This is a genomic window from Bradyrhizobium sp. 155, from assembly GCF_023101105.1.
Taxonomy (GTDB): Bacteria; Pseudomonadota; Alphaproteobacteria; order Rhizobiales; family Xanthobacteraceae; genus Bradyrhizobium; species Bradyrhizobium canariense_D.
Window position 1 is genome coordinate 2,219,512 of the sequence record NZ_CP064704.1, and the last position, 54,250, is coordinate 2,273,761.

The 54,250-nt window shown below is 63.5% G+C and carries 59 protein-coding genes (1 of these 59 cut by a window edge); 24 read left to right on the forward strand and 35 right to left on the reverse strand.

Going from position 1 to position 54,250, the window contains the following annotated elements; genetic code table 11:
* Positions 1–107: 107 nt before the first annotated feature.
* The 4 genes from gfa to xoxF5 form a co-directional block, all read right to left on the reverse strand.
* The gene (gene gfa / locus IVA93_RS10715) at positions 108–671 is read right to left on the reverse strand and encodes an S-(hydroxymethyl)glutathione synthase (RefSeq protein WP_018460308.1); all 564 of its coding nucleotides are present in this window, start codon (positions 669–671) and stop codon (positions 108–110) included.
* 33 nt (positions 672–704) lie between these two features.
* Entirely contained in the window at positions 705–1,814 is a 1,110-nt protein-coding gene (locus IVA93_RS10720) for an S-(hydroxymethyl)glutathione dehydrogenase/class III alcohol dehydrogenase (RefSeq protein WP_018460307.1), read from the reverse strand.
* A gap of 61 nt (positions 1,815–1,875) precedes the next feature.
* Positions 1,876–2,364 carry a c-type cytochrome, methanol metabolism-related gene (locus IVA93_RS10725; RefSeq protein WP_007601366.1) on the reverse strand — a complete coding sequence of 163 codons (489 nt, stop codon included), beginning with the start codon at positions 2,362–2,364 and terminating at the stop codon, positions 1,876–1,878.
* A gap of 108 nt (positions 2,365–2,472) precedes the next feature.
* Positions 2,473–4,278: a lanthanide-dependent methanol dehydrogenase XoxF5 gene (gene xoxF5, locus IVA93_RS10730; RefSeq protein ID WP_018460306.1), complete on the reverse strand. Its 1,806-nt coding sequence runs from the start codon at positions 4,276–4,278 to the stop codon at positions 2,473–2,475.
* A gap of 512 nt (positions 4,279–4,790) precedes the next feature.
* Here xoxF5 and IVA93_RS10735 point away from each other — a divergent pair.
* Positions 4,791–5,759, forward strand: a complete 969-nt coding sequence (locus IVA93_RS10735) for a helix-turn-helix domain-containing protein (RefSeq protein WP_007601369.1) — start codon at positions 4,791–4,793, stop codon at positions 5,757–5,759.
* 58 nt (positions 5,760–5,817) lie between these two features.
* Here IVA93_RS10735 and IVA93_RS10740 read toward each other — a convergent pair whose 3' ends face one another.
* The 5 genes from IVA93_RS10740 to IVA93_RS10760 all read right to left on the reverse strand — a co-directional run bounded on the left by IVA93_RS10740 (position 5,818) and on the right by IVA93_RS10760 (position 10,434).
* Entirely contained in the window at positions 5,818–6,243 is a 426-nt protein-coding gene (locus IVA93_RS10740; protein WP_085350671.1) for a hypothetical protein, read from the reverse strand.
* 130 nt (positions 6,244–6,373) lie between these two features.
* Entirely contained in the window at positions 6,374–7,363 is a 990-nt protein-coding gene (locus IVA93_RS10745; RefSeq protein ID WP_085384845.1) for a Bug family tripartite tricarboxylate transporter substrate binding protein, read from the reverse strand.
* A gap of 113 nt (positions 7,364–7,476) precedes the next feature.
* A complete protein-coding gene (locus IVA93_RS10750; protein WP_018460303.1) occupies positions 7,477–8,406 on the reverse strand; it encodes a substrate-binding periplasmic protein in 930 nt (309 codons plus the stop codon).
* Positions 8,403–8,759 (reverse strand): c-type cytochrome, encoded by a 357-nt coding sequence (locus IVA93_RS10755; protein WP_018460302.1) that lies wholly within the window; start codon positions 8,757–8,759, stop codon positions 8,403–8,405. Before IVA93_RS10755 ends, IVA93_RS10750 begins: the two co-directional genes overlap by 4 nt.
* A 10-nt stretch (positions 8,760–8,769) precedes the next feature.
* Positions 8,770–10,434: a methanol/ethanol family PQQ-dependent dehydrogenase gene (locus tag IVA93_RS10760; RefSeq protein WP_085350564.1), complete on the reverse strand. Its 1,665-nt coding sequence runs from the start codon at positions 10,432–10,434 to the stop codon at positions 8,770–8,772.
* Positions 10,435–10,779: 345 nt separating this feature from the next.
* On the opposite strand from IVA93_RS10760, the gene lanM reads away from it, so the two are divergent.
* From lanM to IVA93_RS10780, 4 genes are all read left to right on the forward strand, one after another.
* On the forward strand, positions 10,780–11,172 hold the full coding sequence (gene lanM, locus IVA93_RS10765) for a lanmodulin LanM (RefSeq protein ID WP_026233996.1): 393 nt from the start codon (positions 10,780–10,782) through the stop codon (positions 11,170–11,172).
* Between the two features lie 171 nt (positions 11,173–11,343).
* Entirely contained in the window at positions 11,344–11,424 is an 81-nt protein-coding gene (gene pqqA / locus IVA93_RS10770) for a pyrroloquinoline quinone precursor peptide PqqA (RefSeq protein ID WP_018460299.1), read from the forward strand.
* Between the two features lie 36 nt (positions 11,425–11,460).
* Positions 11,461–12,366 (forward strand): DUF6662 family protein, encoded by a 906-nt coding sequence (locus IVA93_RS10775; RefSeq protein ID WP_018460298.1) that lies wholly within the window; start codon positions 11,461–11,463, stop codon positions 12,364–12,366.
* 118 nt (positions 12,367–12,484) lie between these two features.
* Complete coding sequence (locus IVA93_RS10780; protein ID WP_018460297.1) at positions 12,485–12,694, forward strand: hypothetical protein; 210 nt, start codon at positions 12,485–12,487, stop codon at positions 12,692–12,694.
* A 170-nt stretch (positions 12,695–12,864) separates the two neighbouring features.
* Here IVA93_RS10780 and IVA93_RS10785 read toward each other — a convergent pair whose 3' ends face one another.
* The 4 genes from IVA93_RS10785 to IVA93_RS10800 are packed head-to-tail and all read right to left on the reverse strand — an operon-like array spanning position 12,865 to position 15,685.
* Positions 12,865–13,218, reverse strand: coding sequence for a hypothetical protein (locus IVA93_RS10785; RefSeq protein WP_018460296.1), 354 nt, complete (start codon positions 13,216–13,218; stop codon positions 12,865–12,867).
* 47 nt (positions 13,219–13,265) lie between these two features.
* Complete coding sequence (locus IVA93_RS10790; RefSeq protein WP_018460295.1) at positions 13,266–13,976, reverse strand: ABC transporter ATP-binding protein; 711 nt, start codon at positions 13,974–13,976, stop codon at positions 13,266–13,268.
* Positions 13,966–14,703, reverse strand: coding sequence for an ABC transporter permease (locus IVA93_RS10795; RefSeq protein ID WP_018460294.1), 738 nt, complete (start codon positions 14,701–14,703; stop codon positions 13,966–13,968). The genes IVA93_RS10790 and IVA93_RS10795 overlap by 11 nt, the downstream gene beginning before the upstream one ends.
* A gap of 1 nt (position 14,704) precedes the next feature.
* Positions 14,705–15,685 (reverse strand): ABC transporter substrate-binding protein, encoded by a 981-nt coding sequence (locus IVA93_RS10800; RefSeq protein WP_204513979.1) that lies wholly within the window; start codon positions 15,683–15,685, stop codon positions 14,705–14,707.
* Between the two features lie 88 nt (positions 15,686–15,773).
* Here IVA93_RS10800 and IVA93_RS10805 point away from each other — a divergent pair, with 88 nt between their 5' ends.
* Entirely contained in the window at positions 15,774–16,133 is a 360-nt protein-coding gene (locus tag IVA93_RS10805) for a hypothetical protein (RefSeq protein ID WP_018460292.1), read from the forward strand.
* A 120-nt stretch (positions 16,134–16,253) separates the two neighbouring features.
* Here IVA93_RS10805 and IVA93_RS10810 read toward each other — a convergent pair whose 3' ends face one another.
* On the reverse strand, positions 16,254–17,072 hold the full coding sequence (locus IVA93_RS10810; protein ID WP_026233994.1) for a quinoprotein dehydrogenase-associated SoxYZ-like carrier: 819 nt from the start codon (positions 17,070–17,072) through the stop codon (positions 16,254–16,256).
* 50 nt (positions 17,073–17,122) lie between these two features.
* Complete coding sequence (locus IVA93_RS10815) at positions 17,123–18,046, reverse strand: quinoprotein relay system zinc metallohydrolase 2 (RefSeq protein WP_026233993.1); 924 nt, start codon at positions 18,044–18,046, stop codon at positions 17,123–17,125.
* 127 nt (positions 18,047–18,173) lie between these two features.
* Between IVA93_RS10815 and IVA93_RS10820 the strand changes: the two genes are divergently transcribed.
* Both IVA93_RS10820 and IVA93_RS10825 read left to right on the forward strand, forming a co-directional pair.
* Positions 18,174–19,055 carry a substrate-binding domain-containing protein gene (locus IVA93_RS10820; protein WP_247295105.1) on the forward strand — a complete coding sequence of 294 codons (882 nt, stop codon included), beginning with the start codon at positions 18,174–18,176 and terminating at the stop codon, positions 19,053–19,055.
* Between the two features lie 10 nt (positions 19,056–19,065).
* Positions 19,066–19,623, forward strand: coding sequence for a PQQ-dependent catabolism-associated CXXCW motif protein (locus IVA93_RS10825; RefSeq protein ID WP_018460288.1), 558 nt, complete (start codon positions 19,066–19,068; stop codon positions 19,621–19,623).
* A gap of 127 nt (positions 19,624–19,750) precedes the next feature.
* On the opposite strand, the gene IVA93_RS10830 is transcribed toward IVA93_RS10825, so the two are convergent.
* The 6 genes from IVA93_RS10830 to pedA1 all read right to left on the reverse strand — a co-directional run bounded on the left by IVA93_RS10830 (position 19,751) and on the right by pedA1 (position 24,619).
* Positions 19,751–20,050, reverse strand: coding sequence for a copper-binding protein (locus IVA93_RS10830; RefSeq protein WP_007601401.1), 300 nt, complete (start codon positions 20,048–20,050; stop codon positions 19,751–19,753).
* 137 nt (positions 20,051–20,187) lie between these two features.
* Entirely contained in the window at positions 20,188–20,802 is a 615-nt protein-coding gene (locus tag IVA93_RS10835) for a hypothetical protein (protein ID WP_026233992.1), read from the reverse strand.
* Complete coding sequence (gene pedC, locus IVA93_RS10840; RefSeq protein WP_018460286.1) at positions 20,799–21,647, reverse strand: lanthanide ABC transporter permease protein PedC; 849 nt, start codon at positions 21,645–21,647, stop codon at positions 20,799–20,801. Before pedC ends, IVA93_RS10835 begins: the two co-directional genes overlap by 4 nt.
* Positions 21,644–22,450, reverse strand: coding sequence for a lanthanide ABC transporter ATP-binding protein PedB/LutE (gene pedB / locus IVA93_RS10845; protein WP_018460285.1), 807 nt, complete (start codon positions 22,448–22,450; stop codon positions 21,644–21,646). The genes pedC and pedB overlap by 4 nt, the downstream gene beginning before the upstream one ends.
* Positions 22,447–23,427 (reverse strand): YVTN family beta-propeller repeat protein, encoded by a 981-nt coding sequence (locus IVA93_RS10850; RefSeq protein ID WP_026233991.1) that lies wholly within the window; start codon positions 23,425–23,427, stop codon positions 22,447–22,449. The genes pedB and IVA93_RS10850 overlap by 4 nt, the downstream gene beginning before the upstream one ends.
* Before the next feature lie 10 nt (positions 23,428–23,437).
* Positions 23,438–24,619, reverse strand: a complete 1,182-nt coding sequence (gene pedA1 / locus IVA93_RS10855) for a lanthanide ABC transporter ABC transporter substrate-binding protein PedA1 (protein ID WP_018460283.1) — start codon at positions 24,617–24,619, stop codon at positions 23,438–23,440.
* 127 nt (positions 24,620–24,746) lie between these two features.
* Here pedA1 and IVA93_RS10860 point away from each other — a divergent pair, with 127 nt between their 5' ends.
* Positions 24,747–25,247 (forward strand): DUF3280 domain-containing protein, encoded by a 501-nt coding sequence (locus tag IVA93_RS10860; RefSeq protein ID WP_018460282.1) that lies wholly within the window; start codon positions 24,747–24,749, stop codon positions 25,245–25,247.
* A gap of 9 nt (positions 25,248–25,256) precedes the next feature.
* Here the strand turns inward: IVA93_RS10860 and fghA are convergent, their stop codons facing one another.
* Together fghA and IVA93_RS10870 are read right to left on the reverse strand one after the other, a co-directional pair.
* Positions 25,257–26,102: an S-formylglutathione hydrolase gene (gene fghA, locus IVA93_RS10865; protein WP_018460281.1), complete on the reverse strand. Its 846-nt coding sequence runs from the start codon at positions 26,100–26,102 to the stop codon at positions 25,257–25,259.
* A 69-nt stretch (positions 26,103–26,171) separates the two neighbouring features.
* On the reverse strand, positions 26,172–26,792 hold the full coding sequence (locus IVA93_RS10870; protein ID WP_018460280.1) for a response regulator: 621 nt from the start codon (positions 26,790–26,792) through the stop codon (positions 26,172–26,174).
* 146 nt (positions 26,793–26,938) lie between these two features.
* On the opposite strand from IVA93_RS10870, the gene IVA93_RS10875 reads away from it, so the two are divergent.
* From IVA93_RS10875 to IVA93_RS10915, 9 genes are all read left to right on the forward strand, one after another.
* Positions 26,939–28,297 (forward strand): histidine kinase, encoded by a 1,359-nt coding sequence (locus IVA93_RS10875; protein WP_026233990.1) that lies wholly within the window; start codon positions 26,939–26,941, stop codon positions 28,295–28,297.
* A 153-nt stretch (positions 28,298–28,450) separates the two neighbouring features.
* On the forward strand, positions 28,451–30,970 hold the full coding sequence (locus IVA93_RS10880) for a TonB-dependent receptor (protein ID WP_018460278.1): 2,520 nt from the start codon (positions 28,451–28,453) through the stop codon (positions 30,968–30,970).
* A 132-nt stretch (positions 30,971–31,102) separates the two neighbouring features.
* Complete coding sequence (locus IVA93_RS10885; RefSeq protein WP_026233989.1) at positions 31,103–31,402, forward strand: hypothetical protein; 300 nt, start codon at positions 31,103–31,105, stop codon at positions 31,400–31,402.
* Positions 31,399–31,632 (forward strand): hypothetical protein, encoded by a 234-nt coding sequence (locus IVA93_RS10890; protein ID WP_018460276.1) that lies wholly within the window; start codon positions 31,399–31,401, stop codon positions 31,630–31,632. The genes IVA93_RS10885 and IVA93_RS10890 overlap by 4 nt, the downstream gene beginning before the upstream one ends.
* A gap of 169 nt (positions 31,633–31,801) precedes the next feature.
* Entirely contained in the window at positions 31,802–31,969 is a 168-nt protein-coding gene (locus IVA93_RS10895) for a hypothetical protein (protein WP_007601419.1), read from the forward strand.
* Between the two features lie 61 nt (positions 31,970–32,030).
* Positions 32,031–32,438, forward strand: a complete 408-nt coding sequence (locus IVA93_RS10900; RefSeq protein WP_018460275.1) for a hypothetical protein — start codon at positions 32,031–32,033, stop codon at positions 32,436–32,438.
* Between the two features lie 863 nt (positions 32,439–33,301).
* Positions 33,302–34,765, forward strand: a complete 1,464-nt coding sequence (locus IVA93_RS10905; RefSeq protein ID WP_018460273.1) for a GH1 family beta-glucosidase — start codon at positions 33,302–33,304, stop codon at positions 34,763–34,765.
* 148 nt (positions 34,766–34,913) lie between these two features.
* Positions 34,914–36,146, forward strand: a complete 1,233-nt coding sequence (locus IVA93_RS10910; RefSeq protein WP_018460272.1) for an acetyl-CoA C-acetyltransferase — start codon at positions 34,914–34,916, stop codon at positions 36,144–36,146.
* 355 nt (positions 36,147–36,501) lie between these two features.
* Entirely contained in the window at positions 36,502–36,804 is a 303-nt protein-coding gene (locus IVA93_RS10915; RefSeq protein WP_007601427.1) for an HU family DNA-binding protein, read from the forward strand.
* Between the two features lie 70 nt (positions 36,805–36,874).
* Here the strand turns inward: IVA93_RS10915 and IVA93_RS10920 are convergent, their stop codons facing one another.
* From IVA93_RS10920 to IVA93_RS10950, 7 genes are all read right to left on the reverse strand, one after another.
* Positions 36,875–37,030, reverse strand: coding sequence for a hypothetical protein (locus IVA93_RS10920; protein ID WP_162847267.1), 156 nt, complete (start codon positions 37,028–37,030; stop codon positions 36,875–36,877).
* A 5-nt stretch (positions 37,031–37,035) separates the two neighbouring features.
* The gene (gene lon / locus IVA93_RS10925; RefSeq protein ID WP_026233988.1) at positions 37,036–39,441 is read right to left on the reverse strand and encodes an endopeptidase La; all 2,406 of its coding nucleotides are present in this window, start codon (positions 39,439–39,441) and stop codon (positions 37,036–37,038) included.
* A gap of 8 nt (positions 39,442–39,449) precedes the next feature.
* Positions 39,450–39,833, reverse strand: a complete 384-nt coding sequence (locus IVA93_RS10930; protein WP_007601432.1) for an Hsp20/alpha crystallin family protein — start codon at positions 39,831–39,833, stop codon at positions 39,450–39,452.
* A 154-nt stretch (positions 39,834–39,987) separates the two neighbouring features.
* Positions 39,988–40,554, reverse strand: coding sequence for a YciE/YciF ferroxidase family protein (locus tag IVA93_RS10935; RefSeq protein WP_018460267.1), 567 nt, complete (start codon positions 40,552–40,554; stop codon positions 39,988–39,990).
* 112 nt (positions 40,555–40,666) lie between these two features.
* Positions 40,667–40,873 carry a hypothetical protein gene (locus IVA93_RS10940; protein ID WP_026233987.1) on the reverse strand — a complete coding sequence of 69 codons (207 nt, stop codon included), beginning with the start codon at positions 40,871–40,873 and terminating at the stop codon, positions 40,667–40,669.
* Positions 40,874–40,965: 92 nt separating this feature from the next.
* Positions 40,966–42,153, reverse strand: a complete 1,188-nt coding sequence (locus tag IVA93_RS10945) for a carboxylate-amine ligase (protein ID WP_018460265.1) — start codon at positions 42,151–42,153, stop codon at positions 40,966–40,968.
* A gap of 3 nt (positions 42,154–42,156) precedes the next feature.
* The gene (locus tag IVA93_RS10950) at positions 42,157–42,975 is read right to left on the reverse strand and encodes a gamma-glutamyl-gamma-aminobutyrate hydrolase family protein (protein WP_018460264.1); all 819 of its coding nucleotides are present in this window, start codon (positions 42,973–42,975) and stop codon (positions 42,157–42,159) included.
* Between the two features lie 286 nt (positions 42,976–43,261).
* On the opposite strand from IVA93_RS10950, the gene IVA93_RS10955 reads away from it, so the two are divergent.
* From IVA93_RS10955 to IVA93_RS10965, 3 genes are all read left to right on the forward strand, one after another.
* On the forward strand, positions 43,262–43,888 hold the full coding sequence (locus IVA93_RS10955) for a MarC family protein (RefSeq protein WP_018460263.1): 627 nt from the start codon (positions 43,262–43,264) through the stop codon (positions 43,886–43,888).
* Between the two features lie 159 nt (positions 43,889–44,047).
* A complete protein-coding gene (locus IVA93_RS10960; RefSeq protein ID WP_018460262.1) occupies positions 44,048–44,701 on the forward strand; it encodes a class II aldolase/adducin family protein in 654 nt (217 codons plus the stop codon).
* Between the two features lie 12 nt (positions 44,702–44,713).
* A complete protein-coding gene (locus tag IVA93_RS10965; protein ID WP_247789766.1) occupies positions 44,714–46,501 on the forward strand; it encodes a chloride channel protein in 1,788 nt (595 codons plus the stop codon).
* 41 nt (positions 46,502–46,542) lie between these two features.
* Here IVA93_RS10965 and IVA93_RS10970 read toward each other — a convergent pair whose 3' ends face one another.
* Positions 46,543–46,797: a DUF2798 domain-containing protein gene (locus IVA93_RS10970; RefSeq protein WP_018460260.1), complete on the reverse strand. Its 255-nt coding sequence runs from the start codon at positions 46,795–46,797 to the stop codon at positions 46,543–46,545.
* Between the two features lie 286 nt (positions 46,798–47,083).
* Between IVA93_RS10970 and IVA93_RS10975 the strand changes: the two genes are divergently transcribed.
* Positions 47,084–47,476: a hypothetical protein gene (locus IVA93_RS10975; protein WP_026233985.1), complete on the forward strand. Its 393-nt coding sequence runs from the start codon at positions 47,084–47,086 to the stop codon at positions 47,474–47,476.
* Between the two features lie 667 nt (positions 47,477–48,143).
* Here the strand turns inward: IVA93_RS10975 and IVA93_RS10980 are convergent.
* Both IVA93_RS10980 and IVA93_RS10985 read right to left on the reverse strand, forming a co-directional pair.
* A complete protein-coding gene (locus tag IVA93_RS10980) occupies positions 48,144–48,329 on the reverse strand; it encodes a hypothetical protein (protein WP_018460258.1) in 186 nt (61 codons plus the stop codon).
* A gap of 9 nt (positions 48,330–48,338) precedes the next feature.
* Entirely contained in the window at positions 48,339–48,824 is a 486-nt protein-coding gene (locus IVA93_RS10985) for a hypothetical protein (RefSeq protein WP_018460257.1), read from the reverse strand.
* Positions 48,825–49,411: 587 nt separating this feature from the next.
* Here IVA93_RS10985 and IVA93_RS10990 point away from each other — a divergent pair.
* A complete protein-coding gene (locus tag IVA93_RS10990; RefSeq protein ID WP_247361288.1) occupies positions 49,412–49,606 on the forward strand; it encodes a hypothetical protein in 195 nt (64 codons plus the stop codon).
* Between the two features lie 86 nt (positions 49,607–49,692).
* Here IVA93_RS10990 and IVA93_RS10995 read toward each other — a convergent pair whose 3' ends face one another.
* Both IVA93_RS10995 and IVA93_RS11000 read right to left on the reverse strand, forming a co-directional pair.
* Complete coding sequence (locus tag IVA93_RS10995; protein ID WP_247361289.1) at positions 49,693–50,136, reverse strand: hypothetical protein; 444 nt, start codon at positions 50,134–50,136, stop codon at positions 49,693–49,695.
* A 1,480-nt stretch (positions 50,137–51,616) separates the two neighbouring features.
* Entirely contained in the window at positions 51,617–53,158 is a 1,542-nt protein-coding gene (locus IVA93_RS11000; RefSeq protein ID WP_026233984.1) for an SUMF1/EgtB/PvdO family nonheme iron enzyme, read from the reverse strand.
* Positions 53,159–53,845: 687 nt separating this feature from the next.
* Between IVA93_RS11000 and ligD the strand changes: the two genes are divergently transcribed.
* A protein-coding gene (ligD, locus tag IVA93_RS11005; RefSeq protein WP_018460253.1) for a non-homologous end-joining DNA ligase crosses the window boundary here: on the forward strand, positions 53,846–54,250 show its 5' portion. The gene runs 402 nt beyond the window's last position; only the first 405 of its 807 coding nucleotides appear in the window; the start codon lies at positions 53,846–53,848; the stop codon falls past the right edge of the window.

A 54,250-nucleotide genomic window follows, 5' to 3' on the forward strand; every position in this document is an offset into this window, starting at 1 on the left:
TCGCCGCGATTGTCCCGGGCCGGCTCCGTCCGCTCGCTGGGGGTGGTGGAACGCGAGCGGACGGGGCGCGGCAAACGTCAGGCGACCTTTGCTCAGGCGGCCTTTGCTTAAGCGGCCTTGGCTTTCGCCACGTGGGTCGCGATCGCGTCCATCAGCGCCGGCGACAGGCAATCATAGGGCTCAAGTCCAAGCTCCTTGAACCGAGCCCGTATTCCGCCCATCTGCTCCGGCTTCACGCCCGATTCGATCACCGACGAGACGAAGGCGGCGAATTGCGGCGCCTGCGAACCCTGCTCCTGGAACAGTTCGGGGTGGATGAAGTCGAGGCCGTAGAACGGGTGATCCTTGTTCTCGATGCGGCCGTACATGTGCGTGCCGCAGGCCTTGCAGGCGTAGCGCTGGATCGTCGCCGATGGATCGACGATCTGGAGCTTGTCGCCGTTCTCGAGCACGGTGACGTTCTGGCGTGGTACCACGGCGACGACGGAGAAATTCGCCCCCTGCGGTTTCCAGCACTTGGTGCAGCCACAGGCGTGATTATGCGCGACGTCGCCCTTGACGGCGACCTTGACCTGATGGTCCTTGCATTTGCATGCGAGCGTGCCGCCGGCGAAGCTGCCGCTGCCCTGTTTGATGCCGTTATCGATCGAGGGATGGAGTGCAACAGTCATGGGTCGATCCTCCTTGGGGTGACGCTTTTCGAGCTAGAACACGACGACTGAACGGATGGACTTGCCCTCATGCATCAGGTCGAAGCCTTTGTTAATGTCTTCGAGCTTGAGCGTGTGGGTAATCATCGGGTCGATCTGGATCTTTCCGTTCATGTACCAGTCGACGATCTTCGGCACGTCGGTGCGGCCCCGCGCGCCGCCGAAGGCGGTGCCGCGCCAGTTTCGCCCGGTGACGAGCTGGAACGGGCGGGTCGCGATCTCCTTGCCGGATTCGGCAACGCCGATGATGATCGAGGTGCCCCAGCCGCGATGGCAGGCTTCCAGCGCCTGGCGCATCACTGTGGTGTTGCCGGTGCAGTCGAAGGTATAGTCGGCGCCGCCGTCGGTCAGGGTCACGAGATGCGGGACGATGTCGCCGGTGATCTTCTTGGGATTGACGAAGTCGGTCATGCCGAACCGGCGTCCCCATTCCTCCTTGGAGTCGTTGATGTCGACGCCGATGATCTTGTCCGCGCCAGCCATCTTGGCGCCCTGGATCACGTTCAGGCCGATGCCGCCGAGGCCGAACACGACCACGTTGGAGCCCGGCTCGACCTTGGCGGTGTTAACGACGGCGCCGACGCCCGTGGTGACGCCGCAGCCGATGTAGCAGCTCTTGTCGAACGGCGCGTCCTCGCGGATCTTGGCGACCGCGATCTCCGGCAGCACGGTGAAGTTCGAGAAGGTCGAGCAGCCCATGTAGTGGTAGATCGGCTTGCCTTTGTAGGAGAATCGGCTGGTACCATCGGGCATCACGCCTTTGCCCTGCGTCGCGCGGATCGCGGTGCAGAGGTTGGTCTTCTGGCTGAGGCAGCTTTTGCATTGCCGGCATTCCGGCGTGTAGAGCGGGATGACATGGTCGCCCGGCTTCACCGAGGTCACGCCAGCACCGATCTCGCGGATGATGCCCGCGCCCTCATGGCCCAGGATCGACGGGAAAATTCCCTCGCTGTCGAAGCCGTCGAGCGTGTAGGCGTCGGTATGGCAGATGCCCGTCGCCTTGATCTCGACCAGGACTTCGCCGACCTTTGGTCCTTCCAGATCGACTTCGACGATCTCGAGCGGCTTCTTGGCTTCGAAAGCGACGGCGGCACGTGTCTTCATCTTAAGCTCCTTAAATTCCAGCAGGGCGCCCAGATCCAGGTCCTGGTCGGGCTCCGCACGTTCATTTCTTGCCCATGCACGAATCTTCGTTCTTGGTATAGGCGTCGTTCTTGTCCTCGTGCTTGCCGGGTCTTGTGCGGCCCCAGGCCTCGTTGGAGCGGGCGCGCAGGTAGACGTAGAGATCGTCCATGTAGCAGGCGACGTTCGGGTTATCGCCGAAGGCCGGCATCACGTTCTCTGCGGCAGTCGAGATGTTCTTGCGGCCGGAGGCGACGACGCCGAGAAAATCGGCATAGCTCATCGTCTTCAGCGAATCCTTCAACGCCGGGGCGTAGGTCGAGCCCATGCCGTCCGGGCCGTGACACACATGGCAATCCGAGTGATAGCGGCGGTATCCGGAATAGGTGTACCAGTCGACGGATCCGTCGGTGATCTTGTAGGTTGGGTTGCCTTCCTTGTCGGACCATTCGCCGGTTTCGTTCTGCTTGACGGCAGTCGGGTCACCTGATCCGTCAGCGACGGCAATTCCCCCGGACGCGACCAAGAACATCGCAGCAATGGCAGAGCAGATTTTACGCAAGAGATTTTCCTCGGAAGGCTTCGGTGAGACGAGCCGGCGCGTGGAGTTGATCCACGCGCCGGAGCGATGCTGAGAGGCCTAGTTGGGCAGCGAGAACACGGTCAGCGTACCGCCGAGTGCCGTGTAGTTGCTGAGCGCCGCGTAGCCACCGACGGCGCCGAGACCGGCGGTCGGATCGGTCAGGCCTGCCGCCAGACCGATGCCGGCCCAGCCGCCCACGCCGGAGAGCACTGCGACATACTGCTTGCCGCCGTTCTCATAGGTGGTGACGTTGCCGATGATGCCGGAGGGAGTCTTGAACTTGTAGAGCTCCTTGCCGGTCTTGGCGTCGACTGCCTTCAGGTAGCCTTCGAGCGTTCCGTAGAACACCACGTTGCCCGCGGTTGCGAGCGCACCCGACCAGACCGAGAACTGCTCCTTGTTCGACCAGACGATCTTGCCGGTCTTGCCGTCCCAGGCGATGAAGTTGCCCATGTGGGTTTCACCCTGTGGCGGATACATCGAGAGCGTTGCGCCCACGTAGGGCTGACCCGCGGTGTAGCTCACCTTGAACGGTTCGTAGTCCATGCAGACGTGGTTGGTCGGAACGTAGAACAGCTGCGTGTCCGGCGAGTAGGCTGCCGGCTGCTCGTCCTTGGTGCCGAGCGCGGCCGGGCAGATGCCCTTCACGTTGTGGTCCTCGCCCGCCTTGTCGGTCGAAGCTGCATCGAGCACCTTCGGGCGGCCGTAGGTCGGCGAGTTCTTGTCCATGTCGACGCCGGAGGTCCAGTTCACCTTCGGATCGTACTTTTCGGCGACCAGAAGCTCACCGGTGGCGCGATCGAGCGTGTAGCCGAGGCCGTTACGATCGAAATGCGTCAGCAGCTTGCGCGGCTGGCCGTTGATGGCCTGGTCCGAGAGGATCATCTCGTTGACGCCGTCATAGTCCCACTCGTCGTGGGGCGTCATCTGATAAACCCACTTGGCCTGGCCGGTGTCAGGGTTGCGAGCCCAGATCGTCATCGACCATTTGTTGTCGCCGGGACGCTGCTTCGGATTCCAGGTCGAGGGATTGCCCGACCCGTAATAGACGAGGTTCAGCTCGGGGTCGTAGGAGATCCAGCCCCAGGTGGCGCCGCCGCCGATCTTCCACTGATCGCCTTGCCAGGTCTTCAGGCTCGAGTCCTTGCCGACCGGCTTGCCGAGTGCGGTGGTCTTCTCTGCGTCGACCAGGATCTGATCGTCCGGTCCTTCAGAGTAGCCGCGCCAAGCCAGCTTGCCCGTCTTGATGTCGTAGGCGGTCATATGGGCTTGAACACCGAACTCGCCGCCGGAGATGCCGATCAGCACCTTGTCCTTGACGACCATGGGGGCCGAAGTACCGGTCTCGCCCTTGCTGGCGTCGCCGTTCTTCGCGGTCCATGCCACCTGACCGCTCTTGGCATCGAGCGCGACAAGCGTGGTGTCGGCCTGATGCAGGAAGATCTTGCCGTCGCCATAGGCCAGGCCGCGGTTGACCGTGTCGCAGCACATCACTGGAATGACGTTCGGATCCTGCTTCGGCTCGTACTTCCAGACGATCTTGTTCTCGTTGGAAAGGTCAATAGCGTAGACCTTGTTTGGGAACGGCGTGTGGACGTACATCATGTTGCCGATGATCAGCGGGCCGCCTTCGTGGCCGCGCAGCACGCCGGTCGAGAAGGTCCAGGCGACCTGGAGCTTGCCTACGTTTTGTGCGTTGATCTGGTTCAGCTTGGAATAGCGGGTGTTGGCGTAGTCGCCGGTCGGCATCACCCAGTCTTTCGGGTTCTGCGACATCTTGAGCACTTCGTCGTTGGCCGACGCGCTGCCGACGGCGAGAGCCGCCGCGGAGCCAAGATAGGCCGCGAGTAGTACCTTGCGCATAGTCATTCCTCCATTGGTCTCGTTTATTGTTTCCGAAGCATTGCTTAATCGCCGGGCTTTTCGTCCGGCGTCTGCTCGTGCAGGGCGGTCACGATTGGACCAGAAACGATGCTGTGGTGTTTCCTCCTCCTGATGAGAGCCACGGGTCCACGTGCGGAGCGGCCCGTTCTTGTTGTTCCTGATACAATCCCTAACGACTTCGTCATCGGGAAACTTGCCCAAGAGAGAAGCTGGTTTGCTTGACAGCGCACGGGTCGGAAGTTTTTGATTTTGCAGTAGCGAATTCAGCGGCTTCCGCAACGCTTTGGCAGCGCCTTCACCGCTCAGGTTCCGCTTGACGGCGCTGCAACTAAGGCGGAGGATTAACTTACAAGGGTGGCAATGGAACGATGGCGCTCGTTCTAGAAGATCGCTCAAAATCGAGGTAAACGTCACGCAATCACGGTTCAGGGCTCCGGCAGCGCGGCTCGCGATTCGCGTCAAATCTCCGGATCAAACCAGTGGCTGGATTAATGTCCGACACGATTCACACGCTCTCGACGACGGGCATGACGCCGAAACGTCAGATCCAAAGCTGGATCGACGGGCTGACCAGCCTGTGTGGGCATTTCGACGTAGATCCGCTGGAAGCGTCTTCGCTCGAAGGCCGCATCGACTACACCAGCGTCTCGCGTCTGAAGCTCTGCCAGATCGAGGTCAGCCAACATCGCATCGCGCACACGCTGGCGCGCGCCAAGGCCAATGAACACCCGTATATCAAGATCCACTTCCAGACTTACGGCGTGTCCTATTTCGAGCAGGAAGGCCGCCACATCGAGCTGAACCCGGGCGACATCATCGCCTATGACGTCTCCTGTCCGCATTCGATCATCAGTCCCGCTTTCACGCGCCATGACGTGGTGATCGTGCCGAAGGCGCTGCTGCGCGACCGTGGATTCCCGTCGCAGCGAATGCCCGCCTGCAAATTGACCTCACGCACGGGGACGGGGCGCATCGCCCATGATTTCGTCCATGCGACCTTCGACGAGGCGGCCAAGCTGTCGGCGAACAGTGCGGTCGGCGTCGCCGATTCGCTGATCGACCTCTTGCTGCTGCCGCTGCGCGAGGCCGACACGATGCTCGATCGCGTCGGACCCGAAGCGACCTATGTGCGCGCGCAATTCTTCATCCGCGAGCATTTGCGCGATCCGGATCTGTGCATCGACCAGATCTCCGGCGAACTGGGCTGCTCCAAGCGTTATCTGCACATGCTGTTCTCGGAGCGCGGCACCACGGTGAGCGACTACATCTGGCAGGCGCGTCTTCAGAATTGCCGCCAGGAGCTCGAGGCCCACGCCGGCAAGACCATTACCGACGTCGCGTTCTCCTGGGGCTTCTCCAGCTCATCGCATTTCAGCCGGGTGTTCCGGAAATATTTCGGCGTAGTGCCGTCCTCGATCCACAAGGCGCAACAGGGCGCGGTTGCGGCGGACGAGCACTAGGCAAACGCCAGGTTCGGAGTCGACGCGACGGTTGACCGTCACGCGCCCGCGATGTCTCTCATGCCGATATGGCGATGTAGGGAATGCTGGTCAGGAGAGCGACGAGCAACACCGCGTTGCCCAGCATTCCACTCCAATGCAGTCGGCGTAGCCGGCGCGGGGCCTCGGCATCGCCGGCGTCCCTGGCGCTGAGCTGTTCGTCCATCTGTTGCATGAACCAGCGGCGCCCATAGATCGCCAAGGCTGCAAGGAGGCCAACGCCCATCGCTGCGACCAGACGACCGTCGAGCAGGAAAGCGACCGCTCCGATGATTCCGGCAACGCGCATCACCAGAAAATGCGCATTGAACATTCCGCGCAAAAGCTGGGCGACGGGCTGGATATCCAGCTTCACCAGCAGGAAGGCCGGAGACGCCAGGGTGAAATAGCCCATCGGAAAGAGTAGGATGATCATGACGGCTACGGCAACGCCATCCGGTGTCATGGGATCGGCCTTTCTCGTCCGCGCCGGCGAGACCTTCCCGCCAGCGTCGCACAATCATAGCGGGAAAATGCGCTTCCGGCACTAGGCTTTGGTCGGACGCCGCGCTGCGAAGGGCGTCATGCCTCGCGGTTCAGGCGGGTTCGAGGCCGAGCGATCGCGCGCTCTCGATCCAGATCGGCAGCTCGCGCTGATACAGGGCGTTGGTTTCCTTGAAGCCGATCGCGGGTTCGAGCACGAACGTGTTGAGAACCTCCTTCACCTTCGGATCGCTGTTGGCAGCGACGCAAAGCTCCGCCAGGCGGTCGACGACCGGCTGCGGTGTCGCTTTCGGCACGGCCCAACCGGAGAAGCCGCTGACGGTGAAGAATTTCGACGTCGCGCCCTGCTCGGGGAGGGTCTTGATATCAGGGATGGCGTCGACCTTCTTCGAATGCACCGCGAACACGGTGCCGCGATCGCTTTGCAAGACCGATTGCGCTGCGGTGTAGCTGCCCATGGCCACATCGAGCGTACCTTCCAGCATGCCCGTCCACATCGGGGCTTCGCCGCGATAGTGGATCGGCTCGATGGCAAGGCCATACTGCTTGTTGAGCTCGTGGACCGTCATATGCGGGGCCGAGCCCGCGCTATAGGTGCCGAAGTTGACTTTGCCGCTCTTGCGCGCAAAGGCGACGAAATCCTCCAGCGTCTTGACGCCGGTTTTCGGGTTCGCCACCAGCAACAGGCCGGCGCCCGGAATGACGCTGACCAGCGTCAAATCCTTGTCCATGTCGTAGCCGGGAGTCTTCATCACCACCCGGTTCATGATGTAGGTGGTCGAGATCGAGCACAGGATTGTGTGGCCGTCGGGCTCTGCGCGGGCGACCTCCGCCGTCCCGATCGCGCCGGCGGCACCGGGCTTGTTCTCGACGACGACGGTCTTTCCGACCTGCTTGGCAATGAATTCACCATAGGCGCGCGCGAGCAGATCGGTCTGTCCGCCGGCGGGATAGCTGCAAATCATGCGGATCTGCCGCGATGGCCACGCAGCCTGCGCCGAGGCGCCACGCGAGACGAAAGGCATCGCGAGTGTGGTGGTGCCGGCGGCGATGAAGCGGCGGCGATCGAGTTTTGCGGACATGATTCTCTCCCGGGTTGTCGCCGACGGTACTGCATCGGGTCGCCTCTGCCATGGGTGGCTGGCGAGACAGATTGGCGCATTCGAAGGGCCGCGCTGGGTGCGCCAGCTGTCCACTAGCGCTGAATGATCTTCAACCAGACGTCGCCAAGGATCGCAGGCTCCCGCGGCGGCAGATAGCTCAGCCCCGCCTGTGTGCCGAATTCGGCGATCTTGCCCTCGGCAGCAAGCCCGGTCAGCGCCTTGTTGACGGCGTCGAGCAGTGCGGGATCGCTGGCCAGCCCGACATAGCCGCGATTGGCCCCGATCGGATAGTAATAGCCGGACGCGGTGATCGCCGTGTCGGGGTGCGCGGCGCGATGGGCGTCGAAGCGGCCGAGGTCGATCAGCGTCGCGTCATAATCGCCACGGGCAAGTGCGCCGAGGAGATCATCGCGGCCGGGGACGAGATGCGTGATGTCGTCGATCAGGCGCCCCTTGTCGAAGGTCATGAGGATCGCATCGCCGAGCGAGCCGCTCTCGATGACGAGGCGCAGGCCGGCGAGATCTCCGATATCGCCGATGTTGCGACCCCGCGCCTTCGGCCCGAGCACGACCGTCATCGGCGAGTAGACATAGGGCTGGCTCGGCGCGAGCACGCCGAGCGCGACGCGGCGGCGCCGGTCGTCGCGCGTGGCGCCGGCAAAATCCGGCAAGCGCGCCGTTTTCATTCCGGGCTTGACGAGGGAGTCCGTCGTCAGCGCGTAGCCGCCGACGAGCGAGCAACGCCCATCGGACAGCAGCGCATTGGCCTCGAGCTGCGGGCTCGAATCCTCGTCCAGCTTGCTCTCGAACCACTGGATCGTCAGCGGCCGTCCGAGCCGGTCGGCGATCGCCTGCGCCAGCAGCACGTCGAAACCCGAGCCGGGCTTGCCCTTGTGATGCACGGAGAGCGGCGGCCTGACCTCGTCGAGACAAATCTTGAGCGGATCGTCGGCCGCGCGTGCAGCTGCGGCCGCCGCCGCGAGAATCGCGGCAATGCTCCAAACGGCCAGCCAGCGCCTCATGGTTTTCTCCGGCTCGAGATGAAGGCCCAGAGATTCCCGATCTCCTCGTCGCTGAGAATGTCAGCCCAGGGCGGCATCTTGTTGTTCTTGCCGTTCTTCACGGTGGTGACGAAGCGCGTCTTGTCGTCGGGGAAGGCGCGCAGGTCCGGCGTGATGGTGCCGGGGTTCATCATGTTGGGGCCGTGGCAGTGCGAGCATTTCTCGGCATAGGTCGACTTGCCGTGGTCGATCTGTGCCTGCACGGGATTGCCGGTTGAATCATCCGCGGCACGAACGGTCGCCGCAAGCGCGACCGTCAGCACCGCGACGGCGGCGAGGATCGCCACCGTCTTGTGAGATAGCTTTCTCAGCATCGTGCCGTGGTTATTGCTTGACCGCAAAAACCCAAAGTGAGCCGCCGGGCGGGACTTTGGCCAGCCGTTCGTCGCCGGAGAACAGCGAGTAGACGCCGCCATAGCCGCTCGTCACGGCGACATACTGCACGCCGTCCTGCTGCCAGGTCACCGGTTGTCCCTCGATGCCCGAGCCGGTCTGGAACTGCCAGAGCTTCTTGCCGGTATCGGCATCGAAGGCCTCGAACTCGCCGGTCAGCGCGCCCGAGAACACGACACCGCCCGCGGTCGACAGCACGCCGGAGAAGCGCGGGATGTCGCTGGGTGCTTCCCACTTCGCCTTGCCGGTCATGGGATCGATCGCCTTCAGATGACCGCGCGGGCCGTCACCCCATTCCCAGAGATCGGTGAGGTCCATGCCGAGATACCATTCACCCTGCTTGAAGGTGGCGGGTTCGGTCTTGTACCTGCCGCCGAAGGCGAGCGTGTTGGCGTAGGCGAGGCCGGTCTGCGGATTGAACGACATCGGCTCCCAGTTCTTGCCGCCGAGGATCGACGGATAGACGGTCACCTTCTTGCCCTCACGCGCATCCTTCGAGACGTCGGTCTCGATGGGACGTCCGGTCTTCATGTCGATTCCCGTCGCCCAGTTGACCTTCACGTAAGGATTGGCCGCGAGCAGCTTTCCGTTGGTGCGGTCGAGCACGTAGAAGAAGCCGTTGCGGTTGGCGTCCATCAACACCTTGGTCGGCTTGCCCTCGACGTTCATATCGGCGAGGACCATCTCGGCCACGCTGTCATAGTCGAACGGATTGTTGGGCGAGAACTGGTAGTGCCACTTGATCTTGCCGGTCTTGGGATCCATCGCCAGCACGGAGCAGGTGTAGAGGTTGTCGCCCGGGCGTACCGCCGAGTTGAACGGTCCGGGATTGCCGATACCCCAGTAAACCGTGTTCAGCTCGGGATCATAGGAGCCCGTAATCCAGGTCGAGCCACCGCCGAGCTTCCAGGTATCGCCCTTCCAGGTGTCGCCGCCGGGCTCATCCGGAGAGGGGATCGAATGGGTGCGCCACAGGTGCTTGCCCGTTGCGGGATCCCAGCCGTCGATGAAGCCGCGGGTGCCGAACTCGGCGCCGGAGATGCCGGTGATCACGACGCCGTCGGCGACCAGCGGCGCCACCGTCATCGAATAGCCTTCCTTGATATCGGCCGCCTTCTGTCGCCACAGCTCTTTGCCGTCCTTGGCGTCGAGCGCGATCACGTTGGCGTCCAGCGTGGTGCGGAACACCTTGCCCTCATAGAGTGCTGCGCCGCGATTGATGATGCCGCAGCAGACGATGCGCGGCGTTTCGGCAGGATACTCGACCTTGGATTTCCAGATCTGCTTGCCGGTCTTGGCGTCGACCGCCATGGTCGCGTTGTGCGACGTCACGTAGATCACGCCCTGGTACACCAGCGGCTGCGATTCCTCGCTGCGATCGTCGTTGAAAGAGTAGTTCCAGACCGGGACAAGGTTCTTGACGCTGTCCTTGTTGATCTGGTTCAGCGTCGAGAAACGCTGAAGATTGTAGCCCATCCCGTAGTTGAGAACGTTCGATGTATCGGTCGCGCCTTTGACCAGCTGCTCGCTGGTTTGTGCACTTGCACAAGTCGATGCAAGCATGACGAGGCTCGCGGCCATCGCAAAGCGTTTCATCCGTCCCTCCCAATATGCGCGCCTATTGACGCTGCGACAGCAACACTCCGCCCGAATGCAAAACGCGTCAATACGAAAGTCGTAATTGCGATGCCGATATGGTAGGCGGCGCGGGATGCCGTCACCTGACGGAGACCTGACAAAGCAACTCTCACTTGTGCGCAGGCGCTGAAGAAATTCCGCGGCATGGAGCAGAGCGCGTGCGCCACGGCAGCGGTCGCGCCGACGGGTTCTGCAAGTTGTGCGGTGCGCAGGCTGCAATTCGGGACTTGAACCCAGGCTCGCTTGTGGACTTATGTCGTTTCGATCCGGTTCGAATCGGAGCTCTTGGTGAGGGAGGTTTTCATGATATCGCGTCGCTCTGTTGCACTTGCGCTCACGATTGCACTGCTGTCCGGTCCGGCATGGTCGGCCTCCGGCAACGCGGTCAAGACGTTCGATACCGACAATGACGGCACCCTCGATCTTGCCGAGGTGAAGAAGGCGGCGGCGGCGTTGTTCGCCAAGCTCGATCCCGATCACGACGGCACGCTCGACGCCCGCGAATTGCGCGGACGGTTAACAGCGAAAGAACTCGCCGCCGCCGATCCCGATCGCGACGGGACTCTCACGCTCGACGAATATCTCTCGGTGGTGGAGCAGCGCTTCAACGCGGCGAATCCCGACAAGGATGGAACGCTGGATGCGAAGGAGCTGAACTCGCGCGCCGGTCGCGCGCTGCTGCGCTTGTTGCGGTGAGAACCGCGCCGCTTGACTGGGAGCGAAGGCGAGTTGCCCGAGAGAGAAATTTGCAAGCGCGATGCGACAGTTCGCTGTGTCAACGGTGCGATTCCAGACTTGCGCTGTGGCTGACGCAGCCCTAGGTTTTCGCCGGCGCGATGTCGCGCTCAATCCCTTGGGAGTCCCCGAATGGCCTGGAAAGCTCCGAAGATCGTGGAAGTGCCGGTCGGCATGGAAATCAACATGTACGCCTGCGCTTTGCGCAAGTAAGACCACAAGTAAGACTGACGACCTGCCGCGGCTTCGATGGCAACCACCGTCGAAGCCGTGGTAGTGTCGGGGATGCGCGCGAGAGCCCTTACATTCTGGACCATAGCCGCCTGCACCGTCGCGCTCGCGCCGGCATGCGTCCGCGCCGAAGAGGGCTTCGATACCGAACACATCTTCGGCTTCATGATCGGTACCGATGTCGGCAATCCCGGCGAGCGCGAATTCCAGACTCAGACGACAGGCCGATTCGGCAAAGGAGGCGGGACCTATCGCGCCCTCTCGCAGGAGGTCGAGATCGAGATCGTGCCGCTGCCGAACTTTCGCATCGAGGTCGGCGGCACTGCCACCCTGCACGACATCACCGGCGTCCCCGACATCGGCGACCGCCGCCAGTTCAATTTTCAGGGCGCTTCGCTCGACCTGCGCTATCGCCTGCTCGATCGCGAGCGCGCGCCATTCGGGTTGACCGTCGCCGCCGAACTCCATGGCGACCGCATCGACGAGACTTCTGGAGCAAAAGGGCGGATGTACGGTACCGATTTCACGCTCGCCTTCGATCGCGAGCTGATCCCGAACTTCGCCATCGGGGCGCTCAACCTGATCTATCAACCCGAATGGGCGCGTTTCGAAATGGCGGGACTGTCCGAAAAGAGTTCGACCATCGGCGCGGCCTTCGCCGGCCTGGTGCGCGTGCGGCCCGATGTGCTGCTCGGCGGCGAGGTGCGCTACTTCCGGCAGTACGAAGGCATCGGCCTCGGCGAGTTCGCAGGACAGGCGCTCTTCGTCGGTCCGACCGCTTATTTCCAGCTTTCCGAGCGCTCGCGCCTGACCATGAGCTGGAGCATGCAGGCATGGGGCCGGCCGGCCGGATCGGGCGGCAATCTCGACCTCGTCAATTTCGAGCGCCACCAGGCAAGGCTGGTCTTTGGAGTTAATTTCTAGCGCTCGGGGAGAGTTGACAGGCAATTCCCGCTTTATTTCGGGCGGCCGGATTGAAACTTCCCGCTCATCGGAACGTAATCTTTTGTGCTAACTTCATCGCCTCTGCGAGGATCCCGGCATGAATCCGATCGACCTGGTGGTGACTGTGTGTGCGTTGCTCTCGCCAGCGACCTGCGAGGAGCAACATCTGGTGTTCAACTATGCGGGGTCGCCGACGCAATGCGCGATGGCTGCGCCGCCCTATATCGCGCAATGGATTGGTGACCATCCGAAGTGGCAGGCGGTGCGGTGGCGCTGCGAATATCCGCATCCGAACGACAAGGCGTAAAGCCCTGAGCTGCGTTGCCGGTCGCGACTGGCTTAGGTCCTCATCCTGAGGAGCTTGCGAAGCAAGCGTCTCGAAGGATGGCCGCAGGGCGACAGACGGGCCTGCATGGTTCGTGACGCGCGTTCCGCGCTCCTCACCATGAGGGGATAACGCTCGTAACGCAGCCCCCGTTACTTGCTGCAGTCCTTCAGATCCTTGTCGGCGATCGAGAACACCGCATCCGCCTTGATCTCGATGTCGCGCACGATGCATTGCCGCGCATTGGGATAGCTGACCCTGGCGTCGTAGCGGCCGGGCTCGACGCCGGTGATGCGCAGCCGCTCGTCGTGGTCGACCTCCTTGTCTTTGTCGTTCAGGCACTGGTTCGGCCCCCACTCGGTCTTCCCGGCCGGGGAGAGCTGGAAGCCGGAGATCGCCTCCGTCGTCAGATTCCAGAGCCGGATACCCTTGCCCTTGGCCTGGGCGAGCGCCGCGCCCGGCATCGCAACCAACAGGATGCCGATCGCAATCAGCGTACGCCGCATGATGACCCTCCCGCGAAGATGTCGTTGGTCCAATTGACCATGAGTTCTCATTGCGATTCAAGCTGCAACGCCGCGAGCTCGGCCCTGATCTTGCCGAGTTCGGCCTCGCTGCGCTCCGCGCGCGGGATGGCAATCGGCACCTCGCGCACGATGCGCGCCGGTCGCGGCGACAGCAAGAACAGGCGGTCGCCGAGCCGGATCGCGTCATCCAGACTGTGGGTGACGAGCAACGTCATCACCGGACGGCGCGCCACCAGCGTCGCGATCTCGTCGCGCAAACGGCCGGCGAGTGCGTCGTCGAGCGAGGCGAGGGGCTCGTCGAGCACGAGCAGGTCAGGCTCGACGGCAAAGGCGCGAGCGAGCGCGACGCGCCGGGCGAGGCCAAGCGACAGCTCGCCTGGAAAATGACTGCGATGCGCGTCCAGCTCCAGGATCCTGAACAGCTCGGCGAGCTTGGCGTCGGTGACATCGGGTGCCGCAAGCCGCACATTCTGCTCGACCGAGCGCCATGGCAGCAGCCGCGGCTCCTGGAAAACCATACCGATCCGCGCTTCCGGCGGGCGCGAGACGCGTCCCTCGAAATCGCGGTCGAGGCCGAGGATAATGCGCAGCATCGTGCTCTTGCCGCAGCCGGACGGTCCGATCAGCACGCCGACCTCGCCGGATTGAAGCGCGAAGCTGACCGGCGCGAGCACCTCCTGCGTCCCGCCCGCGGCACTCTTGAACCTCTTGCCTGTGATATCGACCTCAAGCCGCACGGGGTCGCCATCGTGTTGCGCGGGCTTCGAACGGTTGCACCAGCGCGGTCTCGATCACGAGCACGACGGCGGCGAAGGTTAGCGAATAGGCCAGCAGCCGCGGCGTGTCGAACAGCTGGAAGGCGACGCCGATCTCGAAGCCGACGCCGTTGGGTCGCCCCAGGAGTTCGGCGACCAGCACGATCTTCCACACCAGCGACAATCCGGAGCGGGCTGAGGCTGCGATATAGGGCGCCAGTTGCGGCAGCACGACGTGGCGGAAAGCGCGCCAGCGCGGCATCGCGAACACGCTCGCCATCTCGTCGAGCGAGCGGTCGAGCGCGCGCGCGCCCTCGCGCAGGGTGACGATGGCGGTCGGCAACTTGTTGATGGCGATCGCCGCGATCGCTGCGGCTTCGGTGAGCCCGGCCCAGATATAGGCCAGCACGATCACGACCAGCGCGGGCAGGTTCAGGAGCAGGATTAGCCAGGGATCGCCGAGCCGGTCGGCGAGCTTCACCCGTCCCATCAGATAGCCGATGGCGCTGCCGAGCGACATCGCCAGCACGAAGGCGAGGCTTACGCGGGCAAGCGTTGCGCCGAGATGCAGGAACAGCGCGCCGCTCGATGCTTCCGCGACGACGACGTCGAGCACGGCGGGCGGGGAGGGCAGCTTCGCGGCGCCGACGAAGAGGGCGGCGATCCACCAGATCGCGAGCAACAGGGCAAACGACAGAAGACGCAGCACCTCACTCCCCGGCAACTGCGTGAAAGAACGTGCCGGGATCGAGCTCGGCAGCCGGGCCGACGAGGTCGCGGCCGCCGGTCTCGGCCAGCACGCGGTAGAGCACGCGCGCGTCCCTTTCTTCGTCATCGATGCTCCGGCGCGGAATGCCGTCGCGATAGCGCTCGCGATAAGTCTTGAGCAGGGTGGCATCGCTCGTGCCGGTGAGCGGTGCGATCTTGTCCCAGGCGGCATCGGAGGTCACCAGCAGCTGCTTGGCCTTGCGGGTCATCGCGATGAAGCGCGCCACCGCATCGCGATGACTTGCCGCCCAGGTTTCGTCGAAGACATAGCCGACCGCGGAGACCGCGCCCTTGGCGCCGAGTTTCGGCAATATGTCCTCGATACCGGCAAGGCGTCTAAAACCCTTGGCCTCCAGCTGTGCGCAGAAATTCCAGAAATTGAGGCTCGCATCCATCTCGCCGTCGAGCGCCTTGGCGGCGAGCAGAGGCGGAGCACCATAGACGATGGTCGCCTCCGATTTCAGGTCGATGCCGTCCTGCTTCATGCGCGCCTGGAGCAGCAGCCAGCTCTTGTCGATGGGACCGCCGCCGACGGCGAGCTTGCGGCCCTTCAAGTCGGCGAGCGACTTGATCGGCGAGGAGGCCGGCACCATCACCGCGCCGAGCGCGCTGGAATAGGGATAGAAGGTGAGCTTGGCGCCAAGCGTGCGCTCGCGAGACACCCACAGCCAGTCGGAGAGGATGATGTCGGCATTGCCGGCGCGCAGCGCGATCTTGCCGGCCTCGGGGCTCGCAAGCTCGGCGACGTCGAGCGACAGGTCGGCCTCCTTGTCGAGGCCGTTGGCGCGGATCGCGGCCAGCTCCCAGGAGAATGTTCCGGTCTTCTGCACCGCAAGGCGAATCGTATCCGCGGCGCGGCCGGGCCCGGTTAGCGTCAGCGCCAGCGCCACCGCGAGCGCCAATGATCCACCAAATGTTCTCATCACGTTGTGAGCCGTTTCCTCTGACAGAAGTGCTTTTCAGGACAATACGCATAGCATAGCTTCCGTCGCAACCAGCGGGAGGACGCTCATGAATCTGGCCGGACAGCTACGACCGATTGTCGCCGCATTGGCCGTGTGGGCTGCGACCGCGCTCGCCGCGCAGGCTGAACAGGCCAATGATTATCCGACGTCGGCGCGTGCCGAGTATGTCTATGGCTGCATGAAGGCGAATGGCGAGAGCCGGCAGGCGATCGAACAATGTTCCTGCTCGATCGACGTGGTGGCCTCGATCGTGTCCTATGAGCGCTACGTTACCGCAGAAACCGCGCTCAGCATGTCCCAGGTCCGCGGCAATCTCGGCGTCCAGTTCCGCACCTCGGAGCAGGCGAACTCGGCCGTGAATGATTTGAGGCGTGCCCAGGCGGAAGCCGAGGTGAGGTGTTTCTGACCGCTTGGTTGTACGACCACCGTATTCGTCATGCCCGGGCTTGTCCCCGGGCATCCACGTCTTGGCGGCACCTAAGATCGTGGATGGCCGGGACAAGCCCGGCCATGACGACCGGGAGCCTCACGTCCCCGGCTTCTCCACGTCCCACTCGTTCCGGAACACGTGTCCGTCCGTGTCCTTGGCTTCCGCGCGAAAACGCCTGGCGCCGTTGGATACATAGGTGAAGCGCAGATTTGGATCTTCCGAGATCGAGATGCCGCCTTCCATCGACAGCACGGGGCTGTCGTCCTGCGTCAGCTTGAGCTGGTTGATGAAGAAGGCGGGAATGTAGAGCTGTGTGACCTGGTCCATCTGCAGGCCGGAATTGTTGGGATGGCCGATCATGATCTGCGCTTCCCGCATGCGGCTCGCCGGGGCCTCCTCGCGCGCGAATTGGCGGTAGCGCATCTGGCCGAGCCGGTTCTGGGCCTCCTCGGCATTCTTCCCTGCTGGTGCCGAGCAGCCGCCGGAGGCCTTCACGTAGACTTTCGAGACATAGAGCTGGCCATCGCTGAGCTCGGCCACCGCATGAACGTCGGTGTAATTGTTGACGCGCACGCGGGTCGAGATTTCAGTGACGTTGGCATCCGGTCCGAGCTCGAACTTCGCCGCCATCGGCGCGGGATTACGATCGATCACCAGCGTGATCGAACGGATGCGGCGGGCATCGCCGGGCGAGAGCTTGCTGCGCAGGGTCACCGGCACGATGGCCGCGTCTTCGGCACGATACGGCATCTCGATTCCAATGACATTGCCGCCGTCATTCATCGGACGGCTGCTGAAGATGTCCTGCACCAGGCCCGGCCAGGGATCGTAAGCCTCTTCCGCCTGCGCCGGCACGGCGAATGCAATGCCGAGGAGCAGGGCGATCAGAGGCAGTCGGCGCGTGCATCCCGTCATGGTCATGGTCCCGCGGACGAAGCAACGTTTCACGCATCGTAGCGCGTCCGCTACTCCCATTCAATTTCCGAAAATGCTGCGGTTGCGTTGCGGGCGTTGTAGTCGTCGAACAGCTCCCAGTGCGGCCGTTCCGAGGCGGCGGCCCTGTCTGCAGCGGTTCGGATCGGCTCGCCCTTCTTGTTCGACGCCCGGATGTCCGCCAGCAGTGCCGTCAGATAGCGCCGTTCATCGGTCAGCGCGGCAGGCCATTCACTCACAGGTCCGTGACCGGGAACGACGCGCTGCGCCGGAATGCTCTCGAGTTCCGCGAGGATGCGAAGCCAGCCGCGAATGCTGCCGTCCATCACCGGAATATGGCGGAGGAAGATGAGGTCGCCAGTGAACAGCGTCTTCGTCATCTCATCGAACACGGTCAGGTCATTGTCGCTGTGCCCGGCCGGCCAAGCCCGCAGGTTGAGGCGGCGCGCACCGAGATCGAGCATCAGGGTGTCCGTGACGAGCATTGTGGGCGGCACGATTTTCACGGGAGATATCAATTCGTCGCCCATGATGCGCCTAAAATTGTCGAGATAGTACGGCCCACGGGCAGCGAGCGCCCGCGGCAATCGGCTGTGACCGACGAAAATGGTGTCCCCGGCGACGAAAGCCGCATTGCCGAAAACATGGTCGGGATGGCCGTGCGTATTGATGACGTAGCGGATCGGCTTGCTGGTGCGGGCCCGCACCGCCGCCAGCAGCGCCTCGCCCTCGCGAACGCTACCGCCGGTATCAATCACGGCCACCGCATCTTCGCCCACGATGAAGCCGACATTGGCGATGTCGCCCTCGTTCTCGCGGGTCATCAGGGCGATGGTCCCGGAGTGTACGAAGATTCCCGGCGCGACTTCGCTCACAGGCAATTCGGCCGCTGCGGCGCATGCTAGCGTCGCTGTTACCAGGGACAAGGCTGCGATCACGAGAGCGATGCGAGACACTTTTCAGCCTCAGTTCAAAGGTTGCGCGCATTGCACTGCAACAAAGAAAGCCAGCACAAAGTCTGGCAAAACATGGCGCGTCATGCGTTGCATGGCTAGCATTCAAACAAGCCTAGGAGGAAGCGCGATGACGGAGGCCGGACGACATCGTCGCTGGTTGCTTTCACTGAGTATCCTGGTTGCGTCTTGCGCGTTCGGCGACGTCGCCATAGCGCAGACCAACGAGACGGGTGACCTCTCGTTCGAACTGGTCGACCCCAAGGTGCTACGCGTCTGTTCCGACCCGCGCAATCTGCCGTTCTCGAATGAGAAGGGCGAGGGGTTCGAGAACAAGCTTGCCGAGCTGTTTGCGGACAAGCTCCAGAAGAAGCTCGACTATGTCTTTTTTCCGCAAGCCACCGGCTTCGTGCGCATGACGCTCGGCTCGCATCGCTGCGACGTCATCATGGGCTTCCCCCAAGGCGATGACCTCGTGCAAGGCACCAATCCCTACTACCGCACGAGCTATGCCTTGGTCGCGAAAGCAGGTAGCGGGCTGGAGGAGGTCGACACGCTGGAGGATGCCAGGCTCAAGGGCAAGCATGTCGGCATCGTCGCCGGCACGCCGCCTGCGACCAACATGGCCATTGCGGGACTGATGGGTGATGCAAAGCCCTATCCGCTCATGATCGACACGCGCTACGACAATTCGGCGCAGGCAATGATCGATGATCTCACGGCGGGCAAGATCGACGCCGGCGTGCTGTGGGGACCGATGGCAGGGTTCTACGCGAAGAAGGCGGGGTCGCTTCATGTCACGCCGCTGGTGAAGGAAACCACCGGGCCAAAACTGGTCTATCGCATCGGCATGGGCGTGCGTGGCGCCGACCAGAACTGGAAGCGGCAGCTCAACAAGCTGATCCAGGAGAACCAGGGCGAGATCAACAAGATCCTGCTCGATTTCGGCGTGCCGCTGCTGGACGAGAACGATCGGCCGCTTGGCGCGGAGACGACCAAGAAGGCACCATGAGGCAGACGCCATGAGGCGGCACCTTGCGGCTGCGCTGGTCGGCGCCGTGCTGGTGGCGCCGGTCGTTGCGCAGCAGCAGGAGCCGTTCGAGCCCGAAGGCTATCGCACCGACAACTACCGCGCGCCCGTGCCGCCGACGCTCGGCGGCGCGCGCGTGCTGTCGACGTCAGAAGCCGAGGCGATTTGGCGCGCGAAGAGCGGCGCCTTCATCGACGTGCTGCCGCGCGCGCCGAAGCCGAAAAACCTTCCCGCGGGTACCGTTTGGCGCGAGGCGCCGCGCAAAAATATTCCGGGCAGCATCTGGCTGCCGGATACCGGCTACGGCACGCTGCCGCCCGCCATGGACGACTATTTCCAGCGCGGCCTGGCGCGTGCATCACACGGCGATAAGAACGCGCTGCTCGTGATCTATTGCCTGGCCGATTGCTGGATGTCCTGGAACGCCGCCAAGCGCGCGCTCGCGTATGGCTACTCCAACATCGCCTGGTATCCCGATGGCACCGACGGCTGGGAGCGTGCAAAGCTTCCTACTGAGGAGGCGCAGCCCGAGCCGCGGCCGGAGCAATAGGCAAGAGATCGTCATGCCTGGGCTTGCCCGGGCATCCACGTTCTTGGTGCCTCGTGGCTGTGCGTGGATGGCCGGGACAAGCCCGGCCATGACGCCCTGTCGCACGTGGGAAGAGGCGAGGAAAAGCTTACTGCTTCTGCAACTTCGTCAGCGTGCCCGTCCCGTTATTGTCGGTCGCAGAGTAGCTCACCCTGTCGCCGGCGTGGACGGCGTCGAGCATCGCGGCATCCTTGGCCTTATACTCCTGGAGCGCGCCGGCGCCGCCTGCGCTGCCGCCGACTGTGCCCTTCTGCGTCTGCTGGATCGAAATCGTGCTGTTGAGCCGATCTATCCGGGTGACCATTCCGGTCAGATCGTCAGCGAATGCGCTGCTTGCGAGCATGCTGATGGCTGCAGCGCCTGCGAGGATGAATTTCGTGGTTCCCATCGAGGCCTCCCGATGCCTTGGATTACCCGTCGACAAGACATCCTAGACCGATTTGGTTCCGGCATATAGCACGGCGGCAGGTTAATGATCGCCATGGAGGCGCGGGAACCGGCCGCAAGCGGTCAATGAGGCTGACTCTATTCCATTTCCTGCTGGATCACGCGTCCAAGCGCAAACAGCCGCTGGTCGATGGTGGTGGGAACCTCGCAGACGAATCGCACCACCTTGTGGCGGTCCTCGAAAATGCGAGTCTTCCAGATCAGCTCGTTGCTGAGCGCATCGACCTTAGCCTCGTCGCGCGGCGTGGCGCCTTGGAGCGCCTGAAGCTGGACGCTCTCCTCGCGGATCTTGTCGGCGGCTTCGCGCTGCTTGCGGCTGACGCGTTCCAGCCCGCTCATGACCTGCGAGCGCTGAGCGTTGAGCGTGTCGAACAGGCCTGCGAACAGCAGTTTTGCGTTCGTGGTCTTGTCGGCCGCGGAGCCCGCCAAAAACTCCTTCACCAACTTCTCGCCCTCGTCCAGCGGCGTCTTGCGTGCCGACAGTTTGGCGACCAGCGCGCTGACCTTGGCGTCGTCCTTCCATTTGTTCTGCACGTCGTCGAGCGGAGGACCGGCCCATACGGCGGCGAGCGAAATTTCCGGCACTTTGGCCTGCGTGCAGGGCCAATCCGGATAGCGCGGATCGGCCGCGCGTGCCGCCGTGCTCGCGGCTGCGAGCATCAGAGCGGCCATGGCCAGAACCCGAACCGTCATCCTTCGCCTCCCGCAGGCCCCCGTCGCGCCAGCCCGCGCGAGGGATCATAGGCCAGAATCGCGCCGATCATGAAGACGATTGTGCAGGTCGCGACCACCGCCAGCGAGATCCAGTTGATCTGTCCGTACAGCGCGAAGCGGATCAGCTCGACCGCATGGGTGAACGGATTGGCCTCGCAAACATAGTAGAGATATGGGCTGCCCTCCTGCACCCGCCAGAGCGGGTAGAGTGCCGATGAAGCGAAGAACATCGGGAAAATGACAAAATTCATCACGCCGGCAAAGTTCTCCAGCTGCTTGATGCCGGAGGAGATCAGCATGCCCAGCGAGCCCAGCATCAGTCCGGACAGGATCAGGGCCGGCAGCACGGTGAGATAGCCCGATAGGGGAGGGGTGATGTCCCAGAACCAGGCTATCAGCAGGAACGCGTAGACCTGGAGCAGCGACACCGCGGTGCCCGCGAGCAGCTTGCAGAACAACAGGTAGCCGCGCGGCAGTGGGCTCACCAGCAGCGTGCGCATGTTCCCCATCTCACGGTCATAGACCATCGAGAGCGAGGACTGCATGCCGTTGAAGAGCTGGATCATGGCCATCAGCCCCGGCGCGATGAAGACCTCGTAGAGGATGTAGGTCTCGTAGGGCGGGATGATGGAGATGCCGAGCACCTGGCGGAAACCGGCGGCGAAGATGAACAGCCAGACCAGCGGCCGCACCAGCGCCGAGACGAACCGCTCGCGCTGGTGCAGGAAGCGCAGTCCCTCGCGCCAGACAATGCCCGTGAGGCAGGTCATGTATTCGGCGGCCGAGAAGCCGCGCTGCGCCTCGCGCGTGGTGATGCTGCTCATGCGCCGCCGCCCGGCAGGGTCTGCGCGCCGGTCAGGCGCATGAAGGCGGTGTTGACGTCCTGCGCGCCGGCTTCCGCGACGACGCGGCTCATCGGTCCCTGCGCCAGCACCTTGCCCTGATGCAGCACCACGAGATCGTCACCGGCCATGATTTCGTCGAACAGATGCGTGGCCCAGAGTACGCCGATGCCTTGCTCGCTCACGAGCTGGCGCACATGGCTGATGATGTCGGCGCGCGCCTTGACGTCGAGGCCGACGGTCGGCTCGTCCAGCAAGAGCAGGCGCGGCCGGTGCAGCAGCGCCCGGGCGATCTCCAGCCGCCGCATCTGCCCGCCCGAGAGATCGCGCACCTTGCTGCCGGCGCGCTCGGTAAGCCCGATGCGACCGAGCAGCTCGGCGGCTCGAGCGCCGGCTTCGCGGCGGCTGATGCCGTGGAGTGCGGCGTGATAGAGCAGGTTCTGCGTCAGCGACAGATCGAGATCGAGCGTGCGCGGCTGGAACACGACGCCGAGCAACCGCAGCGCCTCGCCGGGACTCTTGCTGATGTCATGGCCGAAAATGCCGACGCGGCCGGACTGGATGCCGAACAGGCGCGTGATCAGCGAGAACAGCGTGCTCTTGCCCGCCCCGTTGAGGCCAAGCAGGGCCGTGAAGCTCGCGGGCTGCACGTTGAAGGACACGTCCATCAGCGCGCGGCGCGGTCCATAGGCGTGGCTGACGTCGTCGATCGATAGCGCGGGCACGGTCGCCGGATCGGGCCTTGGTGTTTCGCGTTGTTCGGCGATGGGAACAGGGCTGGTCATGGCGCGATCGTGATACCCCAGGGCAGTTCGCCCACTTGAATGGTCTTGATCACCTTTTGCGCGGCGACGTCGATGACGGAGACGTCGTTCGAGACGCCATTGGTGGTGAGCAGAAATTTTTCGTCCGGGGTGAATGCCATGTGCCAGACCCGCTGTCCCACCAGCAGATATTTCGTCACCTTGCGCGAGGCGGTATCGACCACGGCGACGCGATTGGCGGGACCGAGCGCGATGAAGGCGGTCTTGTCGTCCCGGGTCATGCCGATGCCAACGGGCTGGATCGCCTCTTTCCTCAACCCCGGAATCTCGAAATTGATCTTGCCGGTCACCTCGTGCTTTCCGGGGTCGATGATCGAGACGGTGCCGCCGATCTCCGAGGACACCCACAATTCGGAAGCGTCGTGCTTGAATTCGGCAAAGCGCGGTCGCGCGTCGACCAGCACGTTGGCGACGATCTGGCGCGACGACGTGTCGATGAAATGCGCCATGTTGGTGGTCTCGGACGTGTTGATCAGCGTCTTGCCGTCCGGGCTGATGGTCATGCCCTCGGGCTCGACGCCGACCTGGATGTCGCCAAGGCGAGCGCGCTTCTCGAGGTCGATCACGGTCACTGTGTTGTCGTTCTCGTTGGCGACATAGAGGACCTTGCCGGCGGCATCCTGGGCGAACAATTCAGGGTCGGGACCGGAGGGCAGGCTGTCCACCACGGTTTGCGTCTTCGCGTCGATCATCTGGATCGTGTCGTCGTCGCCGACCGCGACCATCACGAACTTTCCGTCGCGCGTGAAGTCGATGCCACGCGGGCGCTGGCCGACCTTGATGGTCTTGGTCACCGTCCAGCTTTCGGTATCGATCACCGACACCGTGTTGCTCTTCTCGTTCGAGACATAGGCGATGAACGCATGCGCCGGCGCTGCCGCCAGCGCCAATCCGGACAGCAACCCAACACGCCACGCGCGGAACGTCCAAGTCCTCACTTTAATGTCCTCACTTCAGCTTGCATTTGCTCTCCGGGCGGTCATAGCCGAGCGTGTCGAGCTCGGAGACCTGGTGCAGGAAACCTTCTTGCGGCGACACCGACACCACCATGCGGCCATCGACCAGCAGGATCGGCTGGCGCAGCTGCAGGTTCCAGTCGCGCAAGGTCAGCTTCGTGCCCTTGAAGGCGGCGACCGAGAACTCCGGGCCCTTGATGAAATCGGTGACCTTCTTGACCTCGCCGGAATTGGTGCGCGACGTGGCCTCTCCGATCATGCGCACGGCGGTCCACGCCTGCATGTCGAGCGCAGTCATCCGCCGCGCGTTGAGCTTGACGAAGCGGTTCTGCATCTGGATCGCGCCCCACTGGTCCTGCGCAGCGTCCCAGCTCCGCGGCACGAGGCCGGCCGAGCCCGCGACAGGCCGTGGATCCCAGGTGCGATAGGGCAGGTAGGCGCCGAACACCTCGCTCTCGTCAGCGGCGACCAGTACATCATAGGCCGGAGCTTGTTGCGTGAACACCGGCATCTGCCGCTGGATCAGCGTCACGCCGGAGTCCGTGCGGCGCGCGCCGCCTTTGTCTTCGAAGCTGCGCTCCTGCACGATCTTGGCGCCGAACCGCGTCGCGGTGCGCCGGAGCGCATCGGCGAACAGTCTGTCCTCGTCATGCGAGCCAACCACGAGCAGCCAGCGCTTCCATTGCTTCCACACCAGATACTGACCGAGCGCATCGGCCAGCATTGCGCGCGTCGGCGCGGTGTGGATGACGTTGGCACGGCAATCGGCCTCGCGCAGCCGCTCGTCGATCGCGCCGGCGTTGAACAGCAACGTGCCGCGCTCGCGCAGGGCGTCGGCGACCTTCAGCAGCGTGTCGGCCGGCAGGTCGGCGATGATGAAGCCGTTGCGTGCGGCGAGCTCTGTCGCGGCCTGCACGGCATCTTCGCCCTCCTTGATACGACGCTCCTCCAGCGCAAATCGCTGGTTGAGGAATTTGCCGGTAGTGTTGTTGTCCTCGATGGCCAGGCGTGCGCCGGCGACGCCGTCATTCTCCGCGGGCTGCTCGACCAGCGACAGCGTTGATCTGGTGCCGGCGATTCCGAGATAGCCGACGCCGATCATGACAGGGTCGGCTGCGAGCGCACTCGTCGCAGCAAAACCCAGGCAGATCAGGCCGACCAACCATCGGATCATGTTTCCTCCAGATGTTCTCCCCGGCTTGACCGCCGATGGAGAATTGTCTCTGCTAAAGCATGACCGATTTGTCAGGGCATGCAACCCCGCATTTCGTCCTCACGCCGCCACGCCGGGAATCACGATCATGCGAGCGCTGATATGTTTCGCCGCTTTGCTGTTGACGGGCTCGGCCGCATTCGCCGATCCGCCGAAACTCGCGGTGTTCGATTTCGAACTGATCGACACCAGCCTGCCTGGCGAGTTCTACGGCTCCAAGCCCGAGGAAGCGCGGCTCGACCTCATCAGCGAGCAGTTGCGCAAGGCACTGGTTGAGTCAGGCAGGTTCCAGCTGATCGATATTGCGCCGGTCCGGGATGCGGCCCGTCACGCCAATCTGCAGGCCTGCGGCGGCTGCGACCTCAAGCTTGCCGGGCAGCTGGGTGCCGATTTGGAAATCACTGGCATGGTGCAGAAGGTCTCGAACCTGATCATCAATCTGAACATCTACCTGCGCGACGTGAAGACCGGCAACATGATCACGGCCGCCAGCGCCGATATGCGCGGCAACACCGATGAATCCTGGACGCGCACGATGAGCTATCTGATCCGCAACCGCTTGCTGGCGCCGAACTACGGCAAGCCGTGAGGGAGATATTTACCCCTTCAATCGCTCCGCATGCCAGTGCAGGTGATCGCCCATGAAGGTCGAGATGAAGTAATAGCTGTGGTCGTAGCCCGCCTGCCGCCGCAGCGTCAGCGGAATGTTGGCCTTGGCACAGGCCGCCTGCAGCAATTCAGGACGAAGCTGCTCTTTCAAAAAGTTATCGGCCTCGCCGACGTCGACGAGGAAGCCTGAAAACTTCGCGCCGTCCTCGATCAGCGCCACCGTGTCGTGGCTGCGCCAAATGTCCTTGTTCGGCCCGAGATAGCCGGTCAACGCCTTGATGCCCCAGGGCACGAGCGACGGCGCGACGATCGGCGCAAAGGCGCTGGCCGCGCGAAAACGGTGCGGGTTGCGCAGCGCGACCGTCAGCGCGCCATGGCCGCCCATCGAATGGCCCATCACCGATTGGCGCTTCGCATCGACCGGAAAATTTTCCGCCACGAGTTTCGGCAGTTCGTCGGTGACGTAGCTCCACATGCGATAATTGCTTGAAAACGGCGCTTCCGTCGCGTCGACATAGAAGCCGGCGCCAAGACCGAAATCATAGGCATTATTGGCATCGCCGGGCACGTCGGGGCCTCGCGGGCTGGTGTCGGGCGCGACGAAGATCAAGCCGAGCTCGGCGCAGGCTTTGCGGAATTCGCCCTTCTCGGTGACGTTGGCGTGCGTGCAGGTGAGGCCGGAGAGATACCAGACCACAGGCAGCTTGGCGCCCTGTGCGTGCGGGGGAACATAGACCGAGAACGTCATGTCGGTTCCGGTCGCCTGGCTGGCATGGCGATACACGCCCTGCACGCCGCCATAGGATGTATTGGTCGAGACAGTCTGGATCGTCATGCCGTTATGCTCCGTGGCATCAACCACATCAGGATTGCAACGCTTGTGTGACCGAATTCGCGGCGGCCGTCAGGCCACGCCGCTGTCGATCGCCAGCCGCACCAGCTCGACAGAGGTTTTCACCCCGAGCTTCTGGCGCATGATGGACGAGGTGTTGGCGACAGTCTTGTAGGACGACTGCACCAGCCAGGCGATCTCGGATAGGCTCTTTCCGGCGCTGAGCAGCCGCAAAATCTCCATCTCGCGCGCGTTCAGCTTCGACAGCGGGCTTTGCGCCAGCGCGGGTCCCGCAAAGGCGATGCTGCGCGCGATCGCGCTCGGCAGATAGGTGCCGCCGCCGCCGACGGTGCGAATCGCCTCGACGAGATCGTCGGGGTCACCGGTCTTGGAGACATAGCCCTTGGCGCCGCACTCGATCGCCCGCGCTGCAAAAGCAGGGTCGTCGTTCATGCTGAACATGATGATCCGGGCCTCGGGCGCGCGCTCGAGGATGCGGCGCGCGAGCTCGAAGCCGGACACGGTCGGCAGGTTGATGTCGATGATCGAGAGGTCGGGGCGCTCGACGATGAAGACGCACTCGCCGTCTTCGGCGTCGGCGGCCTCCAAAATCTCGATCTCGCCCTCGTCCGCCAGCACGGCACGGCAGCCGGAGGCGACGATGGGATGATCGTCGACGATCAAAATGCGCATAGGCGTTCCTCGCGACAGCGTCTTGGCCTGTTTCGCGCCCGGCCGGGATTGCTGTACGCTTTCGATTAGATATCGGGCGCTTCGCCTCTGTCAACGTTATCGGACAAGGGGCAGGCCAATCCTTCGCGGGGGCACGGGCGATACCAATGTGGCAAAATCTATCCTTGCGCGGGCGCATCAACCTGCTGCTGGCGCTGCTGCTGGCGCTGGGACTCGCCGTGAATATCGGCCGCCAGGTCGCGGAAGCCGGGCCGCGCGTGCAGGCCGAGGACCAGAGCGTGATCCGGCTCGCGCGCGAATTCATCGAGATGATCGTTGCGGATCTCAACGAGGCGCCCGATCCGGATGCCAGGCTGAACCAGATCGCACGCGACCTCAGCCGCCTGCGCCATGTCAGCATCGCGCTTCGGGACGAAGCCGGCCGTCCGCTGACGCAGCCCCGGACCGACGCCGATGACGACACCCGCGCGCCGCCGGCCTGGTTCGTCAGCCTGGTTCATCCCGAGCAGACCGCGGTGAGCGTGCCCGTCTCGATCCATGGCAAGCCGGGTTCGCTGCTGATCACCTCCCATCCCGATGACGAGATCGCCGAGATCTGGGACGCCATCGTGACCCAGCTCGAGGTCGGCTCGGTGATCGCGCTGGCGCTGTTCCTGGTGATGATGAATGTGATCGGCCGGGCATTGGCGCCGCTCCAATCCCTTGCGGACGTGATGGCCGAGCTCGAAGACGGGCGTTATCAGGCGCGCGTCGCGCCGGGCGGCGCGCCGGAACTCGCCGCGATCTGCACCAAGCTCAACCATCTTGCGGCAACGCTCAGTGACGCCATCGAGGACAAGCGGCGCCTCGCCGAGCGAACGGTGTCGCTCCAGGACGTCGAGCGCAAGGAGATCGCGCGCGAGCTCCATGACGAGTTCGGGCCATACTTGTTCTCGCTACGCGCGCATGCCAGCGCGCTGGCGAAGCAGGCGGACGGACGCGCCCCGAATGCGGAGGCCGTGCGAAAACACGGCAGTGCCATGCTGGAGCAGATCAACGCGCTTCAGCAGTTCAATCGCCGCGTGCTGGAGCGCCTCCGGCCAGTCGGCCTGGCCGAGTTCGGCCTGCGCCAGGCGCTGGAATCGCTGTCGCGGCTGTGGCGGGAGTCGCATCCCGATGTCACCATCGAGACCGTGATCTCGCCGGCGCTTGGCGTCACCGGGGAGACCGCCGACCTCACCATCTACCGCATCGTGCAGGAGGCGCTCACCAACGTGTTCCGCCACGCCGGCGCGACCTCGGTTAACGTCGTCATCGAGCCGGTGGCGGAGGCGGCAAGCGACGGCCGCAGCTGTGCCCGGGTGCGGGTCAGCGACAATGGCCGCGGCATGGAGCCCGGCCAAAAGCTCGGCTTCGGGCTCGTCGGCATGCGCGAGCGGATTCTCGCGCTGGGCGGCACGCTCAACGTCGTCTCGGGTGACGGTGGTCTGACCGTAGAGGCCCTGGTCCCGACGGCAGCGGCCTGATCGCGTCGGGAAAAATTCCCGATTTGGTCGGGAAATTTGGTGCGATACGGCCCGACCTTTTGTGGCTGGCGCACGCATTCCTGCCGATTACACTCGTCTCGACCAACCGGGGGAAGATCAAAACAGTCGGTGGTCACGGATGGGAAGGCTGGGATGGGCGATCGTGTTTGGTTCAAGCGTTTTCGGTTCAAGCCTATTGGGTTCAAGCCTCTTGGGTTCAATCGTCGTTTGTTGATCGCCTTGGTTTCGACCGGGCTGCTCTCCGTCTTCGCGATCCCCGCGGGGGCCGCGCAGGACGAGGAAACCAACGTCCAGAACCTGCCGCCGGTCGAGGTGACGGCGCCGCCGCGGTCAACGGCGCGGCGCACCGCGTCATCGCGTCCGGTCGCGCACATCGGAGCGCCGTCATCCGCCAGCCCCAAGACGCGCCTCTACGTCTATCCGACCGCGCCGGGTACCGGCAGAGGTCTTGACGTCGACAAGGTCCCCTCGGCGATCAACGCCGTCGACGCCAGCCAGATCAAGCGCACCGGCTCGCTGAACATCACCGACGCGCTTCGCGACAACATCGCCGGCGTCAACATCAGCGAGGTTACCGGCAATCCATTTCAGCCGGATGTCGAATTCCGCGGCTTCGTTGCCTCGCCGGTGACGGGCACGCCGCAAGGCCTCGCTGTGTATCAGAACGGGGTTCGCATCAACGAGGCCTTCTCCGACGCCGTCAACTGGGACCTGATCCCGACCGCGGCGATCCGGTCGGTGACGCTCGTGACCAACAATCCCGCCTTCGGCCTCAACGCGCTGGGCGGCGCGATCAATTTGCAAATGAAGGACGGTTTTACCTATCAGGGCGCGGAGCTTGATCTCATGGGCGGCTCGTTCGGCCGCATTCAGGGCTCGGCGCAATGGGGCAAGACGGTCGACAAGAACTACGGCGTCTATGCCGCGCTCGAAGGCCTGCACGACAACGGCTTCCGCAATTTCTCCCAATCGGACGTGCGGCGCTTCTACGGCGACGTCGGTTACAAGGCGGGCGACAGCGAATTCCACGCCAACATGGGCGTCGCCAAGAACGATTTCGGCGCCAACGCCACCGTTCCCGCCGAGCTGCTCGACAAATATTGGGGCGCGACCTACACGACCCCGCAGACCACTTCCAACCGCGTCGGCTATCTCAACCTGACGGGCAAGGTCGATGCGACGCCGACCTGGACGCTCGAAGGCACCGCGCATGTGCGCAGGTACGAGCAGAAGCTCGTCGACGGCAATCCGACCGACGCGCAGGAATGCACTGACCCGGGGCTCGCTGGGCTTCTTTGCTTCGGCGACGGCGCCACACCGGCAAACGGCGTGAACGGCCTGCCGCTTGCCAATCCTTTCGCGTCCGGGACCATCCTCGGCGAGATCGACCGGAGCTCGATACGTTCGACCACCTTCGGCGTGTCGGGGCAGGCCACCAACACCGACCAGCTGTTCGGCCACGACAACCGCTTCGTGATGGGCGCGACCTATGACGCCAGTGTCACGCGCTATAACGCCACCGCCGAAATCGGCACGATCGGAGAAAGCTACGTCGTCAGCGGCGGCGGCCTCTTCCTGGGGCCGACTGGCGTACCTGATACCGTTGCCGGCCCTGTCTCGCTGCGGACCGTCAATCAATATAACGGCCTCTACGCAATGGACACGTTCAATATCACGGACGCCTTCGCCGTCACCGGCGGCGGCCGGTTCAACGTCGCGCGCATCACGCTGGAGGATCAGCTCGGGACCGATCTCAACGGCGATCACACCTTCACCCGCTTCAATCCGGTAATCGGCGGCACCTACAAGATCACGCCGGAGCTGACGGCTTATGCCGGCTATTCCGAGGCCAACCGCGTTCCGACGCCGCTCGAGCTCGGCTGTTCGGATCCAGCCCGTCCCTGTCTGATTGCCGCGTTTCTCGTCTCCGATCCACCATTGAAGCAGGTCGTGTCCAAGACCGTGGAAGCGGGCCTGCGCGGCAGCAGGGAGCTGAACATCGGCACGCTCGGCTGGAAAATCGGCGGCTTCCGCGCCACCAATTACGACGACATCGTCGCCGTTCCCGCAGTCGGCCGCACCGGCTTCGGCTATTTCTCCAACGTCGGCCGTACCAGGCGTCAGGGGCTCGAAGCTGAGGTCAACATCAAGTCGCCCACGCTTCAGTTTCAGGCGAGCTACGCGTTCGTCGACGCACGCTATCTCGACGCTTTTGCGCTCGGTTCCGAAAGCCCGTTCAGGGATACTGTCACCGAGACCATTCAGGTGCTACCCGGCAACCAGCTCCCCGCGATCCCGCGCCATCGCGTCAAGGTCGGCATCGACTATGCCGTCACCGACGTGTGGAAGGTCGGCGGCAACGCGCTGTTCGTCTCCAGCCAATATCTGGTCGGCGACGAGTCCAACCAATATACGAAGCTGCCGTCCTACACCGTGTTCAACCTGCACACGTCCTACCAGGTGACCAAGAACGTCCAGCTCTACGGCAAGATCGACAATATCTTCGACAGGCGCTACGCGACCTACGGACAGTTCTTCGACCGCGAAGCCGTGCCCAACTTCACCAATGGCGGTGCCGAGTTCACCGACCCGCGCTCGCTCAGCCCGGCAAGGCCGCGTGCGTTCTATGCGGGGATGCGGGTGACGTTCTGATCTTGGCTCGGTAAGCCCGGGGGTGGCGCCGCCCGGCATGGCGTGTCACGCCGGCTCTGCTCTACCTCAAGCCGATTGACTCATTGTTCATGTTTTGTTCTTATGCTGCTCGTCCAGCCAAGGGAGCGAGCCATGGACAACCGCATCGACGAAATCCGCAGGATCATCAGGGCGTTACGCGTCAGCATGCGTGAGGCCGAGGCGATCATGCATGAGCAGATCAACAGGGACGAGGACTGCAGCTTCGTCGCAGGCGAAGTCATGAAGATGCGCACGGTAATGAGCGGGCTGGTTCAGGAGCGGGCCGCGCTCGGAGACACCGACCCGATCGTCGTCGCCAGCCTGTTCGTTCCCCGCCGTCGGCCGATGCCATCGCGCGTCGGTGTTGAGAAGCGCCGCCTTGTTCCGCCACGAGAGATGGCACGAGCATGAAGGGGGAGAGGCCGACCTACTTCTCCGACATGCAGGAGCCGCCGGAATTTCTGAAGGCGCTTCATCATGCGCGGCGCCTGTCCTGCCTCGAGGGTTGGTGCCGCATGCACATCGAGGCCATCCAGGTTGCGATTGATCAGTACGCGGAGGCGGCTCTCGGTAACCGGGAGTTCTTCCTCAATAAGCCGCACAGCATCGGTGGAAGTCGCAGCGGCGGCGACGTGCCGTGACAGCGGTGCGTGTCAGCGTATCGACCTTTTGACATCTCCGATGATCCCGCCCGCCGGCGAAGCTTGGCGTCGCGTTGTTTTTACCGATCGGAAACCATAGCGAATGATCCTAAAATTGTAACGAAACTGTTCGGCTGTCTCTGCGTCGGTTCGTCGGAGGGCCCGTCCGATGACAGAGCACCAGTTGAGAGAGCAGGAATTCCAGATCGCGCGGTACCGGCATTTGGAGCGCGAAGTGACCGATCCACTTGCCGCCTGTCTGCTTCACAGCATCATTGAAGACCTGGAGGCCGAGCTGCGCAGGAATAGCCCGGATTGGCACGGGCCGCGCGATTAACGCTTTGTTAGCGCTGATCGTGTCGATGATGCGCGAGGAAATACCAGGGGAGACTGCTCCCATGTTGAAGGACGGCACCTACGCCGCCTGGTACAAGACGCCGCTCGATCAGGGGACCGGGATCGTCCATATCGCAGACGGACAGATCTGGGGCTGCGACAGCCTGATGACCTATCACGGCTCTTGCAAGGTCGACGGCGATCGCTTCACCGCCACCGTGTCGACGAAGCGCCATACCGACGGACGCGCAACCGTGTTCGGCGTCGACGATGAGCTCACGCTGGACATCGAGGGAAACTGCCCGGGCAAGGTGGCGACCTACACGGCGACGGCAGCGCAAGCGCCGGGAATGATCCTCCAGGGTACGCTGATTCTGACGGAACAGCAGGCGCCCGCACCTGAACGAACCGGGCAGATGCCGCCGTTCAATCCCGACAAGCTGCCAAAGTTGCCGAAGCGCTCGCGCTGATCGCGGAAGCCCGCGCGCCACCGCGGCGGAAGGACCTCATGTCTGCTCCCGACCCAGGCAGACATTCCGCAATCCAGGCTCGCCAAGCAACGAGAACGGTCCCGTCGTTGGTCATGGCAACTCCGAGCCAATTCATCCGCGCTGGATTCCCGCCGTCATCAAGCGATCACTGCGAATACGAAAGCTGATCTTCCGTGACGACTCGCTCGATTTTCTCCGACTTGCACTTGATGCGGTATCGGAGACGTCCATCGGACTCGATGGGCATATGCTGGACGATAGTATAAATCATCGGTGGCTCAGTTGCGGCACGTCCTTGTGGGCCTTGGGGCTGGTGGCGAACGTCTTCATTCAGCTTGTAGGCATACGACATATATCTACCTCGAATTCACGGTGGCTCTGACGCGGGTCAGTCATTGTATCCCTGGCAGGACAGGCGCTTGGTCAAGCGGAAGAGGTTACCACAGTCTGATGCGGTCAAACCGCGTCATAAGTCAGTCGTTCTCTTGCTTGACCGGTGCAGACAGACAATCGCCCAGAGCGGAGCGGCGATGGCTGCACCATACGCCATATTTGCGAACTTTGGTCGTAATTTCCGAGCGGTATATGGCATTCTGTGAGCCTACGGGCCCTCGTATCGAGGGAACTGACAACTTCCTTGCCGGATTGGGCTGGAATTCGAATGACGGTGGGGCTGGTATTTCGGCTTTGGGGTAGCTCTGCCGACGATCGCCCTAGCCCCTTTCGGACAACTTTGTCGCATTCCGCAATCCTGCATCCTCGGCCCTCGGCTCGCCCGCTTCTCAAACGACCCGCGATTCGCCATGGTGCCGCCGAAAGAGCATCACCCCGGAGCACGATCAATGTCGGACAAGGTCTCGCGTCGCCAGTTCGCCACGCTGGCGGGATTGTCCGCAGCCGGAATCGCCAATCCTCTCGAGGTCGCGGACGCCAAGCCCGCATCGCCGCCGCGGAACGTGGACGGTTTCCCCGCGGGCTTCGTCTGGGGCACGGCGACCTCGTCCTATCAGGTCGAGGGCGCGGTCAACGAGGACGGGCGAGGGGCCTCGATCTGGGACAAGTTCGTCCGTATTCCCGGCAAGATCGAGGATGGCTCGACCGGCGACCGCGCCAACGAGCACTATCACCGCTACAAGGAGGACATCGCGCTCATCAGGGAACTCGGCTGCAAGGCCTATCGCTTCTCGGTGGCCTGGCCGCGGCTGTTTCCGGACGGCGACGGCAAGCCCAACCCGAAGGGGCTAGACTTCTACAACCGCCTGGTCGACGAACTCCTCAAGAACGGCATCGAGCCGTGGCTGACGCTCTATCATTGGGACCTGCCGCAATCGCTCCAGGACCGGTTTGGCGGCTGGCGGTCGGCGGAGACCTGCAAGATCTTCGGTGATTACGCGGCCTATGTCGCCGAGCACCTGACCGATCGCGTCAAGAACGTGTTCACACTGAACGAGAGCGGTCGCTTCGTCTATTTCGGCTACGGCATCGGCATCGACGCGCCCGGCGTGACGCTGCCACAAGCCGAGGTCAACCAGATCAGGCACAACAGCGCGCTCGCGCACGGGCTTGCGGTGCAGGCGGTACGCGCCCATGGCCGCCGTGGCACCAGGGTGGGGCCGGCGGAGAACATCGATGCCTGTGCCCCCGCGATCGACACGCCGGAGAACGTCCGCGCCGCAGAGATCGCGCTGCGCGAAATGAACGCCGGCTATCTCAACGTCATCATGACGGGCCAGTACACCGACGCCTTCCTGAATTTCGCCGGGCGCGACGCGCCGAAATACACGGATGCGGAGCTGAAGATCATCTCCTCGCCGGTCGATTTCCTCGGCCTCAACATCTACGCGCCGCAGAACTATGTGGTGGCCTCCGACCAGGGCGCGGGCTTCATGCCGCTGCCGATCCCGAAATCCTTCCCGCACATGAATTCGGACTGGCTGCGCGTCGGCCCCGAGACGATCTACTGGGTGCCCAAGCTGGCGGCAAAGATCTGGAAAACGGACGCGATTTATATCAGCGAGAACGGCACCTCCGGCGACGACGTCGTGACGCCCGACGGCAAGATCTACGACACCGACCGCATCATGTATTTGCGCAACTACCTGGCCCAGCTCCAGCGCGCCACCGCCGAAGGCGTGCCGGTGCGCGGCTATTTCCTCTGGAGCCTGATGGACAATTTCGAATGGGTATTTGGGCTCAACAAGCGCTTTGGGCTCTACCACGTCAATTTCGATACGCAGGTGCGTACGCCGAAACTCAGCGCCAGCTTCTATCGCAACGTGATCGCGAAGAACGCAGCGGGGGTTTGATTGCTCTCCCTCGCCCCGCTCTTGCGGAAGGGCGACGAGCTTGGCTCGCGTTGAGAGGGCGGGGTGAGGCGGTTCCGCCAGCGCGCATTGACTCCCTTCGCCCGCTGATTCAAAACGCTTCCAACCGTTCAACAAGAGGATAATGCCAATGATCGACGCACTCATCATCGATGCCTGCCGGACCCCGCGGGGCGTCGGCAAGGCCGGCAAGGGGGCGCTCTCGGGCATTCATCCGCAGCAGCTGGGAGCAACCGTGCTGCGCGCGCTCGCGACGCGCACCGGCATCGACACCGCCGACGTCGACGACGTCATCTGGGGCTGCAGCGCGCAGGTCGCAACGCAAGGCGGCGATCTCGGCCGCATGTCGGCGCTGGACGCCGGCTACGACGTGCGCGCGAGTGCCGTAACGCTCGACCGCTTCTGCGGCTCCGGCATCACCGCCGTCAACATGGCCGCAAGCTCGATCATGTCGGGCACGGAGGACCTCGTCGTCGCCGGCGGCTGCGAGATGATGTCGATGGAAGGACGCCGCGGCGGCGGTCCGATGATGATGGACAACGGCAATCTGCGCCTGCGAGCGCGGCATCCGCAGTCGCATCAGGGCGTCTGCGCCGACGCGATCGCGACGCTGGAAGGCATCACGCGAAGGGACGTCGACGCGCTGGGCCTCGAAAGCCAGAAGCGTGCCGCGCATGCGATCGCGAACGGCCACTTCAAGAAGAGCCTTGTGCCGGTGCATCGCGAGGACGGCAGCCTCGCGCTCGACCATGAAGAATATCCGCGGCCGCAGACCACGATGGAAGGGCTGAGCGCTTTGAAGCCCGCATTCCCCGCTGTCGCCGACCATGCGCTCGACGACAAGGGCACGACCTATCGCGGCCTGATCCTGCAGAAATACCCCGACCTCGAGATCGACTTCATGCACCACGCCGGCAACTCGTCCGGCGTCGTCGACGGCGCCGCCGCGATCCTGCTGGCGTCGCCGGCTTATGCCAAGGCGCATGGCCTGAAACCGCGCGCCCGCGTCGTTGCGATGGCGAATATGGGGGACTCGCCGACGCTGATGCTGAACGCGCCGGTGCCGGCGACGCGCAAGGTGTTGGCGAAGGCGGGGCTGACCATCGACGACATCGACCTGTTCGAGATCAACGAGGCCTTTGCCGTGGTTGCGGAAAAATACATCCGCGACCTCAAGCTCGACCGCGCCAGGGTCAACGTCAATGGCGGCTCGATCGCACTCGGCCATCCCATCGGCGCCACCGGCTCGATCCTGATCGGCACCATGCTCGACGAGCTCGAACGGCGCGACTTGAAGCGCGGTCTCGTCACCATGTGCGCGGCCGGTGGCATGGCCCCGGCCGTCATCATCGAACGTATCTAGCGCGAGCGAAGCTCGTCGCGCTCCCTAGAAATAAGGGAGAAAGTACCCGCGATCGCCACATCACGACGATCTAGGCTTGTTTTCCAGGGTGAATCGCGACCGGACTCCGACAAAGAGGCCGGTCATCGCTTGTCGAAAGCATCGAATCAGCTTTAGCAAGGCTGCGTGCGGGCCTTTGAAACAAGGTAAAATCCGCTGCCTGAGGCTTCTCCCGCTCCGGAAGTGGCTAAAAAGCAGGGTTTTTTGCCACAGAGGGCCAAAAAAGCCCGTAAAACCCCGACAAAACTGTGCAGAAGGCTATAGGCCTTCACCGGTTGGTCTAATATGCAGCCGTCAACGAATCAGAGGAGACACGATGGCCACCCAAATGTCGAAATCGCAGCTGATCGAAAAGATCGCGACCACCACCGAGCTTTCCAAGCGTGACGTCAAGAGCGTCATGGAGACGCTGACCGACGTCGGTCACAAGGAGCTCAAGAAGAACGGCCTGTTCCTGGTGCCGGGCTTCGCCAAGTTCGTGGTCATCAAGAAGCCCGCGACCAAGGCGCGCAAGGGCACCAACCCGTTCACGGGCGAAGAGATGATGTTCAAGGCCAAGCCGGCCCGGAAGATCGTTCGCGCCCGCCCGGTCAAGGCCGCCAAGGACGCCGTGGGCTAACAAGGCGAAGGCCCCCTCGAGCGAGGGGGCCTTTTGTTCGGGGCTGTCGCGAGGACTTGAGACGGAGGGCTCAACCCTTGCGGCGCTTCGCCCGGACCGGGGCCGGCTGAAGCCGCGGTCCCGGCATCGCCAGCGCATCGCGAACCCCGTCGATGGCGCGATCCAGCAACTGGCGCAGCCGCTGCGTCGTCCGCGATCGCTTCGCTCTTTCCAGCAATTTCTTCATGGCATTCACTCCGCCGCTTCGACCTTGGCATCGGCTTGGGCCTCGGCCGGCTCGAGCGCCGCGGCGATGGCTTCGTCGACGCGCTCCAGCCAGATGAATTCGAGGTTGTCCCGCGCGCTCTGCGGGATGTCGTCGTAATCCCGCTTGTTGCGCGCCGGCAGCATCACCCGCTTCAGGCCCGCGGCCGCGGCTGCCACCACCTTCTCCTTGATGCCACCGACCGGCAGCACCAGGCCGCGCAGCGAGATCTCGCCGGTCATGGCGGTGTCGCTGCGCACCGTGCGATTGGTGAGCAGGGACGTCAGCGCCGTGAACATCGCAACGCCCGCGCTCGGTCCGTCCTTCGGGGTCGCGCCTGCCGGCACGTGAACGTGGATGTCGCTCTTTTCGAACAGCTGCGGATCGATGCCGAGCTGCGTGGCCTTGCTCTTCACCAGCGTCATCGCAGCCTGCACGCTCTCGCGCATGACCTCGCCGAGCTGGCCGGTCAGGATCATGCCGCCGCGGCCTGATACCCGCGAGGCCTCGATGAACAGGATGTCGCCGCCGACCGGCGTCCAGGCCAGGCCAGTGGCCACGCCTGGAATGCTGGTGCGCTGCGCGATCTCGCCTTCGAAGCGCGGCTGGCCGAGCACAGTGCCGATGTCCTTTGGCGTCACGACGATCTTGGCAGCCGTGCCCTCGGCGACCTGCACGGCAGCATGGCGGAACAGCTTTCCGATCTCCCGCTCCAGGTTACGCACGCCGGCTTCGCGGGTGTAGCCCTTGACCACCAGCTTCAGCGCCTCCGGCTCGATCTCGGCTTGCTCCGGCGTCAAGCCGTTGGCCTCGAGCTGCCGCCGCACCAGATAGCGCTTAGCGATCTCCAGCTTCTCATCCTCGGTGTAGCCGGCGAGGCTGATCAGCTCCATGCGGTCCAGCAACGGACCCGGGATCTGGTCCAGCATGTTTGCGGTCGCGATGAACACCACGCGCGACAGGTCGAAGGGCACGCCCAGGTAATTGTCCCGGAATGTCCCGTTCTGCTCGGGGTCGAGCACCTCCAGCATCGCGGCGGAAGGATCGCCCTGCACGCCGCGGCCCATCTTGTCGATCTCGTCCAGCATCATGACGCAGTTCCGGGCGCCGGCCTTCTTGATGCCCTGGATGATGTTGCCGGGCAGCGCGCCGATATAGGTGCGCCGGTGGCCGCGGATCTCGGCCTCGTCATGCACGCCGCCGAGGCTGACGCGCACGAAGGGACGGTCCATCGCGCGTGCGATGGACTGGCCGAGCGAGGTCTTGCCGACGCCGGGCGGTCCGATGAAGCACAGGATCGGCGCCTTGCCCTGCGGCGCCAGCTTGCGCACCGCCAGATATTCGATGATCCGGCTCTTGATCTTCTCCAGGCCAAAGTGATCGGCGTCGAGGATGCGGCGCGCTTCCTTGATGTCGATCGGCTTCTCCGCGGGCAGTGCCCACGGCAGCTCGATCAGCCAGTCCAGGTAAGTGCGGACCATGCCGGCCTCGCCGGCGGCCTCCGGCATGCGCTCGTAGCGGCGCAGCTCCTTCTTCGCATGTGCATCGGCCTCGGGCGGCATGTTGGCCTTGGCGATGGCAGCCGTCAGCTCGGCCACCTCGGCCGCCTTGCCGTCACCTTCGCCGAGCTGGCGCTGAATGGTCGCCATCTGCTCGCGCAGGATCGCTTCGCGCTGCCGCTCGTCGAAGCTGGCGCGGGTCTGCTGGCCGATCTCGTTGCTGATGCGCAGCACCTCCAGCCGTTCGGCCAGATGCTTCGACACCTTCTCGACACGCAGAGCGAGGTCGATGGTCTCCAGCACCTCCTGCTTGTCCTGCGGCTTGATGTCCATGAACGAGGTCGCCAGGTCCGCCAGCGCGCCGGGCGCCGTGGTGCCCTGGAACATCGCGACCAGTTCGGGCGGCGCCTGCGGCAGCAGCTCGATCGCCTCGATGGCCTGGCGCTGCAGGTTCAGCCCGCGGGCCTCGATCTCGGGCGTGCTGGTGGTCGGCTCCGGAATCTGCTGGATCCGCGCGGCCGGGAACGGCGTCCCCGGCAGGAAGTCGAGGATGCGCGCGCGCTGCACGCCCTGGCAGACGATGTGATGGGTGCCGTCGGGCGCGGTGATGTAGCGCACGATGTTGGCGATGGTCGCGACCCGATAGAGGTCGTCCGGTCCGGGCTCCTCGGTCTCGGGGCTGCGTTGCAGGACGATGCCGACCGGTCGCTGCTCGCGCAGCGCCTGTTGCGCGGCGGCGACCGACTTCGGCCGTGCGATCGCGATCGGCGCGATGGCGCCGGGGAACAGCACCATTTCGCGCACGGGAATGATGATCAGCGCGTCTTCGGGAATCTTCACGTCGGAATTGCTCTGGGGATTGGTCGGTGCGGTATTCATTGGTTCGGTGGCCATGATCGACCTCAGGATTTGGCGAGGCGCAGCGCGACGCAGCCGTCCATCACGAAGCGGCTGATGGCGTAACGGCCAACGGGCAATGCAATGCGGCGCTCAAAACGCCCCTGCGGCAGTTCGAGCCGGTGGATGCGGGCGTTGCGAAGCTCTGGCGGAAGGGTGCGCTGGCCGGAGATGACGAGCACGCCGTCATGGATGACAGTCTCGACATTGTCGGGATTGACGCCGGGAAGCGCGACCAGGATCAGGAGCTCATGCTCGGTTTCGAGCACGTCGATCGGCGGCTCCCAGCAGGCTTCCTGCCGGCCGAACTGCTGGCGCAGCCGTTCGGCGCGGGTCAGCGAGTCCAAGGCTTCGGACAGCATCCAGTCGAGGGGATTTTTGGGTTGCATGATGCGGGCTCGGCGGGTGAGGAACGCTGAATATGGGGCCGGTTCCCGAGAATTCCAGCCCGGCTGCGCGCAGGTGCCATGCGGATCGTGCGATCCGAAAACAAGCGCCGCGGCCTTCCGGGCCGCGGCGTTCCGTCGTCACCCTATGTGTGCCTCAGGCCGCCTGGCGGTATTCCTCTTCCGCCTCGAGGTTGATCACGGAGGTGGCGAGCTCGGTCAGGGCGTGATCGGTCGCCTCTTCCTCGTCCAGCGTCGCCTGCAGCAGCTTTGCCGCGTCCTGCATGCCGAGCTCCTCGGCCCAGGTGCGCAGCGTGCCGTAGCGGGAGATTTCGTAATGCTCAACCGCCTGCGCGGCTGCGAGCAGGCCTGCGTCGAGCGCAGGAGCGTTCTTGAACTCCTTCATGATCTCGGCGCCTTCGTCGGTGATGCCGTTGATCGCTTCGCAAGGCTTGCCGCGGGCCGGCTTGCCCAGCATCTTGAAGATCTGCTCCAGACGTTTGACCTGGCCCTGGGTCTCGCGCAGATGCTTGTTGAAAGCCGCCGCGAGCTCCTTCGAGTTGGCGGCCTTGGCCATCTTGGGCAGGGTCTTGATGATCTTGTTCTCGGCGAAATAGATGTCCTTGAGCGTCTCCAGGAATAGGTCGCTCAACATCTTCGGCGCCTGACGGGCGCGGCCCGTCGACGATTTCTTGGTTGTGCGCTTCTTCGCTTTTTTGGCCATAAATCCTCCTCTTGAGGCGACACGGGAAGGCATCGCCTTCCTCAATCCTCAGGCGATCCAAGCCTTTCGGTGAACGAAAGTTCCAAACGGCAAGCTGCACTCGGCGCGTCGCTCAGGTCGGACGCTTGTACGGGTCTTCCTGGCGCTGCCGCTCTTCCGTCGCGCGGTCGAGACGGGCCCGCTCGCTGCGACGGAGGTGACCGGCCTTCATCACTCCGTAGACGAGGGCGCCGCCAAGCACGAACGCGCCGATGAACCAGAGCCAAAGCATCTGGGTCGAGGCGTGGCCCAGCAACATGCTAACACCGCTGTCGCTCATAGATGATCTCCACCATGTCCCTTGCGGTCATGGTCAGCTAAGTCGGATGGCGGAAGGTCGTTCCTCAACCAGCCCTCGTCGCATGCGGCGCCTCACACCGGATTGGCGACAGGCTGCCGCACCGAACTCCCTCTCGGCTCGCCCGCACGTGCGGTGAAGTCCCCGGCCTCGGTCGAGGTCCGCAGCCATTTCGTCACATCGCCGATCGCCTCCCGCGGCGATCGGCCGAATTTCCTCAAGCCCCGGAAATATTCCAGCTGAAGATGGGCCGAGGTGCCGCGCTTGGGGATGGTCTTGAGATGCTGGATATCGTCCTCGATGCGAAGATGCGCGATGTCGGGCGCCAGCATGGCGATCACCGTCTCAAGCCAGGTCCTGAACGAGACCGGCTCGAACGACACCAGGTCGATATACGTCCCGTCGGTTCCGTAGCGCTGGGCACGCCAGCGGTTCTCCTCGATCAGCGCGCGGTGCACGGCCGAATGGGTGGCGTTAAGATCCGGATGGTGCACGGCGTGCCTGACCAGCGCGCGAAACAGCGCCGCGATCGCCACCGAGTCGGCAATTGCCGTGCAGCAATCGGTGATGCGCAGCTCCAGGGTGGGATGTTGGAGCGAAGGCCGGAGCGCCCACCACACATAGGTGGCATTAGGGACGATGCCTGCATCGACCAGGGTCTTCACATAGGTCTCGTATTCCGCGAGGTTGCGAAACATTTCGGGAAAGCCGGTCCGGGGCAGGGCGTCGTTTGCGGCATTGCGGTAGCCGAGCAGTCCCGTGGGGTAGCCGCACCAGAACGGCGACGAGGTCGACAGCGCCAGCAGCAGCGGCAGGAATGGCACGAGGCGGTGCATGATCTCGACCCGGTGGTCTGGCTCGGGCACCTCGACGTGAACGTGCAGCCCGCTGATCGGATTGCCCAGGCCAACCATCCCGAGGTCGCTGATGACCTTGCTGTAGCGGCGCTTGCGCGTCATGCGCTGCTGCTGGGGTTGAGCCAACGGATGCGTCCCCGCCGCGACGATGCCGACCCCGTGCTCCTTGCCGACCTCGGCCAGGACCGCGCGGTAGTGTGCAAGCTCAGTGACGGCATCGGCTGAAGTCGCCAATGGCGGCGTCGCCACCTCGATCTGCGATTGTAGGATCTCGGTGGTCAGCCGCTCCCCAAGGCGTTTCTGGGCGGCTGCCATATAGGGCTTGGGCAGCTCAGACTTCGGTGCCGCCGATTGGCGGTTGACCAGAAAATATTCCTCCTCAATGCCGAAGCGGTAACGGTGCATGACCTACGCTGCCCCTTGCGCCTTCGCATGCTGACGAACCGCGTCTCCGAAGGCAGAGAGAATGCGGGCCGACGCGTGGTCGGAGCTCGCCCAATAATCCGGATGAAAGATCGTGCCGAGCGCAAAAGCGCTCGCGCCTTCGACGCTGACGGCCTCGACCGAGCCGTCCTCGGCCACGGCCTCCGCCACAAGCCCCGGTGCGAGATCGGCGATCAGGCAGCTGTGCAGAGAATTCACCGAGATGGCGTCTGTGCCGCAGATCTGCTGCAACACGCCGCCTTTGCGCAGCGTTACTTTTTGCCGCAGCCGATAGCGGGCATCCTCATTGTCCGCCTCGGGCGTGCCGTGGCGTCGATCCTCGGGCAGATCGTCCGGCTCTTTCGCGAGCGTGCCCCCAAACGCGACGTTGAGCTCCTGGATTCCACGGCAGACGAACAGAGCGGGAATGCCGCGCGCCAGCGCGCGCGGAATCAGGCGTAGTGCGACCTCGTCGCGGAATTCATCAAATGGACCATCGCGCGCTTCGTCGGCCGTTTGTCCGTAACGGGAGGGATGGACGTTGGTCTGCCCCCCGCCGATGAAGAGGCCGTCGAGGCGGTCGAGATACGCATCGACATCTGCTTCCGGTGCCGCGGGCAGGACCCGCGGCACGGCGCCCGCGACGAGGCCGACGGCGTTGACGCAGATCAAGGCGACCGAGGCCAGCTGTTCGCCGCGCGCAACCATGGAATCCGAGAGGATGCCGACCTGTGGCGCGCCGCTGCGGGCTTGCCACTGGCCACGGGATGCGGTGAGCCGCCACTGCTGAAGTCCGTACGCCACCGCGTCCGCGGCGCCGCCGAATTGGTGAATGGCGGCCTTGAGTTCTCTGACGTTTGTCCCTAATCGAAGCGCCCAGCGGCTGCAGGAAATGGGATCGTGCGGATCAATTCTGGAATGGGGCTCGTGCAATTGTCTCTGCTGCTTCTGTTCGTGTGTTGATGCCGAGTGCAACGGCAATCCTGCCGAATGGTTGCTTCGCGATGAGCTGGTTGATCTTTTTGGACCCGACCCTGAACTAACTTTTGTTATTGCGACGTGCTTGGGCCGTCGGATCGGAAGAGGCGCCATGATTGATTTCTCCCTGTCCGCGTTCGTGACGTTGCTGCTGGTGGTCGATCCCGTTGGTCTCGTGCCCGCCTTCCTCGCCGCAACCGGAGGCATGCCCGACAAGACCAAACGCACGATCGCGCTGCGCGCGCCGCTGATTGCGGCGTCGATCCTGGTGGTGATCGCCACGATCGGAAACTGGTTGCTGCGCCAGCTCGGGATCGGCATCCCCGCGTTCCAGATCGCCGGCGGGCTGCTGCTGTTCGGCGTGTCCTACCAGATGATATTCGGCGACCGTCCGCATCGCGAGGCCCGCGAGGCCGACAAGGCAACCTCCGAGCATGCCTCCGACGTCGCGGTCTTCCCGCTGGCCATCCCGATGATGGCCGGTCCCGGCGCGATCGCGACCACGCTGCTCCTGACCGGCGATGCAGGCTACGGGCCGAGGCTCGCGATCATCATCGCGGTCGTGCTCGCCGTGTGCCTGCTCTGCATGCTCTGCTTTGTCTCGGCGAGCCTGATTGCCCGCACCCTCGGGCGTACCGGAAATGCGGTGCTGTCGCGCGTGCTCGGCATGTTGCTCGCGGCCTATTCGGTGCAGTTCGTGATCAACGGAATCGCGGCCGTCCGGGCGGGCCTGCCGTAGAGCTGCGACAATCTGTTAATAGTTTGATTTTCATGTTTATTTCATGATGCCATGAGGCAGCTGACGGGATCGTGCGCGACCCGGTCCGCTTTCTCTTGCGCTGCCACATTGCTTTGACGTACTCCCCGTCTGACAGGCGCCCACCGTCAGGAAATCGAGATGTCGATGACAGCGGACGAGCTCGACAAGAGACAGGCCATCATCGGCGCCTGCCGCCGCATGAACGCGCTCGGCATCAACCAGGGCACCTCGGGCAATATCAGCGTCCGGCATGTGGACGGGCTTCTGGTCACCCCGACCAGCGTGCCCTACGACGCCGTGACGCCGGACCAGATCGTGTTCATGACGATGGACGGCTCGCACGCGCCCGATCAGAAGCCGTCCAGCGAGTGGCGCTTCCACCTCGACATCCTGAAGGCCCGGTCAGACGTCAACGCTGTCGTCCACGCCCATCCGACCTATTGCACCGTCCTGGCGATCATGGGCCTGGAGATCCCGCCCGTGCACTACATGATCGCAGCCGCCGGCGGCGACAGCATCCGTTGCGCGCCCTATGCCACCTTCGGAACGGCGGAGCTGTCCGAACATGCCGTGCGGGCGCTGGAGGGCCGGCTTGCCTGCCTGCTCGACCATCACGGCATGATCGCGATCGGCAAGTCGCTGGACAAGGCGATGTGGCTCGCCGTCGAGGTCGAGACGCTGGCGCGGCAATATCACGGCTGTCTCCAGATCGGAGAGCCGCCGCTGCTGTCGAGCGCCGAGATCGAGCGGGTCCGCCAGCGCATGTCCGGTTACGGCATGTCGGAAGAGTAGGGCGGACAGAACGTGTTCCTGCGGATCAGACATCTCGCCGACCGCAAGGGGACGAACCGCATCATGGTTCGGCTGCGGGCGCTGCTGCGCAGCAACGAATTCTATCTGATCCCGCTGGCGCTGGTGATCGGCACGCTCGCCGGCGCCATCGTGACGCTGATGGCCGAGATTGCGCAGATTGCCCACATGGTGATCTACGGCATTCCCATCGACGTCCGCCTGTCCGCCAATACCAGCGTCAGTCCCTGGGCCGCGCTGATCGCGCCCGCGCTGGGCGGGTTGGTGCTTGGTATCATGGAGTGGTGGCGGCGACGGCTGAAGCTCTCCAGCGCGGTCGATCCGATCGAGGCGAACGCGCTGCGCGGCGGCAATCTGTCGATGCGCGACAGCGTGGTGGTGTCCAGCCAGACGCTGATCTCGAACGGCTGCGGCGCCTCCGTCGGCCTCGAGGCCGGCTATACCCAGATCGGCTCGGGTATCGCCTCGTTGCTCGGCAAGTTCTTCAATCTGCGCCGCAACGATCTGCGCCTGATCGTCGGCTGCGGTGCCGCTGCGGCGATCGCGGCGGCCTTCGGTGCACCGATCACGGGCGCCTTCTACGCCTGCGAGCTGATCGTCGGCGTCTACTCGGTCGGCAGCGCGGCGCCGATCCTCGCCGCCTCGCTCGCGGGCGCCCTGACCGCGCAATGGCTCGGCGGCGCGCCATACTCGCTCGAAATACCCAAGGTCAGCGCCGTCGGCGTCGAGCAATATCTGGCGCTGATCGGTCTCGCGCTCGTCACCAGCGGTGTCGGCATCGCCGTGATGCGCTCGTCCTCGATGTTCGAGCGCCTGTTCAAATGGCTGCCGGTCTGGCTGCGTCCGGTGATCGGCGGCCTCATGGTCGGCGGCTTTGCGATTGTCACGCCGCAGGTGCTGGCGGCCGGCCACGGCGCAATGGTGCTCGATCTCTTTCACGACATGACGATCGGCCTGATCGCGCTGATCATCGCCTTGAAGGTGACGGCCTGCCTGATCTCGCTCGCCTCGGGCTTCCGCGGCGGCCTGTTCTTTGCCTCGCTGTTCGTGGGCAGCCTGATCGGAAAGTTCTTCTCCGCGGTGCTGCTCTTGATCAGCCCGAACTTCGTGATCGATCCGCTGGTCGCGATGCTGACGGGCATGGCGACGCTGGGCGTCGCCATCGTCGGCGGTCCCTTGACCATGTCGTTCCTCGTGCTCGAGATGACCCGCAACGTCGACGTTACCGCCGTAGTGCTCGCCGGCTGCATCGTCACCTCGATCTGCGTCCGCTTCATGTTCGGGCACTCCTTCTCGACCTGGCGCCTGCATCTGCGCGGCGAGACCATCCGCAGCGCCAACGACGTCGGCTGGCTGCGCAACCTCACCGTCGAGCGGCTGATGCGCTCAGATGTTGGCAAGGTGCCGTCGACCACGACGATCGCCGCGGTCCGCCGCGAATTCGCGCTGGGCTCGCGGCCCGGGATCGTCATCGTCAACAATGCGGACGAATATGTCGGGCTTGTCCTGCTGCCCGACCTGTTCTCGGGCGACCTCGACACCATCGCCGACGAAATCCAGGTGATCGAGCTCGCGCGGCTGACCGAGATCGTGCTGATCCCGGAAATGAACGTGAAGTCGGCCATGGCGGTGTTCGACGAGGCGGAGGCCGAGATGCTGGCGGTGGTCGATTCCACCGACCGCCGCAAGGTGGTCGGCTTCCTTACCGAGACCTTCGCCCGCCGCCGCTATGTCGAGGAGATCGACAAGGCGACGCGCGGCGTACTCGGCGCGCTGTCGTAAGGGGTGGGACGGCGTGCGTCATGCGCCGCCATCCGCGCCTGCTATCGGCCTGGCCGCGAGGGAGCAACGACGCTAGCCACGATCCGGCGGACCAGTGGCAGCACCATCAGCAGCGTCGGAAAGGCGACGAGCCATGACAGCGCCCAGGCGCCCGGCCAGGTCGCGAGGAACGCCGGCGTTGCGCCGAGGCTTCGAAGGGTGGAAATGACCGACACCACGGCCGTCATGAGGATGGACAGCACAAATGGCATCACGATCGACGCATAGCGCGCCGGCAGTTTGCGAACCGCAATCATCTGGTTTCTCTTGGAATAAGACGCGTCAGTCACGGTGAACCCAAGAATGGCATCGATCCCGACGGCGTCGGTTGATGCGTTGGTTCACGTAAAACGCTTACGGCGACCGAAAAACGGTGCGCCTGTTCATTATCCGCTCATGTTGGATGGTTCAAGCTGGATCTGGACGTTCGATTTACAATCGTTCAACGCGTGGCAGATTGCCGCGATCACGAAACCATTTCAGTGGTTTGCCCGTTAAGTGGTGTTTGATTATGTCGCTTTGAGCGAGAACAGGAAGGTCAAGATGAATAAGGGACCGATGATTTCTGCAGCCGGCCGCAACGTTGGGCTGGCAGCTTTCGCAAGTCTTGTTCTGGTGACGGCCCCGCTCACCCCTTCGGCTGCTGCCAACTCGCCCGCGCCCACCAAGGCCGCTGCCGCGGGCCCGGCCGCTCAAGCTGCCACCGATTTCAGCGCGGCTCGCCGCCATCGCTATTATCGTCGCGGCCCGAACGCTGCAGGCCTCGCCTTCATGGGCGCGGCGGCAGGTCTGATCGGCGGCGCGATCGCAGAGAGCAGGCGCCAGGAGTACTACGAGGACCGCTATAATTACGGCCCCGGTCCTTACTACGGCGGCCAGGGATATTACGGCGGCGCTCCCTACTATGGTCCGCGTGGCTATTATCAGCCTTATTAGGCGCCTGTCCTCGCCGCAGTCTCGTTTCGCGCCAAGGGGCGGTGTTTTTGCACCGCCCCTTGTTGCTTCTGCGCGAGGCGTCTCATTGCGCGACCTGTGTCGCGGGCGCGTCAATCCCTTCCGGAAAAAATATTCCACTTTACCGAAATTCGGTTTTGGCGTATGTGTCGCCCATCCCGGCTCATCCTCGAGGGGCGATCTTGTGGTCGTCATGTTCGCGAGCCGGGCTTGCGGTGGACGCGGCAGCGTTCGGGTGCGAGAGGCCAAGGGCAGCTCCTCTCCGTGAGCCCAAGGCTTCGTTCCGACGAGCGGCGCTGCTAGGCTTCGTCTCGTCTGTAAGTTTCCGGCTCCGTCGACAGGGCTGGGAAAACTGCGGCGAAATGGCGGGCCGTGCGTACGGCAAAACCGTGTGGTCCTGGCGTCTAGCGATTTCCTGCGCTTGGGAAAAACTCAAGAGCCTCGTCTAATGAAGGACTTATATGGGATTGGTGCCCGGCGCCGGGTCCGGTCGAAATGCGTTGGGCCCTATTAGGCCCTAGTTTCGCATGCTGGCGGCGCGGGCCTGCTGGATGCGATGGCCGGACCTGCCCGGTTGCGCTGGCGGCGCGCTGTGGGGCTTCCCTGCGGCCTTCCTGCGGCCTCGCCGCTGACCCCTGCCGGTCGCGATCTACTGGATCCGGTCAGCGATGATGCCGAGCATAACAACTACAGCTGCGAGCAACCACATCACCCCTCTAATATCCTGCCGCGTATGTCGAATGTAGTCGTCGGTGCTGCCAGTGTCCTTGCGCTGCTCTCTATTCGCGAGGAAGGCCACTACGACTATCATGCCAATGCCGATCAGCGTGAACATGGTGCTTCCTCACTTAGCCTGCCCGTCTTGGGCGGCGAGAGCATCGAGCAGGGCTTTGCAGGGTGCCTCTAGTCTGAACCGCTTGCAGATGCCCTCGACCATGAAGACGATAGTGCTCTTGGGCGCGGCGTCGATGAACTTGCCAGTCTCTTGAGAAATGGCCTTTTGGATTTCACCGTAATTGATTGGAAGACGCGGGCAGTATTGTTGGTTGAGCTTATCGAGGTCGTCGCGGCCAGACGCGGAACTGGTGGCATATTTCAGGTCGACACACATGCTGTCGGCGCTCTTCCATCCCTCTGCTGAACAGGCCAAGCGTCGACTTGTCACTTTAGCCGCGCCCCCGCTGGCAAGCCCTCCCTCCCCGACGAGGCTCGGGCATTCACACACGGTCGCCCCTGCAGAATACGACTGGCCCGCATAGTCGCACGTCGGCAAAGACAATGCGGTTGTCGGGATGGTAACAACAAACGCGACTGCCAGTATCCACTTCATGTTGCGCCCCCTTAAACCTACAACTCCGATAGAGTGTGGTTTGTCCTTGCGGTCAAGGGGCCACTCTCTTCAACAACGGCCTTGTCAACATCTGTTGCTCAAGGGGGCCATGGGCTCGCCCGCCGCTGCCTGCCGTCGCGTGGGTCGTGGTCACCCCGCAAAAATTATCCGCGCGGATAACATCGACCGCGACATGCGCGACGCTGGGCGATGGTGACGCGGTTACGCTTGAAGAGGACGTGCTCGTCGTTTTTCCATATCAGGGGTTAGCACGGTCAAAGTGATGCGCGACGGCTGGCGGGGACCGTCGAAGGATGGCGGTCCCATCCGCATCGGTCGCCAAGGTACTGTGGAGGGCGTCAGTTTGTGCGGGGACCGCGCGACGGCCCCGTATAAATATATTTGCCATTTTGCATTCCCGGTTTAATTTTTATGCTGGTTGGTACACAAAGGGCGGTGCGCGATGTGGCGCATGTCGAATAGAAGCAGTGATCTTCATGGATTGGAACGCCGGGACCGGCACGAGGTTAGATGGATTGCGCACGCTCGCGGCGGCGCTGACCGGCGCGTCGGATTGGAGGCGGCCGATGAAATTCATCGTGGATGAAGCCGGCGAGATCATCGCCCAAGCAACGGATGACCATACTCTAATTGGCGGCCAACACCGCCTCGCAGTGGCGGCCAGCCTCGGTAAAAGACTGTTCTGGCGAGATACCGGCGAACCTTTAAATCTTGATAACTTCTTCAAGCATTATGGAAGTTCTCGTGGACATACAGCCTGAGCCACTCACCGAGCGTATCCCTGTTAGGGGACATCGCACCGTCTTGGAATAATTGGCGCGATGTTGCCGTCCGCGACGGCCCGGCGCTATCGCCTCACCTGGCCCTGCTGCTTGATCGCCCACAGCCGGTAGGCTTCGTCCTCGTAGGGATCGTCAGCGGTCCGCGGCGGCACCAGCTTTGCGCCTTCCTCGCGGAAGTGCTGGAGCCCGCGCCCCATCGCCTTGCCCTTGATCGTGTGCTGATCGAACGCCCAATCCGGTAGCTCCGGCGTGTAGCCCTCCAGCATCGACCGCAGGCCGATGGCCGCAGCGAGGTGGTCGCCCTCACGGCTCTTCCTGGCGCGGCACATCGACCGTATTGCATTGCCTGTGGCCATGCGCGATGCGCCCGGCTTCTCCGCGTCGTACCATCGCTGCGCCTGTTCAACACACGCCCTGACGAATGGGATGATGGTCCTGTCGGCGGTGTCGATGTCCTCATGGCTGCCGAATGCCGGAAACTCGCGAGCTTGCCCAACACCAGCCGGCATCTATGCCCGGTATGGCTTCGACCAGAGCGAGACCGGCGCGGACCGCGCGCTCGGCGTCGTGCTCGCTCGCCTGCGGATAACCGAAGTAGGCCAGTACGCCGTCGCCTCCGGGAATACTGGGCTTCCTATGGTGGCAGGCTTGCGGTACTGCCTCATAGGACGGGATGCTCATTGCCGACCACCGTCTTGAACGCCGCTTGGCTGTGGAATTATCGGACTACGTGCTGAAAATCGACCACTGGCTAGCGGCCAATCAGGAGGGCTACAAAAAGCGCCAAGTACGAAGCACTCGCTTCTGAGCTTTCCGAACTGCAGCATCTCCACGAGCTGGTGCTTGAGACCGCAGATCTGGCGGCGCCCCAGCGAGCCGGTTGCATGGGACAAGATAGCTTTGACGGTGCCGGGGCGCATCTCCGGCCCACTACCGAGAACTATCGAAACTTGGCGCAGCCTGGACGATCACTTAAAGAGGCCGCCGGCCGAGTCGGCCTTACCACATCTTCCCATAGGTGCCGGAATTGAAAGGGGCCACCGCGAGGTGGCCCCTTGCCGGTTGCAATAATTGTTCGTGACCAAATGCCGTAACCGTCCGGTGAGGCTCCACCGGAGGCTTACGAAATGCCAGCCCCGGCCTGCACATCTCAACCCACCCGCGATTGGAGCCTGAGGCAGGTGAGGGCAGCACCCGGGCCGCATGCATCAGAAGTATCGGTCGGCCGGATCTGCGGAAGAACGGTTGCCAAAAGATATGAAAAGCTCACTTAATCTGAGCGGGCCAAGGGCTTGGTTCGCCTCCGGGAAACCTCGGGGAAACTCTGCACTGGCCGCACGGAGGGCGAACCGTTTGGCAAAAGCACTGACCTGCGGAAGCAATTCGCCGCCACTTTAGCGGCGCCTCCTCAAATTGCCGCACCGCCGCCGTCGTGGCCGGCTTGTCGGTTCGCATAGTCCCATGTTGGTCTCCGTCGAGTTGGCCATCTTGGCTGTTCGGCGACAGAGCCGCCTCCTCTAGAGCAGGGCGGCGACTCCCGAATGGCAGCGTGTGCTGCCGAAGCTTCGCCAGCTCACAATCGCTGATCTCGGCAGCCTCGAAAGCGAGTGCATCGCGATCGACCGCGTCCCGAGCTTGAGAAGCCGTCTCGCGCTGGCATCCATCCAAAGCTCTTCGGATGCAGGTTAAGGTGATAGTGACCGCCCGGCCGGCTTGCGGCCGAACTCGGCTTGCACCCTATTTCCCCGTCGCGCCCGGCAGTCCGAGAGAACGATAGCGAAGCGACGAAGACAGCCGGTCGTCCTCTAGGGATACCTACTCCCGAACTGGGGCCGCCACGGTGGTCGTCCTCGGCCACAACCGCCGCGCTTGCCGCGGCCGCAGTGGCACTTCCGCAAATGTCGCCGAGCGTGCTGCTCCGATCGCACTGCTGCTTGCGACCGTCTTCGCTGACGCAACGAAGGATCAGCATCAGACCAACTCCACCACTCAAGGACTGAGCGCCACGCGGAATCCGTGCGTCGGATAGCGAACATTGGTGTCGTAGCCATCGCGGTTGGACGGCCGCACATATCTCGAATCGTTCTTCCAGGAGCCGGAGCGCAGGACGTGAGCGCTGCAGTCGCCGCTGCTCCATGCCGATCCGTCGCCGGGCGCGCCCTGATAGGTCTTGTGCCAGCAGTCCTCGACCCACTGATCGATACCGCCGCCCATGTCGTGGAGCCCGAACGGATTCGGCCTGTAGCTACCGACCTTCGCTGGCTGCTCGGCCGCGAGATCACCGCAATCCTTGCAACCGGCCACGCCCGGCTGCAGCTTGTCGCCCCACCAATATTTGGTCTGCGTTCCGCCCCGCGCGGCATATTCCCATTCGGCTTCGCTCGGAAGCCGATAGGTCTTCTTCGTCGCCTGAGCGAGATAGGCCGCATATTGCTGCGCGTCTGTCCAGCTCACATTGCTGACCGGCGCATCGTCCTTGCCGATGGCCGTGAAGCCGCACGCCTTTGCAGCGGCGCACTCGTTCCATTCCTGCACGGTCACCGGATATTTGCCGATCGAGAACAGCTTGACGGTCACCTGGTGGACAGGACGCTCGGTCGGGTCGTCATTGCTTCCCATTGCAAAGCTGCCGCCGCGAATGGCGACCATCTCGGGTTCGCGGACGGGAACTGTCGATGGACTTGGCACCGGAGCGGGCGAGGGAGGCGACGAAGCCAACGAGGGAGAAGGCTGCGGCGTCTGCGGCGCCGCTTCGCGCGGCGGAGGCTGCGGGCTCGGCGATGCGGCCGGAGAAGCGGCAGGAGAGGCGCTGGGCACGGCGGCCTGCTCGCTCACCTTGCCCGGCGCCTGCGCCAGCAGGTACCACAGCACGCCGGTGGCAATGACCAGCAGCGTGAGGCTCAGGAGGAAGATCAAGATATTCTCGCGCCGGCCCTTGGTCTTGCCGACCGCATCTGCATCCGCCAGCACGCGATAGACCCGCACGGGATCGGTGATGTTCTTGACTTTGCGGTCCCCGAGCGACTCGTAGCCGCACACGACCTTGTGCTTGATCTGCTCGTAGATCGCGCCGGAGATATAGACCTGGCCCGGCTCGGCAATGCCCTCGATGCGTGAGGCGATGTTGACGCCGTCCCCGTAGATATCGTCCGCCTCCACGATGACGTCGCCGAGATTGACGCCAATCCGGTACTCGATCCTCGTATCCCTCGGAAGCGAGGCGTTGCGCCCGATGAGATTCTGCTGGATGACGATGCTGCATCGCACGGCCTCGACCGGACTGTCGAAAATCGCGATGAAGCCATCCCCCGTCGTCTTCACCAGACTTCCGTGATGCTCGACGATGCTGGGCCGGATGAGGTCCCGCTCGATCCGCTTGACGCGGACGTGCGTGCCCTCTTCGTCGGCCTGCATCAAGCGACTGTAGGAAGCTATGTCACCGACTATGATGGCGGCGAGACGACGAGGCCCGACGCCGTGTGAAGGGGGTTCACCGTTGTTCCCCGATCGGAAGTTGCGAATTTCGCCCATAGCGGGACCCACAAAACTGCAAGGCGACCCAGCATACGACCCGTCAAAAGGATCATCCGCGACGATATCACATCGATGAACGCAGACAACATCGAAGCACTCGTGCATCGCCTTGCCGATCGAAATGCCATCCCAGATCACCTGCTGGTCGTTGGACGCGGTCGCCGCCGATGCCCCTCGTGCGTAGGGATGGGGCTTAAGGCGCGGCGACCAGAGCGCGCCGATCCCCGACCTTCACATACCTGCGACAATCGACTCCATGGCTTTTGACGTTCGGCGTCATCTCCGCGTCAATCAGTGGTGCAAGCAAACTGCCGCTAGGCCGGCCTGCGTTATCGGCATCGATCTCTTGTCAGGTGTGGCGCACCGCAGCCCGCGTAACCGAGAACGGATTATCGCGTCGCGTTCGCTTACTGTTCGGCTTTATTCTCAAAAACACAACCCGAAAGCACTGATCCGTTGTATTGCCCTGCGCGGAACACGCTGCCGATCTCGAAGTTAGGAGTCTCGTGACTAAGAAGGTAGACTGCCCCGCCGTCGGCTTCCAACGCCGGCGGCGGGCTTTTTGTGAGTAGCGTTAGTGCCAAAGCGTACCCCAGCACCGGCCAAGAAGCCGCGAGCTTCCATGCCGGGCTTCATCAGCCCCCAGTTGGCGACACTGAAGATGAAAGCTCCTTCCGGGGCTCAGTGGATTCACACGACGGCTACCGCATCCAGCTCCACATCGAGGGCGACACCCGTAAAGCCTTTACCCGCAAAGGCCATAACTGGGTCAACCGGTTCTCGGTCATTGCCGGCGCCTTCAACATCGAAGGGCAAGCCATTGTCGATGGTGAGGTGGTCGTCATTCACCAGGGACGAACCAACTTCTCCGAACTCCAGGCGGACCTCGGCAGAGGCGACCAGGACCGGCTGGTTTACTTCGCCTTCGATCTCCTCTGGCTGGACGGCAAGGACCTTCGCAGAATGGCTCAGCTTGCCCGCAAGGAGCTTCTAAAGGAGTTTATCGAGGCCAACGAGGTGGAGAGGCCCATCCTGTACAGCGAGCACCATGAAGGGGACGGGCAGGCGCTGTTCGAGGCTGCCAGCAAG

Bases quoted from the DNA above. Each gene is read 5' to 3' on its own strand.
- gfa (WP_018460308.1), bottom strand. From the start codon at position 671: ATGACTGTTGCACTCCATCCCTCGATCGATAACGGCATCAAACAGGGC.
- IVA93_RS10720 (WP_018460307.1), bottom strand. From the start codon at position 1,814: ATGAAGACACGTGCCGCCGTCGCTTTCGAAGCCAAGAAGCCGCTCGAG.
- IVA93_RS10725 (WP_007601366.1), bottom strand. From the start codon at position 2,364: ATGTTCTTGGTCGCGTCCGGGGGAATTGCCGTCGCTGACGGATCAGGT.
- xoxF5 (WP_018460306.1), bottom strand. From the start codon at position 4,278: ATGCGCAAGGTACTACTCGCGGCCTATCTTGGCTCCGCGGCGGCTCTC.
- IVA93_RS10735 (WP_007601369.1), top strand. From the start codon at position 4,791: ATGTCCGACACGATTCACACGCTCTCGACGACGGGCATGACGCCGAAA.
- IVA93_RS10740 (WP_085350671.1), bottom strand. From the start codon at position 6,243: ATGACACCGGATGGCGTTGCCGTAGCCGTCATGATCATCCTACTCTTT.
- IVA93_RS10745 (WP_085384845.1), bottom strand. From the start codon at position 7,363: ATGTCCGCAAAACTCGATCGCCGCCGCTTCATCGCCGCCGGCACCACC.
- IVA93_RS10750 (WP_018460303.1), bottom strand. From the start codon at position 8,406: ATGAGGCGCTGGCTGGCCGTTTGGAGCATTGCCGCGATTCTCGCGGCG.
- IVA93_RS10755 (WP_018460302.1), bottom strand. From the start codon at position 8,759: ATGCTGAGAAAGCTATCTCACAAGACGGTGGCGATCCTCGCCGCCGTC.
- IVA93_RS10760 (WP_085350564.1), bottom strand. From the start codon at position 10,434: ATGAAACGCTTTGCGATGGCCGCGAGCCTCGTCATGCTTGCATCGACT.
- lanM (WP_026233996.1), top strand. From the start codon at position 10,780: ATGATATCGCGTCGCTCTGTTGCACTTGCGCTCACGATTGCACTGCTG.
- pqqA (WP_018460299.1), top strand. From the start codon at position 11,344: ATGGCCTGGAAAGCTCCGAAGATCGTGGAAGTGCCGGTCGGCATGGAA.
- IVA93_RS10775 (WP_018460298.1), top strand. From the start codon at position 11,461: ATGGCAACCACCGTCGAAGCCGTGGTAGTGTCGGGGATGCGCGCGAGA.
- IVA93_RS10780 (WP_018460297.1), top strand. From the start codon at position 12,485: ATGAATCCGATCGACCTGGTGGTGACTGTGTGTGCGTTGCTCTCGCCA.
- IVA93_RS10785 (WP_018460296.1), bottom strand. From the start codon at position 13,218: ATGCGGCGTACGCTGATTGCGATCGGCATCCTGTTGGTTGCGATGCCG.
- IVA93_RS10800 (WP_204513979.1), bottom strand. From the start codon at position 15,685: ATGAGAACATTTGGTGGATCATTGGCGCTCGCGGTGGCGCTGGCGCTG.
- IVA93_RS10805 (WP_018460292.1), top strand. From the start codon at position 15,774: ATGAATCTGGCCGGACAGCTACGACCGATTGTCGCCGCATTGGCCGTG.
- IVA93_RS10810 (WP_026233994.1), bottom strand. From the start codon at position 17,072: ATGACGGGATGCACGCGCCGACTGCCTCTGATCGCCCTGCTCCTCGGC.
- IVA93_RS10820 (WP_247295105.1), top strand. From the start codon at position 18,174: ATGACGGAGGCCGGACGACATCGTCGCTGGTTGCTTTCACTGAGTATC.
- IVA93_RS10825 (WP_018460288.1), top strand. From the start codon at position 19,066: ATGAGGCGGCACCTTGCGGCTGCGCTGGTCGGCGCCGTGCTGGTGGCG.
- IVA93_RS10830 (WP_007601401.1), bottom strand. From the start codon at position 20,050: ATGGGAACCACGAAATTCATCCTCGCAGGCGCTGCAGCCATCAGCATG.
- IVA93_RS10835 (WP_026233992.1), bottom strand. From the start codon at position 20,802: ATGACGGTTCGGGTTCTGGCCATGGCCGCTCTGATGCTCGCAGCCGCG.
- pedC (WP_018460286.1), bottom strand. From the start codon at position 21,647: ATGAGCAGCATCACCACGCGCGAGGCGCAGCGCGGCTTCTCGGCCGCC.
- pedB (WP_018460285.1), bottom strand. From the start codon at position 22,450: ATGACCAGCCCTGTTCCCATCGCCGAACAACGCGAAACACCAAGGCCC.
- pedA1 (WP_018460283.1), bottom strand. From the start codon at position 24,619: ATGATCCGATGGTTGGTCGGCCTGATCTGCCTGGGTTTTGCTGCGACG.
- IVA93_RS10860 (WP_018460282.1), top strand. From the start codon at position 24,747: ATGCGAGCGCTGATATGTTTCGCCGCTTTGCTGTTGACGGGCTCGGCC.
- fghA (WP_018460281.1), bottom strand. From the start codon at position 26,102: ATGACGATCCAGACTGTCTCGACCAATACATCCTATGGCGGCGTGCAG.
- IVA93_RS10870 (WP_018460280.1), bottom strand. From the start codon at position 26,792: ATGCGCATTTTGATCGTCGACGATCATCCCATCGTCGCCTCCGGCTGC.
- IVA93_RS10875 (WP_026233990.1), top strand. From the start codon at position 26,939: ATGTGGCAAAATCTATCCTTGCGCGGGCGCATCAACCTGCTGCTGGCG.
- IVA93_RS10880 (WP_018460278.1), top strand. From the start codon at position 28,451: ATGGGCGATCGTGTTTGGTTCAAGCGTTTTCGGTTCAAGCCTATTGGG.
- IVA93_RS10885 (WP_026233989.1), top strand. From the start codon at position 31,103: ATGGACAACCGCATCGACGAAATCCGCAGGATCATCAGGGCGTTACGC.
- IVA93_RS10890 (WP_018460276.1), top strand. From the start codon at position 31,399: ATGAAGGGGGAGAGGCCGACCTACTTCTCCGACATGCAGGAGCCGCCG.
- IVA93_RS10895 (WP_007601419.1), top strand. From the start codon at position 31,802: ATGACAGAGCACCAGTTGAGAGAGCAGGAATTCCAGATCGCGCGGTAC.
- IVA93_RS10900 (WP_018460275.1), top strand. From the start codon at position 32,031: ATGTTGAAGGACGGCACCTACGCCGCCTGGTACAAGACGCCGCTCGAT.
- IVA93_RS10905 (WP_018460273.1), top strand. From the start codon at position 33,302: ATGTCGGACAAGGTCTCGCGTCGCCAGTTCGCCACGCTGGCGGGATTG.
- IVA93_RS10910 (WP_018460272.1), top strand. From the start codon at position 34,914: ATGATCGACGCACTCATCATCGATGCCTGCCGGACCCCGCGGGGCGTC.
- IVA93_RS10915 (WP_007601427.1), top strand. From the start codon at position 36,502: ATGGCCACCCAAATGTCGAAATCGCAGCTGATCGAAAAGATCGCGACC.
- IVA93_RS10920 (WP_162847267.1), bottom strand. From the start codon at position 37,030: ATGAAGAAATTGCTGGAAAGAGCGAAGCGATCGCGGACGACGCAGCGG.
- lon (WP_026233988.1), bottom strand. From the start codon at position 39,441: ATGGCCACCGAACCAATGAATACCGCACCGACCAATCCCCAGAGCAAT.
- IVA93_RS10930 (WP_007601432.1), bottom strand. From the start codon at position 39,833: ATGCAACCCAAAAATCCCCTCGACTGGATGCTGTCCGAAGCCTTGGAC.
- IVA93_RS10935 (WP_018460267.1), bottom strand. From the start codon at position 40,554: ATGGCCAAAAAAGCGAAGAAGCGCACAACCAAGAAATCGTCGACGGGC.
- IVA93_RS10940 (WP_026233987.1), bottom strand. From the start codon at position 40,873: ATGAGCGACAGCGGTGTTAGCATGTTGCTGGGCCACGCCTCGACCCAG.
- IVA93_RS10945 (WP_018460265.1), bottom strand. From the start codon at position 42,153: ATGCACCGTTACCGCTTCGGCATTGAGGAGGAATATTTTCTGGTCAAC.
- IVA93_RS10955 (WP_018460263.1), top strand. From the start codon at position 43,262: ATGATTGATTTCTCCCTGTCCGCGTTCGTGACGTTGCTGCTGGTGGTC.
- IVA93_RS10960 (WP_018460262.1), top strand. From the start codon at position 44,048: ATGTCGATGACAGCGGACGAGCTCGACAAGAGACAGGCCATCATCGGC.
- IVA93_RS10970 (WP_018460260.1), bottom strand. From the start codon at position 46,797: ATGATTGCGGTTCGCAAACTGCCGGCGCGCTATGCGTCGATCGTGATG.
- IVA93_RS10975 (WP_026233985.1), top strand. From the start codon at position 47,084: ATGAATAAGGGACCGATGATTTCTGCAGCCGGCCGCAACGTTGGGCTG.
- IVA93_RS10980 (WP_018460258.1), bottom strand. From the start codon at position 48,329: ATGTTCACGCTGATCGGCATTGGCATGATAGTCGTAGTGGCCTTCCTC.
- IVA93_RS10985 (WP_018460257.1), bottom strand. From the start codon at position 48,824: ATGAAGTGGATACTGGCAGTCGCGTTTGTTGTTACCATCCCGACAACC.
- IVA93_RS10990 (WP_247361288.1), top strand. From the start codon at position 49,412: ATGAAATTCATCGTGGATGAAGCCGGCGAGATCATCGCCCAAGCAACG.
- IVA93_RS10995 (WP_247361289.1), bottom strand. From the start codon at position 50,136: ATGCCGGCTGGTGTTGGGCAAGCTCGCGAGTTTCCGGCATTCGGCAGC.
- IVA93_RS11000 (WP_026233984.1), bottom strand. From the start codon at position 53,158: ATGGGCGAAATTCGCAACTTCCGATCGGGGAACAACGGTGAACCCCCT.